The sequence below is a fragment of the Streptomyces sp. NPDC046900 genome (assembly GCF_040644975.1).
Taxonomy (GTDB): domain Bacteria; phylum Actinomycetota; class Actinomycetes; order Streptomycetales; family Streptomycetaceae; genus Streptomyces.
In genome coordinates, this window is the sequence record NZ_JBEYXD010000014.1 from 113997 (window position 1) to 169509 (window position 55513).

A 55513-nucleotide genomic window follows, 5' to 3' on the forward strand; every position below is an offset into this window, starting at 1 on the left:
CACACCGTGCCCACATGTGCCGGGTCCGGCGGACGGGCCGCGAGGGCGACCAGGGCCGACGCACGGGCGGGCAGGTCCCCGGCGAGGACGGAACCCCCCAGGTGGTGCAGGTCGTTGTCCAGACGCACGTCCCCGGCGCACACCGCGACGACCGCCCCCAGCGGCTCGGGCGCGAGGGCCGCGACCCTGAGCGAGGCGGTACCGCCCAGGCCGATGCCGAACATGCCCACACGGCCGTCGCACCAGGGTTGAGCAGCCAGCCATTCGACGACCTCGGCACCGTCGGACAGCCCGGTGGCCGTGTACGCGTCGGCGGGCCGGCCGTCCGAGTTGCCGTGCCCGCGCGCGTCGACCCGTACGGAGACATAGCCGTGCCCCGCGTACCAGGGGTGCCGCTGCCAGTCGCGGGGCGCGGTGGAGTCGGTCAGGCGGCCGGGGAGGTACTCGAGGAGGGCCGGGACCGGCTCGGCGGTATGCGGGCGCCACGCGCGCGCATACAGACGAGTGCCGTCCTGGAGCGGGATCCAGAAATCACCGTGAGCCGTCGGGTGGGGGAAGGACGTACGGATGTGCATGTGCGTACCTCGGCTCCTCGGCGATGTCCGCAGCCGACCGGGGCGGCGGCGCGGCCGCGGGGCGGTGACCTCCCGTTCACGCGCGGTCGGGTGACGGTGACCGGTGTGTATGGTTCGGGCGCCCGCGACCCGGTGGGGTGCGTCCGGCGGGGTACACGGGAGGACGTGAGGGGGCCGGCACTGGCTGCGAGAGGTTATTTCCGGGTATGTCGATGAAGATGTGTTCATATCACCTGATCAAGAACATACCGTTCGTGATTCGATACCGCCCGGCCTGGAACAGTGGGCGCTCGCGGTGATCGAAACGTGACCGGATACGCTGACTTGAGTGATGGCAACGACAGATCGACAAACTCGGTGAGCCACGTCGACAGACAGCGTCATCGACCGAGTGACCGTGCTTGAGACCGACCGTGTGATCGTCAGCAGACGTCAGCAGACAGGAGACCCCACGTGACCGTCGTCGGGCCGTTCGGGCTGAGCGTGCGGGACCAGGCTCTGGAGGCCGATGTCCAGGCCGGACTGGCCGCTGTCGAGGAGGGGTTGCTGGACGCCACCAAGAGCGAGGTGCCCTTCATCACGGAGGCCGCGCAGCACCTCGTGCACGCGGGCGGCAAGCGTTTCCGGCCGCTGCTCGTGATGCTCGCCGCGCAGTTCGGCGATCCGTACGCGCCCGGCATCGTGCCCTCGGCCGTGGTCGTGGAGCTGACCCATCTCGCCACGCTGTACCACGACGACGTGATGGACGAGGCCGAGGTGCGGCGCGGGGTCGACAGCGCGAACACCCGCTGGGGCAACGCGGTCGCGGTCCTCACCGGTGACTTCCTGTTCGCGAGGGCGTCGCACATCCTGGCCGACCTCGGCCCCGAGGCGGTGCGCATCCAGGCCGAGGCGTTCGAACGGCTGGTCACCGGCCAGATCCTGGAGACGGCCGGCCCCCGGGACGGCCGCGACCCGGTGGACCACTACCTCGACGTGCTCGGCGGCAAGACGAGCTCCCTGGTGGCGGTGGCCTGCCGCTTCGGGGCGATGATGTCGGGTGCCGACGAGACGGTCGTGGACGTGCTGACGCAGTACGGCGAGCGGCTGGGCGTGGCGTTCCAGCTGGCCGACGACGTGCTGGACATCGCCTCGGACTCGCACGAGTCCGGGAAGACGCCCGGGACGGACCTGCGCGAGGGCATCGCCACGCTGCCGGTCCTGCGTCTGCGTGAGCGCGCGGAGCGTCTGGGGCTGGCCGAGGACATCGCCCTGTGCGAGCTCCTGGACTCGGACCTCACCGACGACGCCCGCCATGCGGAGGCGCTCGCCCGCCTCAGGGTGCATCCCGCGCTGGAGCAGGCCCGCCGCGACACGATCCGCTATGCGGAGGACGCCCGCTCGGCTCTGGTCCCGCTGCCGGAGTGCGGTGCGAAGGCGGCTCTGATGGAGATGTGCGACGCGGTGGTGCACCGAGCGGGCTGACCCGTCGGCGCCGCGCGGCGGTACCGGCGATCGGTACCGCCCGTCACATCGGGTTCTTGTGACACGCCTGGCACATCCGTGACCGTTCCACCATACCTACCCGCAGAATGTGAGACAGGTCACATTCTTGGATTGAGTCCAGTCTCGGATCGGGTCCGTATCCATGCCCAGAAGCTGACGCAGGGGGCGTCAGCTCGGATACGGGGAGATTTCCGAACATGCGTACAGACGCTCCGTTCACCGAGCGCCGCAAGAGCCTGATCATCACCGGCATCGCCGTGGCCGCCGCGGCCTCGGTCGCCGCCGCGGTCATCCCGGCCTTCGCCGCCGGGCACGGCAACGCGCAGCACGGCACCGACCATGCCGGGCACGCCGACCAGGCCGTCGTCACCCAGAGCGGCACCCTCACCGGTACCGGTTCCGGTGGCACCATCCTGGTCGCGGGCCTGCGCGGCGCCGACGAGGTGCCCGTCGCCGGCGGCCCCGCGGTGGGTGACAAGGACGGCGCCGCCCTGGAGTTCGTCAGGGTCAAGGGCGACAAGGTCTCCGTCGCCGTCACCTGGCGCGGCACGGGCCGGCCCACCCTGCTCCACATCCACCAGGGCCCCAAGGGCGCCAACGGAGGGGTCAAGATCGACTTCAGCAAGCTGCTGGAGAAGGGCGTCAAGGGCCACACCGTCGTCGGAACCGTGAAGGTCACGGACGCCGCCCTGCTGTCGCGGCTCAAGAGCGACCCGGGCGCCTTCTACGCCAATCTGCACACCGCCGAATTCCCGGGTGGAGCCGTCCGAGGCCAGCTCCACAACGTCACCACCGCCTTCGACTTCCGCCACGCCCTGGACAACTTCCAGGCCTCGGTGGTCAAGGGCAAGCAGATCTACGAGTGCAAGCCGGCCGCCGGCGGCGGCTACGCCTTCGCACAGCGCGATGTCGCCGCCCTGCTCGGCGGCGGGATCCTGCATTCCTTCGTGAAACCCAACTCCGGTACGCCCCAGTGGGTCGCCCCCGACCGCAGCGCCGTCACCGGCACGGTTCTGAGCAAGAGCCCCAACGGGGACAGGAACATCCCCGAGCTCGACCTGAAGGCCAACCGGTCCGGCAGGCACCACGGTGTGCTCGCGGACTCCGCGGAGATCCTGCGCCTGAACACGGTGGGCGGCGTTGCGCCCACCGGCTCCTGCACCCCTGGAACCGTCGTGGGCGTCCCCTACCGGGCCGACTACGTCTTCGTGCAGCGCTGACCGCGAACCCGGCGGCTCACGCGTCCCTGAGGGCGGCGCCGGCCCACGACCCCTACGGGTCGCGGCCGGCGCCGCTCCGCCGTGTCATACCCGAGGATTACGCGGACTTGAGTCCGCGGGCTGACGCTTCTTCCCGGCCGATTTGGTCAGATGGAAGACACCACCTCACAGGAGTTCGGGTGAGAATGGGCGGCACAGGGGTGGGCGCACCCTCCGGCGCGAGCGAGACCAGAGCCGGGGAGAGTGCACGGACGGCACGCCGCCGCCGACGACGGAGGTAAGGCACACATGGCACCGTACGAATCCGACGACAGCACACCCGCCGAGGAGGTCGAGGACGTACGCGACGGGCGGCGCAGGGCCGCGCGGTACGTCGTCCCGGTGACGGTGGTGGGACTGGCCGCGGCGACCATCGGGCTCGTCCCGGCGTTCGCGGGATCCGGCGACCCCGACCTGCCGAAGATCAGCGCGCAGCAACTCATCGAGAAGATCGCCAAGTCGGATGTCCAGCAGATGTCCGGCACGGTGAAGATCAGCACGGACCTGGGCCTGCCGAACCTCGGCGGTCTGGAGAGCGGCCTGACCTCGGGTGCGCTCTCCGGCGATGCGGCGGGCAAGGACGGATCGGCCGCCGACCCGTCCGCCAAGCTGCTGGAACTGGCTTCCGGCACGCACACCGTGCGGGTCGCCGCCGACGGCCAGGACAAGCAGAAGCTCTCCCTGATCGAGAAGGCCGCCGAGTACAGCGTCATCCGCAACGGCGACAACGTCTGGGCCTACGACAGTGCCTCGAACGAGGCGTACCACTCGACCGGTGCGGGCGGCCACGAGAGCGGCAAGGCGACGCCCGAGGACGTGCCGGCCACGCCGAAGGACCTCACAGAGGAGGCCCTGAAGGCCGCCGACAAGACGACCTCGGTGACGGTCGACGGCACCGCGCAGGTCGCGGGCCGGGACGCGTACAAGCTGCTCGTCAAGCCGAAGCAGTCGGGCACCACGGTCGGCGCGATCAGCATCGCGGTGGACGCGAAGACCGGGCTGCCGCTGAAGTTCACGCTGACCCCGGCGTCGGGCGGCGCGGCCGTGGTGGACGCGGGCTTCACCCAGATCTCGTTCGCCAGGCCGGCCGCGTCGACATTCGACTTCACGCCGCCCAAGGGTACGAAGGTCACTCAGGGTGACGACCTGAAGGCGGAGCAGAGGAACGAGCACAAGGCGGAGCCGCAGGGCACCGACGAGCGGCTCGGGCGTGGCGCGGAGCCGAAGACCATCGGCGAGGGCTGGAACGCGATCGTCGTGCTGGACACCGGAAGCAAGGGCGGGGTGCCCTCGGGCCCGTCGTCCGACTCCGGCGCGGTCTCCGGCTTCATGAACTCGCTCGGCGACCACGTCAAGGGCAAATTCGGCTCGGGCACGGTCTACTCGACCCGCCTGGTCAACGCCCTGATCACGGACGACGGCAAGGTCTACGCGGGCGCGGTCACCAAGGACGCGCTGGTGAAGGCCGCCGACGCGGGCAAGTAGCACCTACGCACGGCACGAGCTGGAGAGCCCATGGAGGAACTGTCCGCCGCGGATGCGGGGCCGGGCACGGTGAGCGACCCGGACGCCCCGGTCATCGCCACCCGCGCCCTGAGCAAGCGCTTCCGCGGCGGGCAGCTCGCCGTGGACGGACTCGACCTGACCGTCCCGGCGGGCAGCGTCTTCGGCTTCCTCGGGCCGAACGGCTCAGGCAAGACCACCACCATCCGCATGCTGATGGGCCTGATCGAGCCCACCTCGGGCACGGCGCGCGTACTGGGGCGGCCCATGCCCCGCGCCTCGCGCGCCGTGCTCCCGCACATCGGCGCCCTCATCGAGGGCCCGGCTCTCTACGGCTTCCTCTCCGGCCGTGACAACCTCCTGCGGTACGACGCCGCCGACCCCACCGCCGACCCGCGCACGCGGCGCACACGCGTCGCGGCCGCGCTGGACCGGGTCGGGCTCACCGCCGCGGCGGGCAAGAAGGCGAAGGCGTACTCCCTGGGCATGAAACAGCGCCTCGGGCTCGCGGCCGCGCTGCTGCAGCCCCGCAGGCTCCTGGTCCTGGACGAGCCGACCAACGGCCTCGACCCGCAGGGCATGCGCGAGATCCGTCTGCTGATACGGGAGCTGGCCTCGGACGGCACGACCGTCTTCCTCTCCTCCCATCTGCTCGACGAGATCGAGCAGGTCTGCACGCACGCCGCCGTCATGGCACAGGGCCGGCTGATCACGCAGGGTCCGGTGGCGGAACTGGCCGCCGGGTCGCGCGGGCGCCTCGTCGTGACCACCCCGGACGTGGCCGACGCGGCCCGCGTCCTGAAGGAACAGGGCGTGACCGGCATGGTGGTGGGGGAGGACCGGATCACGGGCGAACCGCCGGACCGCGAACTGGCCGACCTCAACGCCGCCTTGGTCACCGCCGGGATACGCGTCCGCGGCTTCGGCGTGGAACGCGCCTCCCTGGAGGACGCGTTCGTGGCACTGACCGGGGAGGGCTTCGATGTCGCAGGCTGAGACGACCGGGGTCGACCCGCTTCCGCTCGCCCGGAGAACCAGCCGGCTGTGGACGTTCGGTCTGCTGCGCAGCGAGCTGGTGACCACCTTCCGGCGCTGGCGCACGCTCGCCCTGCTCGCCGTGCTGGCCGGTGTGCCGATCCTGGTCGGGATCGCCGTCAAGCTCGAGACCGGCGACGGTTCAGGCGCCGGCGGACGCGGCGGTGGGGGCGGCCCGGCGTTCATCTCGCAGATCACCAACAACGGCCTGTTCCTGGTGTTCACCGCGCTCGCCGCCACGCTCCCCTTCTTTCTGCCGATGGCGATCGGCGTGATCGCGGGCGACGCGATCGCGGGTGAGGCGGGCTCCGGAACACTGCGCTACCTCCTGGTCGCGCCCGCCGGCCGTACCCGGCTGCTGCTGGTCAAGTACGCGACCACGATCGCCTTCTGTCTGGTCGCCACGCTCGTCGTCGCTGTCTTCGCGTTCGCGGTGGGCGCCCTGCTCTTCCCGCTCGGCGATCTGACGACCATCTCGGGGACCCGTATCAGCTTTGCCGAGGGGCTGGGCCGCGCCCTGCTGATCGCCCTGGTCGTCGCCGCCTCCCTGATCGGGGTCGCGGCCCTGGGCCTGTTCATCTCGACCTTGACCAACAGCGGCATCGCGGCGATGGCGACTACCGTCGGACTGCTGATCACGGTCCAGATCCTCGACCAGATACCGCAGTTGCACGCGCTGCAGCCGTACTTCTTCTCGCACTACTGGCTGTCCTTCGCGGACCTCATGCGGGATCCGGTCTACTGGGACGACCTCATCCGCAACCTCGGCGTCCAGGCTCTGTACGCGGCCGTGTTCGGCTCGGCGGCATGGGCGCGCTTCACGACGAAGGACATCACCGCGTAGGGCTCATACGGCCGCGGTCTCGTACGGGAAGCGGGCGAGCGGCGCCGCCTGGGCGAAGAACGTCCCGGCCCGTTCCAGGGCCTGCGTGTCCCGCAGTACGTCACCGGGCCTGCTGCCGTTGCCGAGCAGGACCCCGCCGAAGTGCATCTTCATGTACGCGGCGGTGTTGTTGAGCGTGCCGACGAGTGGATCGGCGACTTCCCGCTCCTCGTCGGCGAGCGCGGTGACGCCCCACAGCGTGCGGCCCGCCATCTGCTTCCTGAACTCGAGGCCGGGGATGCGCAGCCAGGCCGACCAGTGGTCCAGGTAGCGCTTGGTCTGGCCGGACACCGAGTACCAGTACAGCGGTGACGCGATCACGATGTCGGTCGCCGCCAGGGTGGCGTCGAGCATCCGTGCGACGTTCCGGCCGGCCGGGCGCAGGGGGTCGCTGTCGTGCCGTACATCCTCGAAGTCGGGCAGCGGGTGCTCGGCGAGGCTGATCCACTGCCGGCCGACGTCGGCGGGCAGCTGGGCGGCAGCCCTGCGTGCCAGCTGTTCGGTGTTTCCACCGGGGCGGCTGCTGCCGAGGACGAACAGGAAGTGGCGGGTCATGCGGGGCTCCCGAGCTCGGCGGCAGATGCGGGCGGCAATATGCATGCGCAGTATATGCACATGAATATACATCGTGCGGTGGCCTCTGGTCCACCAGGCGGTCGCCATACGGCCCAGGTGGGTGTCCGGTGTCGTCGTACGGCGCTCGCCGTGCTCACCGAGGGCCTCTGTTCGTGCCGGTGAACGCCCCGGTCAGCCGCGCCGGTTGCGCGCACTCGCGCGGCGGTGGGCCGCTCAGGCCGCCGGTGCGCCAGGCGGGCACCCACGGCAGCCGGTAGACGTCGATCAGCGTCTCCCCGGGCGGTGGTCGGCCCCCGATCTTCACGGGTGGCGAACTTCTCTGCAGCGGGGCCCGATTTCCGGGACGAGTCTGTGACGCGGTGGTGACGGGGGACAGGGGGTGGGGACTGGACACTGAACTGCAAAAGGCATCGCTGGAGTTCGGCCGGCGCCTGCGGGCTGCCGTGATGATCACGGGGTTGTGACGACGGTACGGCGCGGCGATGGACGGTGACCGCGTCCGGACGGACTACAACCACATGTGCGCATTCGGCCTCGCTGGAGGGGGAGGGGAGCGATGACAACTACGGTGCTCGCGGCGGATGCTGCGCGTTCGGCGGGTGCCGCGCGCCCCGTCTCCGTGACGCGCGCGGCGCGAGCGGGCGGCGCCGAGGGGGATTCCGCCGCACACCCGCGTACGCTGGCCTACCGTGCGCTCCTCGTCGAGGGCACGACCCACGGCCGTGACGGCTGGACGAGGACGGGGCCGCGGGCCGGCGCCCTGCCGAAGCCGGTGCGTTCGCGGGCGGGCAAGCTCTGGCGTTTCCCGGAAGTGCCGGCGGCGGACACGGCGGCACTTCCTTCTCCCACCGACGCCCTCTCCTCCACCGACCGATCCGAGTGAGGGAACGATGTCTCGACTCAGCCGCGAGCCCGAGCGCGGGCGTACCGCCGAGGGCGCCGCTTCCGCCAGGGGCGCGGAGGCCGGGGTGACGCCGATCGAGGTCCATGTGAGGGACGGCGGTGCAGCGGGTGCGGGCACGACCGTAGACGGAGTGCCGGTGGTCGCCGCGCCGGGGCAGTCGCCGCAGGAGGCGGTCCTGGACCACCTCCACCGGCTCGCGCTGGCCGTGGGCCATCCGGTCCTCGCGGCGGTCCGGGACGAGCGGATCGGGTTCGTGGTGCCGATCAGGGTGTCGGCGGACGGGGCGAGCGAGTTCGCGGGGGAGCCGGTAGCGGTGGACGCGGCCGAGACACCGTCCCCAGGGCCCGAACGGGCGCCTGACCAGCCGAGGGTGCACGCGGCACCCCCCACGACGGCACCTGAACCTGTCCGGCTACGTCGGGACAAGCCGACGCACCTGCTGGACGCTGTCGAGGAGCAGCAGTCGGCGGCCGGAGCGGCGACGTTCCCTCTGCATGCGGTACCGGAGCCGACGGCGGGACAGCCCGCGCCGGAACCGCAGTCCGTCACGCCCGGGCAGCCGACGGCCCGGGCGCATGCTGTCGCCGGGTCGTTCGCGGTCGCAGCGGGTCCTGTGCCGGCACCGCACTTCGCTGCCCACGGTGAAGCTGCGGCGTATCAGCAGGCCACGCCGGTGCCGCATCGTCCCGCGTCGGTGCAGCACCAGGCCGCTGTCTCCCGGGGTTTCGCCCCTGGTCAGTCCGCGGAGGAACCTTCTGCCGCCGGGGCGTTCGTGGCCGCCGGGCGTCCCGTGCCGACAGCGCACTCCGCCGACGGCCGTGAAGCCGCCGCGTATCAGCAGGCCACGCCAGGTCAGGAGGTGCCGTCGGCGGTGCGGCCTTCGGTGCCGCATCGGCCGGCTCCGGTGCAGCACCAGGCCGCTGTCTCCCGGGGTTCCGCCCCTGGTCAGTCCGCGGAGGAACCTTCTGCCGCCGGGGCGTTCGTGGCCGCCGGGCGTCCCGTGCCGACAGCGCACTCCGCCGACGGCCGTGAAGCCGCCGCGTATCAGCAGGCCACGCCACGTCAGGAGGTGCCGTCGGCGGTGCGGCCTCCGGTGCCGCATCGTTCCGCGCCGGTGCAGCACCAGGCCGCTGCCTCGCAGGGCGCCGCCCCCGCTCGGCCCGTCGAGGAGCCCTCTGCCGAGGAACCCCCCGTCGGTGATCGCCCCTCCCACCTCGGTGCCGCCGTCGCCACCTTCATGCTGCGGGCCCTGCCCGAGGCTCCGTTGATCAGCGCCACCTCGGGGCCCGCACAGGTGCTGCCGGGGGGCGGCGCCGTTGCCCCGGGGACGGTCTCCGCCCCGACCGGGACCTTCGGTCCGCCGCCGGTGATGCCCCTCCCGCCCGTGCCGCCGGCACCGGCACCCACCTGGAGGGCGCCGGAGACCGGGCCGGACGAGCCGGAGACGCTCAGGCCCGACTTCGGGCCCGACCCCGACTCGTACTCCACCTTCGCGTGGAAACCCACCCCGGCCTCCCGCACCGCTCGGGTCGCCGAGGTGGAGGAGGTCAAGGAACCGCCTGTCCGGGAGTTCGACTCCGTGGCCGAAGCCGTGCTCGCGCCCGAGTCCGGGGTCGTGCCGCCCGGCGGTGCGGGCGGGCCGGTCGCGGAACCCATGGCCCGGATCAACGCGGCCGTGAAGCAGGGCCGTATCGAGGAGGCCGCCGACCTGGCCGAGCGGACGGTCGCCGAGGCCTCGGCCGCCCTCGGCGCCGAGCACCCCGATGTGCTGCGCCTTCGCGAACTCACCGCGTACATCGCCTACCTGGCCGCGGACGCGCTGCGCTCCTTCCACCTCTCCCTCGACCTGGCCCGGCTCCGCCACCGCCTCGGCGACCCGCGCGGCGCCTACGGGAACGTGCAGAGCGCGGCCGCCGCCTGGCGTGCGGTCCGCGACCCGATCCAGGGGCTGCGCCTCGGCCGCGACCTCATCGCCGTGTGGACCGAACTCGTGGCCGATGAAGGTCCCGCAGCCGACGACCTCGACCAACTCGAACGCGCCCGCAGCCGGATGGTCCGGCTCGCCGAACGCGCCCGTAACGCCGTCGGCGGTGAGCACTCCCGGGGACACTGACCGGAAAGGGGCCAGAGCCGCGCACGGCCGTGGCCCCTCGTATGTTGTTCCGGTCGCCCGATGGGCGGCCGCGACTCAAGACGTGGCGTCCACCGGCTGATCGGCTCCCGCCACCACACCGTCCACGGGTGGCTGCGCGCTCACCGTCCCGGTGGCGACGATCCCGCTTGGCGCCGCTGTCCCGGCCCTGAGCGTGCGCGCCGCCCGGTGGGCCGTGCGCAGCGCGTCCCCGGTCAGCAGCACCAGTGCGATCCACACCAGGGCGAAGCCCGCCCAGCGCTCCGGCGGCATCGCCTCGTGGAAGTAGAGGATGCCCAGCAGGAACTGGAAGACCGGTGCCAGGTACTGGAGCAGACCCAGTGTCGACAGCGGGACCCGGATCGCGGCGGCGCCGAAGCAGACCAGGGGGAGCGCGGTGACGACACCGGTCGCGGCGAGCAGCGCCGCGTGCCCCGGCCCACGGGTGGTGAACGTCGAGTCGCCGTGCGCCGTCAGCCACAGCAGATACGCCAGCGCGGGCACGAACTGCACGGCGGTCTCCGCGGCCAGCGACTCGATGCCGCCGAGGCTGACCTTCTTCTTCACCAGTCCGTAGGTGGCGAAGGAGAAGGCGAGGCACAGCGAGATCCACGGCGGCTGGCCGTAGCCGATCGTCAGGACGAGCACCGCGGCGAAGCCGACCCCGACCGCCGCCCACTGGACGGGCCGCAGCCGCTCCTTAAGGATCAGGACACCCATCGCTATGGTGACCAGCGGGTTGATGAAGTAGCCGAGCGAGGCCTCGACCACGTGACCGCTGTTGACGGACCAGATGTAGACGCCCCAGTTGACGGTGATGACCGCCGCGGCGATGGTCACCAGAACCAGCTTGCGAGGCTGCCGAAGCAGCTCCCCGATCCAGGCCCAGCGCCGCATCACCAGCAGTGCGACGCCGACCAGGACCAGGGACCAGACCATCCGGTGGGCCAGGATCTCGATCGCTCCGGCCGGCTTCAGCAGAGGCCAGAAAAGGGGGACGAGCCCCCACATCCCATAGGCCGCGAAGCCGTTCAGCAGACCTGTCCGCCGCTCACTCTTCGACTTCTCAGCCACGGGCCCCTCCTTCTCGCGCGACTGCTCCCGTGCAGCATCCATGAAGGTAGCGCGAGCGCCCCCGGCCTGTCATACCCGTATCGCCATACGGTCATGACAGGCGGAGGTCGGCCGGGACGTCCAGGGGCCCGCCGGAGGTGATCAGCCCTTCAGCCCGGCCGTGATCGACTCGCTGATCGGCGTGGTCGGGCGGCCGGTGAGACGGGAGAGGTCTCCCGTGGTGACGGCCAGCTCGCCCTTCTCGATGGAGGCGTCCACACCGGCCAGGATCGCCGCGAGGGGCTCGGGCAGTCCCGCGCCGGTCAGAATCCCCTTCAGCACCTCGACGGAGACGCTGTTGTAGGCGATCTCCTTGCCGGACCGCTCGCTCAGCTCGGCGGTGTACTCGGTGAAGCCCCAGGCGGTGTCGCCGCTCAGTTCGTACGTCTTGTCCTCGTGGTCCTCGCCGGTCAGCACCGCGACGGCGGCGGCCGCGTAGTCGGCGCGCGAGGCCGAGGCGACCCGGCCCTCCCCGGCGGCCTGGACCACGGCGCCGTGCTCCAGGACGGGGGCGAGGTGCTCGGTGTAGTTCTCGTGGTACCAGCCGTTGCGCAGCAGCACATACGGCACGCCCGAGGCCAGGATGGCCTCCTCGGTGGTCCGGTGGTCGTCGGCGAGGGCGGCCGTCAGGCTGCCGGGGGCGCTGGTGTAGGCGAAGAGGGCGACTCCGGCCGTCCGGGCGGCGTCGAGGACGACCTTGTGCTGGCCGGCCCGGCCCTTGTCGAACTCGTTGCCGGAGATGAGCAGCACTTTGTCGCCCGTGGCGAAGAGGCCGTCGAAGGTCGCGGGGTCGTTGTAGTCGGCGACCGCGATCCGTACGCCGCGTTCCGCGAGGTCGGCGGCCTTCTCCGGGGTGCGGACCACCGCGGTGATCTCCTCGGCCGGAACCTTCTCCAGTAGCTGCTCCACCACGTGGCGGCCGAGGTGTCCGGTGGCTCCGGTGACGACGATGCTCATGACTTGGATCTCCTTGTGGGGTGCGTCTGGCACTCACTCTAGGAGGGGCACTAACCTGTGGAAAGTACCCACTTTGAAGTAAGGTACTGGCATGACAGTAAGTAGCGCGGTCCCCAGCGGAGGCGACACCGACGCGGCGATGTGCCCCTACCGTCTGGTACTCGAGCACGTCACGAGTCGCTGGGGCGTCCTCGTCCTGATCGAGCTCCTCGACCGGCCCCACCGCTTCAGCGAACTGCGCCGCGCGGTCGGGAAGATCGCCCGGGTCAGCGAGAAGATGCTCACCCAGACCCTGCAGACGCTGGAGCGCGACGGCATGGTCCACCGCGACGCCAAGCCGGTGATCCCGCCGAGGGTCGACTACTCCCTGACCGAGCTGGGACGCGAGGCCGCCGAGCAGGTGCGCGCGCTGTCGCTGTGGACCGAGCAGCGCATGAACGACGTCGACGAGGCGCGCCAGGCATACGACGAGGCCCGGGCATCGAAGACCCGGGCCTCGTGAGCAGCGTCGTGTCCTAGCCGACGACGGTCCAGGTGTCCCCGCCGGCGAGCAGGGCCGCGAGATCGCCCTTGCCGTTGTGCTCGATGGCGGCGTCGAGCTGGTCGGCCATCTGGGTGTCGTAGACGGGCCGGTCGACCGAGCGGAACACGCCGATCGGCGTGTTGTGGAGCGTGTCCGGATCGGCAAGCCGGGACAGCGCGAACGCCGTGGTGGGGGAGGCCGCGTGGGCGTCGTGGACGAGGATCTCCGCCTCGTTCTCCGGTGTCACGGGCACGACCTTCAGGTCACCGGTGCGGAGGTCGCGCACGACGCCGCGGTTGCCTTCGGGGCCGAAGCGGATCGGCTGTCCGTGCTCCAGGCGGATCACGGCTTCCTCGGCGCTCTGCTTGTCCTTGAGGGCGTCGAACGCCCCGTCGTTGAAGATGTTGCAGTTCTGGTAGATCTCCACCAGGGCGGTGCCGGGGTGGGCCGCGGCCTGGCGCAGCACTCCGGTCAAGTGCTTGCGGTCGGAGTCGACGGTACGGGCCACGAAGGACGCCTCGGCCCCGATGGCGAGCGACACCGGGTTGAAGGGCGCGTCGAGCGACCCCATCGGCGTCGACTTGGTGATCTTGCCGACTTCGGAGGTCGGGGAGTACTGGCCCTTGGTGAGCCCGTAGATCCGGTTGTTGAACAGCAGGATCTTCAGGTTGACGTTGCGGCGCAGCGCGTGGATGAGGTGGTTGCCTCCGATGGACAGCGCGTCGCCGTCACCGGTGACCACCCACACCGACAGATCGCGCCGGGAGGAGGCGAGGCCGGTCGCGATCGCCGGGGCACGTCCGTGGATGGAGTGCATGCCGTACGTGTTCATGTAGTACGGGAAACGGGACGAGCAGCCGATGCCCGAGACGAAGACGATGTTCTCCCTGGCCAGACCCAGTTCCGGCATGAAGCCCTGGACGGCGGCGAGGATCGCGTAGTCACCGCAGCCGGGGCACCAGCGCACTTCCTGGTCCGACTTGAAGTCCTTCATGGACTGCCGGGCCACGGCCTTGGGAACGAGGGAAAGCGCCTCGATCGTGTCCCTGCCTTCCGTGGACGTCTCAGCCATCGATGGCCTCCTTGAGAGCCGCGGCGAGCTGTTCGGCCTTGAACGGCATACCGTTCACCTGGTTGTACGAGTGGGCGTCGACCAGGTACTTCGCCCGGATGAGCGTGGCGAGCTGACCGAGGTTCATCTCGGGGATCACCACCTTGTCATAACGTCTGAGGACCGCTCCCAGATTCCGCGGGAAGGGGTTGAGATGGCGCAGATGGGCCTGCGCGATCGACTCCCCGGCCGTGCGCAGCCGCCGCACCGCCGCGGTGATCGGGCCGTAGGTCGACCCCCACCCCAGCACCAGCGTCTTCGCCTCCTGCGGATCGTCCACCTCGACGTCGGGGACCTCGATGCCGTCGATCTTCGCCTGGCGGGTACGCACCATGAAGTCGTGGTTGGCCGGGTCGTAGGAGATGTTGCCCGTGCCGTTCTGCTTCTCGATGCCGCCGATCCGGTGCTCCAGACCCGGCGTGCCCGGAAGCGCCCACGGCCGCGCCAGAGTGTGCGGATCCCGCTTGTAGGGCCAGAACACCTCGGTGCCGTCGTCCAGGGTGTGGTTGGGTTCCTCGGCGAACCGCACCCGCAGGTCAGGCAGCTCGTCCAGGTCCGGGATCCGCCAGGGCTCCGAGCCGTTGGCCAGATAGCCGTCGGAGAGCAGGAAGACGGGCGTGCGGTAGGTGAGCGCGATCCGCGCCGCCTCGAGGGCCGCGTCGAAGCAGTCCGCGGGCGTCTTCGGGGCGATGACCGGGACCGGTGCCTCGCCGTTGCGCCCGAACATCGCCTGCAGCAGGTCCGCCTGCTCCGTCTTGGTCGGCAGACCGGTGGACGGCCCGCCGCGCTGGATGTCGACGACCAGCAGCGGCAACTCCAGCGAGACGGCGAGGCCGATGGTCTCGCTCTTGAGGGCCACGCCGGGGCCGGAGGTCGTCGTCACCGCGAGCGAGCCGCCGAACGCCGCGCCCAGCGCGGCTCCGATACCGGCGATCTCGTCCTCGGCCTGGAAGGTGCGCACACCGAAGTTCTTGTGCTTGGACAGTTCGTGCAGGATGTCCGAGGCCGGAGTGATCGGGTAGGAGCCCAGGAACAGCGGCAGGTCCGCCTGGCGGGACGCGGCGACCAGCCCGTAGGACAGGGCGAGGTTCCCGGAGATGTTCCGGTAGGTGCCCACCGGGAACGCCTTGACGGCCGGTGCGACCTCGTAGGAGACCGCGAAGTCCTCGGTCGTCTCGCCGAAGTTCCAGCCGGCGCGGAAGGCGGCGATATTGGCGGCCGCGATGTCCGGCTTCTTCGCGAACTTCGACTTCAGGAACTTCTCGGTGCCCTCGGTCGGCCGGTGGTACATCCACGACAGCAGGCCCAGCGCGAACATGTTCTTGCTGCGCTCGGCCTCCTTGCGGGAGAGGTCGAACTCCTTGAGCGCCTCGACGGTGAGCGTGGTCAGCGGCACCGGGTGGACGCTGTAGCCGTCCAGCGAGCCGTCCTCCAGAGGACTGGCCTCGTAGCCGACCTTCTGCATGGCCCGCTTGGTGAACTCGTCCGTGTTGACGATGATCTCCGCGCCGCGGGGCAGGTCGCCGACGTTCGCTTTCAAGGCGGCCGGGTTCATCGCCACCAGCACGTTCGGCGCGTCCCCGGGGGTCAGGATGTCGTGGTCCGCGAAGTGCAGCTGGAAGGAGGAGACGCCCGGCAGCGTGCCTGCGGGGGCGCGGATCTCGGCGGGGAAGTTCGGCAGCGTCGACAAGTCGTTGCCGAAGGACGCCGTCTCCGAGGTGAAACGGTCACCGGTGAGCTGCATGCCGTCACCGGAGTCTCCCGCGAACCGGATGATCACTCGGTCGAGCTTGCGTACGTCCTTCCCGCCCGCCGGTTTGCGCTGTTCTCCTACGACGGCTTCGTCTGCCTGCTCCGCTGGACTGCTGACCTGGCTGGTCACTGAACTGGACCTCCCTCGAGGCGGCTGACCGGGACGGGCCGTCCCGCCGGCCTTCCCACGATCAACCCTACGTCCGTAAGGGTCGCCTTCCCCCGGCCGTTCGCATGATGGACATCATGGCGAGACGATCCGGCGCCCTGAATTGTCATGATTTACCCACCCCCCGACCGTGCTTTTGAAGACGTTCCGTGCTCATCCTTTGGTTTCCGGTGCTTCTGGCGTACTCGGCGCGCCGACTCGCGGGGCGGCCGGCGCGGACCGGCGGGACGCCGGACCCGAGCGTTCCGCCGGAGCCCCGCTGTCTGAAACAGTGTCAGTCGATCAGGAATTGAGGTAGGTGAGGACGGCCAGAACACGCCGGTGATCCCCGTCACTCTGCGACAGGCCGAGCTTCAGGAAGATGTTGCTCACGTGCTTCTCGACCGCTCCGTCGCTCACGACGAGCTGCCGGGCTATCGCGGAGTTCGTCCGCCCCTCGGCCATCAGCCCCAGGACTTCACGCTCGCGCGGGGTGAGCGCGGCGAGCACGTCCTGCTTCCGGCTGCGTCCGAGCAGCTGTGCGACGACCTCCGGATCCAGTGCGGTGCCCCCCTTGGCCACCCGCACCACGGCGTCCACGAACTCGCGCACCTCGGCGACCCGGTCCTTGAGCAGATAACCGACTCCACGGCTGGAACCGGCCAGCAGCTCGGTCGCATACCGCTCCTCGACGTACTGGGACAGAACCAGCACGCCCAGCCCGGGATGCACCTTGCGCAGCTGGACCGCCGCCCGGACCCCCTCGTCCGTATGGGTGGGCGGCATCCGCACGTCGGCGACGACGACATCGGGCAGCTCGCCGCGGTCCGCCAACTCGGTGATGGTCTTGATCAGTGCGTCCCCGTCCCCGACACCGGCGACGACCTCATGCCCGCGGTCGGTCAGCAGCCGGGTCAGGCCCTCTCTGAGCAGCACTGAATCCTCGGCGATGACCACCCGCACCCTGTCCTCCACGATCTTCGGCCCCCGCGCCTTCAGTCTTCGGCCGCGCGTCCTGTGCGTCCGGTGGTGTCCGGGCGGCCCCTGGTCCCGCCGCCCCTCGGCACCCTCAGTATCTCGCCGTCCGCGCTTTCTCACCGGGCCTGTGGACAGACTGGACGGGCGTGTTCTTTCCGCCGGCCGGGGGCGTGGTCGGCAAGCAGGCGGAAGGAGGGCGTGCGCGAGGGCGGCGCGGCGCCCTCGCACGTCCTGTCCTCCCACGGCCGAAGCCCCCCGTTCGGACGAACGAACAGGGGGCGGTGTGCCGCGGCGGTGCCTGGACGGTCAGGCCGACCGCCAGGGCAGTTCGGCGGTGATCCGGGTCGGCCCCCCGGGCGGGGAGTCCACCACGAGAATCCCGTCCACCGCGTCGAGGCGACCGGCCAGCCCGGCCAGCCCCGAACCGGCGGAGGCGTCCGCACCCCCCAGCCCGTCGTCCGTCACCTGCAGCAGCAGCCGGTCCTCCACCCGCCAGACGTCCACCGTGGCCCGTGACGCCTGGGCGTGCTTGCTGATGTTCTGCAGCAGCTCCGACACCGTGAAGTACGCGATCCCCTCGATCGCCGGCGCCGGCCGCGACGGCAGGTCGACCTCAACCCGCACCGGAACCGTGCACCGCGAGGCCACGGCCGACAGTGCCGCGTCCAGACCCCGGTCCGTCAGCACCGCCGGGTGGATCCCACGGGCGAGGTCCCGCAGTTCCTGGAGCGCCGTCTTCACCTCTCCGTGCGCCTCGTCCACCATCCGCGCCGCCGCATGCGGATCCTCCGTCAGCTTCTCCTTCGCCAGCCCCAGATCCATGGCCAGCGCCACCAGCCGCGCCTGCGCCCCGTCGTGCAGATCCCGCTCGATGCGCCGCAGATCAGCCGCCGCCGTGTCGACCACCACCCCGCGGTCCGACTCCAGCTCCACCACGCGCGTCGCCAGTCGCGACGGCCCGAGCAGACCGTGCACCAGCAGCCGGTCCACGGTCGTCAGACCCCGCACGATCCACGGCGTGGCCAGTGTGAACAGCAGCCCGACCAGTGCGGTCACCGTGATCTCGAACGGGTTGTCGAGGTAGACGTGGTGCGCCTCGTCGCCGTACAGCTGAATCCCGCCCTGGCCGACGTACGCCGGGAACACCCAGAACCACAGCGGATAGGTCAGCATGCCCCAGCCGTTCACCCACAGGGTCACCCCCACGGTGAACGAGAACACCGCCCACGGGAACTGCAGCACCGTGTACAGCATGTGCCGCCACGACGTCCCGCTCTTGAGCATCGCCCCCATCCAGGCCATCGCCCCGCGCCCCTTGGGCGACAGCGGCTCCGGTTCGGCCACCTCCAGCCCCAGCAGGCCCCGTGCCCGCGCCCGCTCGAGTATCCCGAAACCCCGGCACCCCGCGAGCGCCGCCGCGAGTACCGGGATCCCGAGGAAGGTCACCAGCAGTCCCGCCCCGAGCGAGAACATCGTGACGCTGTACGTGAACATCGCGATCCCGAGGGGCAGGCTCAGCAGCAGGTAGCACAGCTCACCCCACGCGCGCCGCTCGATCGGCGCCCGCAGCGCGACCGGAAGCCGGTGCCGCCGCACCCCGGCACCCTGGGACCCAGGGCCGTCCCAGTCTGCGTACCCCTGCCCGTACTGCGTGGCCATCGGCTCGTCCGTTCTCCTCGTCGTGCACCCCGACGCGGCCGCTCTTTCGGCCCGCGTTGTTTCGTACATCCACCCTGCTGTTTCCGCGCCGGCCAGGCCATGGAGCAGGTCGGCGTCTTCAAGCGGGGGTTTTCCCCACCCCGCACTTCACGCGGGTACGGGTGGTCGGAAGACCTCGTAGAAGGAGCAAGTAGAGATGGAAGGAAGAAGGCCGGACGCGCGCTCATGCCCCCGATCGCTCCCTAGAACGGAAGCGGTCGTCATGCGGGAGCGGTCGTCATGCGGGAGCGGTAGTACGCCCCCGCGTACCACCGCTCCCGAAACCCCTCCGCGTGCCCGCTACCGCTGACGTGTCTCGTCGCCCCGGTCCCGCCACGGAAGCTCCGCCGTGACGACCGTAGGACCGCCCAGCGGCGAGTCGACGACGAACAGGCCGTCGACCGCGCCCAGCCGCTCCGCGAGCCCCGCCATTCCACTGCCGCCGTCGAGGCGGGCGCCGCCGCGGCCGTCGTCCCTCACCTGCATCATCAGCCGCTGATCAGCCCGCCAGACCTCGACGGAGGCGGTCCTCGCCCCACTGTGCTTGCTGATGTTCTGCAGCAGTTCGGAGACTGTGAAGTAGGCGATGCCCTCGATCGCCGCGGCCGGCCTCGTCTCCAGGTCGACGGTCACCTTCACGAGGACGGTGCACCGCGTGGCGACCGCCGAGAGCGCCGCGTCCAGACCCCGGTCGGTGAGCACTGCGGGATGGATGCCGCGGGCGAGGTCCCGCAGTTCCTGCAGAGCGAGCTTCACCTCTCCGTGCGCCTCCGCGACCATCGCCGCCGCCGCGTCCGGGTCCTCGAGCAACTTCTCCTTGGCCAGACCGAGTCCCATCGCCAGGTTCACCAGCCGGGCCTGCGCCCCGTCGTGCAGGTCGCGTTCGATACGGCGCAGATCCGCCGCCGCGGTGTCCACGACCACCCCGCGGTCGGACTCCAGTTCCGCGATGCGCCGCTCCAGTTCGTCCGAGGGCGACAGAAGCCCCCGCACCATCGCCCGGTCCACGTTCGTCAGCCCCCGCGCGATGAACGGCAGGACCGGCCAGAGGAGGAACAGCGACACGAGCGTCACAGTGAAGGTCGCGATCCCCCAGGGCAGCCGGATGAAGTCGTACAGCATCGTCCGCCAGCCCACCGGGTCCTTCAGGGCCATCCACAGCCGCTGCATCACCCCGCCGCCCCGGCGCAACGGCAGCGGACTCGGCTCTTCCACGCGCACCCCGAGCAGCGCCCTGGCCCGCGCCCGCTCCGCCTTGCCCAGCTGCCGCGCGCCCATGAGCCCGGCCGCCAGCAGTGGCAGGCCGATCACGGTCGCCGTCAGCCCCGCCCCTGTGGACAGCACCATCACCACGTAGATGAAGCCGACGAGCGCCATCGGCAGGTTCGCGAGCAGATGCGCGATCTCCCGCCAGGTGTATCCGTCCAGGGCGAAGCGCGGTGGTGGGCGCTCGTCGTCCCCGGCGCCGCGGCTCGTGAGGGGTTCGGTCATATCTCCCGGCATTTCCGGCGCATCTTCCGGCCTTTTTCGGTCATGAACACCAGCCTGCCAACCCGGAGCGCCATGACGCCATGAGGCGGACCGCCGCCGTGGGGTGGGGCAAACCCCACCCCGGCGGGACCGCCGCAGAGTGAGCGCAGGCCGCACCAGGGGTACGTGAGCGGAGCCGCACGAGGAGTACCGGCGTATCCCGAGCACGACGGGCTGCTTACCCTCTCTTTAGCAGGGCCTAGACTCCCGTGCGTACAGAACGTCGAACACAAGGTTCACCAGGGTCACGAGGTCAGGGAGTGAGGGGCTGACGTGTCGGATCCGACCGCCGTCGCCGTCATGGCGCAGACCGTGAGCACCGGAATCGCGGGTAACGTTTCCACGGCGGGAACCGGAAGCGCCGGAAACGTCGTCGCGGCGGGCTACTTCCAGTCCTATTCCGTCGTCGGGCTGCTCGCCGTCGTGGGCGTGCTCTTCGTGGCCGTCGCCTTCGGCGCGGGCCGTCTGCTGCGCCCGGTCGTGCCCACGCCCGAGAAGCTGCTGACCTACGAGTGCGGCGTCGACCCCGTCGGCGAGGGCTGGGCCCACACACAGGTCCGCTACTACGTCTACGCGTTTCTGTACGTGATCTTCGCCGTCGACTCGATCTTCCTGTTCCCCTGGGCAACGGTCTTCGCCGCCCCCGGCTACGGCGCGACGACGCTCGTGGAGATGTTCATCTTCCTCGGCTTCCTGACCGTGGGCCTGCTGTACGCATACAAGAAGGGGGTCCTGGCATGGACGTGAACCCCTCTACCCCGTCGGCTCCCGAGCCGGTGCTGCTGCCGGAGCCCGGAGTCCTCCCCGCCGAAGGCAACGCGAGGCTCGGCGTGCTGTCCCGTCTCGCCCCCGAGCCCATGAAGGTGGTCCTGAACTGGGGCCGCCGGTACTCCCTGTGGGTCTTCAACTTCGGCCTCGCCTGCTGCGCGATCGAGTTCATCGCCGCGTCGATGGCCCGCCACGACTTCATCCGGCTCGGTGTGATCCCGTTCGCCCCCGGTCCTCGCCAGGCCGACCTGATGGTGGTGTCCGGAACGGTCACGGACAAGATGGCCCCGGCGGTCAAACGCCTGTACGAGCAGATGCCCGAGCCGAAGTACGTGATCTCCTTCGGCGCGTGCTCGAACTGCGGCGGCCCCTACTGGGACTCGTACTCCGTCACGAAGGGCGTCGACCAGATCATCCCGGTCGACGTGTACGTCCCCGGCTGCCCGCCGCGCCCCGAGGCGCTTCTCCAGGGCATCCTCAAACTCCAGGAGAAGATCGCGCGCGAGTCGCTGGGGGAGCGGTACGGCGCCGCGGCTCCCAGGGCGTCCGTGGCCGCGCTGCAGAGCGGGCTCGTACGCCCGCCGCTCAGCGGTGCCACCGATGCCACCAGTGAAGGGGGCGCGTGATGACCGCGGCCGGCTGGCTGCCCGCGCCCGCCGAGGAACTGTTCGGCACCGAGGCCACGGCGGAGCAGTCGTACGAGGTCCTGACCGTGGACGTACCCCCGTCGGCCTGGATCCCCGCGCTGCGCACCGCCCGTGACGAGCTGGGCTGTACCTACTTCGACTGGCTGAGCGCGGTCGACGAACCGGGCACGGGCTTCCGCGTCTCGGCACACGTCGTCGCCCTGTCCCCGGTACGTCGGCTGTTGCTGCGGACGACCATCCCGCACGAGGCACCGGTCCTGCCCTCCGCCGTGGACGTGTACGCGGGCGCGGCCTGGCACGAGCGTGAGACGCACGAGATGTTCGGCGTCCTCTTCGAGGGCCACCCGGCCCTGGATCACCTGCTTCTGCCGGAGACCTTCGAGGGCCACCCCCTGCGCAAGGACTTCGTCCTGGCCGCCCGGGTCGCGAAGGCCTGGCCGGGAGCCAAGGAACCGGGCGAGCCGGAGCACGGCGGCCCGAAGCGGCGCCAGATGCTGCCCCCGGGCGTCCCCGATCCGAACGAGTGGGGCCCGCTCAAGGGCCAGCTTCCCCCGGCTCCCGCCCGCCCGGCCCGGGCCGCGGGGCGCGCGGCCGGCGAACGCCCGGTCCGCCGCGCCCGCACGGCAGCGGAGGGCTCGGCGAGCCAGGCTCCGGCCGCCACTCCGGCCACGAGCGAGCCCGCGGAGACGCCCGGCGCGCCCCGCCGCGCGCGGAGTGCGTCGCAGGGCTCGGCCTCGCAACGCGGCGCGGAGCCGGCCACCGGGTCTGCGGCTCCGTCGGCGGGTGTCCGGCGTGCGCGGAGTGCGTCGGAGGGTTCGGCTTCGCAGCGTGCGGACGGTGCGGGGGGCGGGGAGGCTTCTGCGGCTCCGGCTGCCGGTGCACGGCGTGCGCGCAGTGCGTCCGAGGGTTCCGCCTCGCAACGTGCCGTTGCCCCGGAATCGGAGGACACGGCCGCGGGGCGCCCCGCGGCGTCGCGCAGCTCCGACGCCCCTTGGCACCACGCCCGCCCGGCTTTCGATGAGCCCGAGTCCGCCGCCGAACCTCCGGCCAAGCCCGAGCCCGCCCCCGAACCTCCGGCCAAGGCGGAGGCCGGACCGCCGGCCGAAACGGAGGGCGAACCGCAAGCCGAATCGGAAGCAGCCGAGGCCGCCGAGGCGGCCGGGAGCGAGGAACGCCCCGAGGACGCTCGACGTCCTGAGCCCCCGACCCGCGACGAACCCGCCACCCCCGACGACCCCTCAGGAGGCACGCAGTGAACGGCGCTCTGGACGTCGCCTTGCGACTCCTCGTCGTGTTCGTCGTCTTCCTCACCTTCCCGCTGATCATCGGTCAGACGGAACACAAGGTCATGGCCCATATGCAGGGACGCCTCGGCCCGATGTACGCGGGCGGCTTCCACGGCTGGGCCCAGCTCGTCGCCGACGGTGTGAAGTTCGCGCAGAAGGAGGACGTCGTCCCGGCGGGTGCGGACCGACGCATCTTCCAGCTGGCCCCCGCCGTCGCCCTGCTCCCGTACCTCCTGATCCTCCTCGTCATTCCCATAGGCCCCGGCGAGGGCGCCGTCGGACAGGTCGTCGACGCGGGCATCTTCTTCGTGCTGGCCGTCATGGGCGTCGGCGTCCTCGGCTCACTCATGGCCGGCTGGGCCTCCGCCAACAAGTACTCCCTTCTCGGCGGCCTCCGCACCGCAGCCCAGCTCCTCGCCTACGAACTCCCGATGCTGCTCGCCGCCGCCTCGGTGGCGATGGCGGCGGGCACCGTCTCGCTCCCTGGCATCGTCGACGCCTTCGAGTGGTGGTGGGTGCCCTGGCAGGTCGTCGGCGCGCTCGTCTTCTTCGTGGCCGGCCTCGCCGAACTGCAACGCCCGCCCTTCGACATGCCCGTCGCCGACTCCGAGATCATCTTCGGCGCCTACACCGAGTACACCGGCCTGCGATTCGCCCTGTTCCTCCTCGCCGAGTACGCCGGAATCATCGTCCTGTGCGGTCTGACCACCGTCCTCTTCCTGGGCGGATGGCACGGTCCCTGGGGCGCCGGCGGCCTCGGCTGGCTGTGGACGCTCCTGAAGACCGCGATCCTCGCCTTCGTCGTCATCTGGCTGCGCGTCACCTATCCCCGTCTGCGCGAGGACCAGCTCCAGAAGTTCTCCTGGACGCTCCTCGTCCCCCTCTCCCTCGCCCAGATCGCCCTCACCGGCATCGTCAAGGTGGTGATCTCCTGATGTCCCGTCCGTCGCCCGGCCAGGGTTCCTCGACGACGCCGTCCGGGCGGTCCCGGCTGTCGATTCCCGGCTCCGGTCTCGCCAAGGGCCTGGCCGTCACCCTGCGCACGATGACGAAGAAGACGGTCACCCAGCAGTACCCGGACGCCCGGCCCGCCCTCCCGCCCCGCAGCCGCGGTGTCATCGGGCTGTTCGAGGAGAACTGCACGGTCTGCATGCTCTGCGCCCGGGAGTGCCCGGACTGGTGTATCTACATCGACTCCCACAAGGAAACGATCCCGGCCACGGCCCCCGGCGGCCGTGAGCGCAGCCGCAACGTGCTCGACCGCTTCGCCATCGACTTCTCCCTCTGCATGTACTGCGGTATCTGCATCGAGGTCTGCCCCTTCGACGCCCTGTTCTGGTCCCCGGAGTTCGAATACGCCGAGACCGACATCCGCGACCTCACACACGAGCGCGACAAGCTCCGCGAGTGGATGTGGACCGTGCCCGCCCCGCCCGCCCTCGATCCCGGCGCCGAGGAACCCAAGGAGATCGCCGCCGCCCGCAAGACCGCCGAGAAGCTCGCCGCCGCACAGGCCGAGCCGACTGAGCCGCCTGAGCCTGCCGGTCCGCAGGGAGGAGAGTCGTGAGCCTTGCCATCGCGGCGGTGACCACGGCCGCCACCCAGACGCACGGATTCCTCTCCCCGACCGGCGTCGAGATCGCTTTCCTGCTCGTCGGCCTGGTCACCTTCGGCGCCGCGCTCGTCACGGTCACCACCAGGCAACTGGTGCACGCCGCCCTGTGGCTGGTGGTGACCCTCGGCGGACTCGCCGTCGAATACCTCCTGCTCACCGCCGAGTTCATCGCGTGGATGCAGGTGCTCATCTACGTCGGCTCCGTCGTCGTCCTCCTTCTGTTCGGTCTGATGCTCACCAAGGCCCCCATCGGCCGCTCCCCGGACGCCGACTCCGGCAACCGCTGGGCCGCCCTCACCGTGGCCGTCGCCGCCGCGGCCGCCCTGGTGTGGGTGGTCGTCGACGCCTTCCGTACGACCTGGATCGACCTCGGCGGCGCCGCCTCCGGCTCCACCAAGGTCACGGGCGCCAGCCTGTTCCAGAACTGGGTCCTCCCCTTCGAGGCCCTCTCCGTCCTCCTCCTCGCCGCCCTGGTGGGCGCGATCGTCCTGTCCCGCAAGTCGAAGGCGGACAAGGCAGCGGCCACCACGAGCACCGCGACCGTCCCCGGCAGCCGGAGCGAGAAGGAGGGCGTCCGCTGATGCACCTCGTCTATCCCGCCGTTCTCTCCGCCCTCCTCTTCTCGACGGGCCTGTACGGCGTCCTCGCCCGGCGCAACGCGATCCTGGTCCTGATGTCGGTCGAGCTGATGCTCAACGCCGTCAACCTCAACCTGGTCGCCTTCGACGTCTGGCTGAGCAGGACCGCCCGCGAAACGCTGCACTCCGGCCAAGCCCTGACCCTGTTCACCATCGCCATCGCCGCCGCCGAGATCGGTATCGGCCTGGCGATCGTTCTCGCCGTCTACCGCAACCGCGGCACCTCGGACATCGACAGACTCCGCGACACCGCCGAGGGCCCCGAAGGCGAACCCCCCGCGGCTGAGAAGGCTGAGGCCACCGCGTGACCACGACCACCCTCGCCGTCCTCGTCCCCCTTCTTCCGTTCCTCGGCGCCGCGGCAGGCCTGCTGCTCGGCCGCACGGCCCCGGGCTTCGTCCGCCCGATCGCCGTCCTGCCCAGCCTCGCGTCCCTGGCGCTGGCCGTGCTGGTCGCCGTGCGCCAGGGCGGCGGCGCGACCATCGAGTCCGCCACCGAGCTCACGCCCACCGGCTCGGTCCCGATCGAGCTGGCCCTGAACATCGACGGATTCGCCGCCCTCGTCGCCGTCCTGGTCGGCGTCGTCGCCTCGTGTGTGCAGATCTACTCGACGGGCTACCTGCGGGACGACCCGCGCTACCCCTCCTACGCCGCTCTCGTCTCCCTGTTCACCTCAGCGATGCTCCTGGTCGTCTACTCGGGCGATCTGATCGTGCTGCTGGTGGGCTGGGAAATCATGGGCATCTGCTCCTACTTCCTGGTCGGCCACTACTGGGAGACCCCGGAGGCCCGGGCCGCCTCCATCAAGGCCTTCCTGGTCACCAAGCTCGGCGACATCCCCTTCCTGATCGGTCTGTTCGCGCTGGGCACCGACGCCGGCTCCTTCCGCATCACACGCGTACTCGGCACCGTCGCGGGCGGCGGACTGCATCACCCGACCCTGGTCGCGCTGCTGCTGCTGGCCGGCGTGGCCGGCAAGTCGGCGCAGTTCCCGCTGCACACCTGGCTCCCCGACGCGATGGCGGGCCCGACCCCCGTCTCCGCGCTGATCCACGCCGCGACCATGGTCGCCGCCGGTGTCTACTTCATCGCCCGTCTCCTCCCGGTCTTCGAGGCCTCCTCGGCCGCGATGCTCGTCCTCGCCGCCATGGCCGCGGTCACCATGGCTGGCTCGGCGCTCGCCGCCCTCGCCCAGGACGACATCAAACGCGTCCTCGCGTACTCCACGATCGGCCAGCTGGGCTACATGACCGGCGCCCTAGCCGTCGGCGACCGCGGTGCCGCCGTCTTCCACCTCCTCGCCCACGGCGCCTTCAAGGCGCTGCTGTTCCTCGCCGCGGGCGTCATCATCCACGCCGCCGGCACCAACTCGCTCGCGGCCATGTCCCGTATGAAGGACCTGCGCCTGCGCGTCCCCGACGCCTACTGGACGATGACCGTGGCGCTTCTCGCGCTCGCCGCGATCCCGCCGTTCGCCGGCTTCTTCTCCAAGGAGTCCGTCCTCGGCGCGGCCGAGCACGTCGCCACCGGCCACACCGAGCACGCGCCCATCGCGGCCGGCTGGATCGTCCTCGTCACCGGCCTCGTCACCGCCCTGCTGACCGCCGCGTACGCGACCCGTCTGTGGCTGCTCGCCTTCCGCGGCCACGGCGCCGAGGCTCCTGACCACGGCAGGCAGCCCCTCGTCATGAACGCCGTGCTGTGGGTGCTCGCGGTGCCCTCTCTGGCGTTCGGGCTCGTGTACAGGCTGCTGCCCGACTGGTTCGACGGCCGCTCCCTGACGCCGACGCTCACCACCTCCGTCCTCGGCACGGGACTCGCTGTGGTGGGCGGACTCATGACGTACAGCGCCTGGCGGCACACCACCGTGCTCGCAGGGCGCGTCCCGCTCGGCGCCGTGGCGGCCCACCCCGAGGCGGACGCCGGTCTGGTGGAGGCCGAAGCCATCGCCAGCCACGCCCCCGCCTACGGCGATGTGGCCTACGCACCGGACCCGGCCGACCCCGGCCGTCTACTGCTCGGCCCGCTGCACCGCCACGCGGCCGTCGGCTTCCACCTGGACGCGGTGTACGACCTGCTCTTCGTCCGTCCGGTCCAGGCCGGAGCGGCCCTCGTCCGGTTCCTCGACCGCGAGGTCGTCGAGACCTACGTACGCGGCGCCGGCGCACTGCCCCGGCTGCTCGGGGCCGCCGTACGACGCGCCCAGACGGGCAATGTGCAGACCTATGTGAGCGCGCTGCTCGCCGGCACCGTCGTCCTGGTGGTGGCCGCCCTCCTAGTCGCCACGGGAGCGTGAGCCGGCGTGATCGATATCAGCGAGTCCGTGATGCAGTTCCTTCTGGCATTCATCGTCGTCGTGCCGCTCATCGGCGCGCTCGCCGCCCTTCTGCCGGCCCCGCCCGGGCTGAAGGGCAAGTCGCCCGAACAGGCTGTGCTGAGGCACGGCGTGACGGTCACCGGCGCCATCCTCATCGCGGTGATCGTCCTGGCGCTCGGCTTCGACCACGACCACCCGTCGAAGATGCAGGCCACGACCGACATCAGCTGGATCCCCGCACTCGACGTACGGATCCACCTCGGCATCGACGGCATCTCGCTCCCCCTTCTGGTCCTGACCGCGCTGCTGACCTTCCTCTGCGCGCTGTACTCCTACTTCAAGATGCCTTCGGGCCCGTCCCCGAAGGCATTCGTCGCCCTGCTGCTCGTCCTCGAGTCCGGCACCCTCGCGACCTTCGCCGTCCTCGACCTGCTGCTGTTCTTCCTCGCGTTCGAGATGGTCCTCATCCCGATGTACTTCCTCATCGCCCGCTGGGGCGGCGAGGGACGGACCCGGGCCGCCTGGAGGTTCATCCTCTTCACGCTGCTCGGCTCCGTCGTGATGCTGCTCGGCCTGCTCCTCATCGGACTCAAGGCGGGCACGTTCGACATGGTGGCACTCGCCACTGACAACGGCCGGTCACTCACCGCATCCGTGCAGGTCATCGCCGTTTTGGCGATCGGGATCGGACTCGCCGTGAAGGCGCCGATGTGGCCGCTGCACAGCTGGCTGCCCGACGCCCACACCTCCGCCCCGACCGTCGGCTCGGTCCTGCTGGCCGGTGTCCTGCTGAAGATGGGCACGTACGGGTTCGTGCGCATCCTGCTGCCGATCGCACCCCAGGGGTTCCACACCTTCGCGCCCTACCTCGCCGCCTTCGCCGTCGTCGGGATCATCTACGGATCCCTGGCCTGCCTCGCTCTCGCCAAGCGGGGCGCGAAGGGCGATCTCAAGCGGCTCATCGCCTACTCCTCCGTCGGGCACATGGGGTTCGTGCTGCTCGGCATCGCCACGACCACCCCGACCGGGGTGAACGGCGCGCTGTTCGCCAACATCGCCCACGGCCTCATCACCGGCCTCCTCTTCTTCCTGGTGGGCGCGCTGAAAGACCGCACCGGCAGCACCGACCTCGACACCCTCGCCCAGGAGACCGGCGCCGCCCTCTACGGCAAGGCACCCCGCCTCGGCGGGCTGCTGGCCTTCGGCGCCGTCGCCTCGCTCGGCCTGCCCGGCCTGGCCGGGTTCTGGGGCGAGATGCTGGCGATGTTCGGTGCTTTCAAGCCCGCCGCCGACCTCAGCCGCCCTGCCTTCCTCACCTTCATGGCGATCGCCGCGTTCGGCACGCTGCTCACTGCCGCGTACATGCTCATCGTGGTACGCCGTGTGTGCATGGGCGCGGCACCGGAGGGGGCCCCCAGGCTCGCCGACGTCCACGCCTACGAATTCGCGGCGTGGACACCGCTCGTCGCCCTCACCGTCGTGGCGGGCCTGTGGCCCAGGGCCCTTCTCGGCCTGACGGACCCGGCCGTGCAGCAACTCCTCGCAGGAGGCACCCGATGAGCTCCCTCGTCCAGTCCGTCGACTGGCTGGCGGTCGCCCCGCCGACCATCGCGGCCGTCGTCGCGCTCGTCGTCCTCGTCGCCGACCTGTTCCTGGGCGAGCAGCGGAAGGCACTCCTCGGCTGGGTCTCCGTCGCCGGACTCGCCGCCGCCGCGCTCATGCTGCTGCCTTTGCTGGACGGTGACCGCGCCACCTTCTGCCTGACGGGCGACCCCCATGTGTGCAGCTACACGGCGGACCGTTTCACCCTGGTCATCCAGTTCCTCGTGCTCGGCGGCGCGCTGCTCACGGCTCTCCTGACCGTCACCGCCCTGAAGGACGCCAAGAGGCAGCTGCCCGAAGGGGAATTCTGGTTCCTGCTGCTGTCCTCGGCGGCCGGCGCCGCCCTGCTGCCCGCCTCACGGGACCTCGCGACCCTCATCGTCGCCCTGGAGGTCGCCTCACTGCCGGCATTCGCCCTGGTCGGCATCCGGTACGGCGACAAGAGGTCCTCAGAAGCGGCCCTGAAGTTCTTCCTGTCCTCCGTCACCGCGACCGCGGTGAGCCTCATGGGTATCAGCTTCGTGTACGCAGCAACGGGCACCCTCTACCTCACCCAGGTGGCCGAGCGCATCCAGCACGTCGACGGTCAACTGCACACGATCGCCCAGACGGGCGTGGTCCTGACCCTGGTCGGCTTCGCCTTCAAGACGGCCGCCGTGCCGTTCCACTTCTGGGTGCCCGACACCTACGTGGGTGCGCCCCTGCCGGTCGCCGCCTACCTGTCGGTCGTCGGCAAGGCGGTCGGCTTCTCCGGCATCATCCTCATCACTGTCGTGGCTCTCCCCTCGTACTCCGACGTCTGGGGCCCGGTCCTCGCCGTCCTGGCGGCCCTCACCATGACCGTCGGCAACGTCGGCGCCCTCCGGCAGCAGGCCACGCGCGCGTACAGCGCAGTACGCCTGCTCGCCTGGTCCTCCGTCGGCCAGGCCGGCTACCTCCTGGTGCCGATCGCAGCGGCCGCCTACGCCAAGGACGCCCAGAAGCCGATCGGCTCCACCGTGGCCTACGCCCTGATGTACGCGGTGGTGAACCTGGGTGCGTTCGCCGTCGCCGCCCTCGTGGGCCGTACAAGGACACTCAATCGCCTCACCGACTACCGCGGCCTGTACGCCTCGAACCCTCTGACCGCGCTCCTTCTGGCCTTCTTCCTGCTCTGCCTGGCCGGGCTCCCGCCAGGCATCATCGGCCTGTTCGCGAAGGTCACCGTCTTCTCCGCGGCTGTCGACGCGGGGCTGGGCTGGCTCGCCGTGGTCATGGCCGTGAACGTGGTGATCGCGCTCTTCTACTACCTCCAGTGGACGGCCCTGCTCTTCCGCGCCCCCGAGGGGGAGCCCGAGAAGCACCGGGTCCCGGCCCCGCTCTCGGCCGCCATCGGCCTGACCGCCGTCGTGGGCGTCGTCCTTTCGGGAGCCCCTGAGCTGGTGCTGCGTTTCTCGGCCACGGTCCTCTTCTGACGAGGAACGCAAACCACGCATGTGCCGCACGGCGTCACGTAGGCGCGCGTGCAAGGAGCCGTGATCGTCACCCGGGCGGCCTACGTGTGCCGCTGCACGCACAAGGGAACTTGAGCTGTCCGCCTGGCGTTGACCAGTGCAGGAGGGTCCACTGAGAAGTGGAGTCAACAGCATCCGCAGACAAAAGGGTTCCCCTGCCGCACCACTTGGAGGGCGTACCGTGCACCGCCGGCACAACGGGCTCAGGACGGCAGTACTCCTCGGGGGACTGTCCGCAATCATCATCGTCATCGGCAGCTTCTTCGGCCGTACGGGCCTGATCGTCGCGCTCCTCATCGCCATCGGCACGAACGCCTACGCGTACTGGAACAGCGACAAGCTGGCTCTACGCGCGATGCGCGCGCGCCCGGTGAGCGAGTTCGAGGCCCCCGCGCTGTACCGCATGGTCCGCGAGCTCTCCAACCAGGCCCGCCAGCCCATGCCCCGCCTCTACATCTCACCGACGGAAGCCCCCAACGCCTTCGCGACCGGCCGCAACCCGCGCAACGCAGCCGTGTGCTGCACCGACGGCATCCTCCGTCTCCTCGACGAGCGCGAACTGCGCGGCGTCATCGGGCACGAGCTGAGCCACGTCTACAACCGCGACATCCTGATCTCGTCGGTCGCCGGCGCCCTCGCCTCGGTGATCATGTTTTTGGTGAACTTCGCCTGGCTGATCCCGGTCGGTCGTTCGGACGACGACGACGGCCCGGGCATTCTCGGACTGCTGCTGATCATGATCCTGGGTCCGCTCGCCGCGACCCTCATCCAGTTGGCCATCAGCCGCTCCAGGGAGTACGAGGCGGACGCCTCCGGCGCCCAGCTGACCGGCGACCCCCTCGCCCTGGCCAGTGCCCTGCGCAAGCTGGAGGTGGGCACCAAGCAGCTTCCGCTGCCGCCCGAGCCGCGCATCGAGACAGCGAGCCACATGATGATCGCGAATCCCTTCCGTCCGGGCCAGGGACTCGCAAAGATGTTCTCCACACACCCACCGATGGCGGAGCGCATCGCCCGGCTCGAGCAGATGGCAGGTCGTCGCCGATGAGGACAATCCTGAACGTCATCTGGCTCGTACTGAGCGGCTTCTGGCTGTTCCTCGGATACCTGCTGGCGGGCGTGCTGCTCTGCATCACCATCATCGGCATCCCGTTCGGCATCGCGGCCTTCCGTATCGGCGTGTACGCGCTGTGGCCCTTCGGCTATACGACGGTCGAGCGCCGCGACGCGGGAGCCCCTTCCTGCATCGGCAACGTGCTGTGGCTGATCCTGGCGGGCTGGTGGCTTGCCCTCGCCCACATCGTCACGGGCATCGCTCTGTGCCTCACGATCATCGGAATCCCGTTCGGCATCGCCAACTTCAAGCTCATCCCGGTCTCGCTGCTCCCCCTGGGCCGGGAGATCGTGCGCACCGACGAGCCCTTCGCGCCGCGCTGACCGGCGGGCCGATGGCCCGCCCGGGTCCAGGGCGGAACTGCCTCGGCGTCCCCGCTGAGGCATCGTTGGCCGGGTGGCCAAGGGCTGCCCGGTCGGGCGGGGCAAGGCCACTTCCCCCGGCCCCGGACGGCTGAGACCGGGGTTATCCACAGGCCGCCCCACCGTCACGCCGCGCCCTGCATCATGAACCCATGACCGAGACCGAGCAGTTGCCGGACAGGGGGGCGAAACGGGCCCGCGACTCCCGCACGCAGGGCCGGCTTTTGCTCCCCGCGCCCATCGAGAAGTTCACAGACGGCACGGACCAGCCGTGGAGGCCCGACTTGACGATACGTACAGCCATAGCGTCGCGGGCTTCACAGCTGACCGTCGGCGCGACAGCGGCAGTGCACTGAAACCCCGGCTGGTGGCTAGCGCGCGGCCACCCAGCGTCGTACGCCGTACACCAGCGCCCCCAGGCACACCACACCCGCGCCCACGACCACCGATACGCCGGGCAGTGCGAACGCCAGTGTGAGGCACCCCAGCAGCCCGACGACGGGTGCGATACGCGAAGCCGGCGACGAATTGAGCGTCCAGGCAGAGGCGTTGGCGATGGCGTAGTACACCAGCACCCCGAAGGAGGAGAAACCGATCGCGCCCCGCACGTCCACCGTCGCGGCGAGCGCGGCCACCACGGCACCGATGGCCAACTCCGCCCGGTGCGGCACCTGGAAGCGCGGATGCACGGCCGCCAGCGCGCCCGGCAGGTGCCGGTCGCGCGCCATGGCCAGCGTCGTCCGCGAGACACCCAGGATGAGCGCCAGCAGCGAGCCCAGCGCGGCCACCGCGGCGCCCACCCGCACCGCCGGCGCGAGAGCGGGTACACCCGCTGCCCGCACAGCGTCCGCCAGCGGTGCCGCCGCATGCCCGAGTCGATCCGCGCCGAGCACGGAAAGGACGGAGACAGCCACCGCCGCGTACACCACGAGGGTGATGCCCAGGGCGAGCGGGATGGCTCGCGGGATGGTGCGCGCCGGCTCCCGCACCTCCTCGCCGAGGGTGGCGATTCGCGCGTATCCGGCGAACGCGAAGAACAGCAGCCCGGCGGCCTGCAGCAAGCCACCGGCACCACCGGAGCGGCCGACATCCAGCCGTGCGGCATCGGCAGCCCCGGAACCGAGACACACGACGACCACGCAAGCGAGGACCGCCAGGACCACCGCGACGATCACACGCGTCAACAGGGCCGACTTCTGCATGCCGCCGTAGTTCACGGCGGTCAGCGCGACGACGGCCGCCACGGCCACGGCGTGCGCCTGTCCAGGCCAGACGTACGCACCCACGGTGAGTGCCATCGCCGCGCAGGAAGCGGTTTTCCCGACGACGAACGACCAGCCGGCCAGATACCCCCAGAAAGCACCGAGCCGCTCGCGTCCGTAGACATAGGTGCCGCCGGAGGCGGGATAGAGGGCGGCCAGCCGGGCGGAGGACGTCGCGTTGCAATAGGCGACCACGGCGGCCACGGCCAGCCCGATCAGTAGTGCGGACCCGGCCACGTCCGCCGCCGGAGCCAGGGCTGCGAAGATCCCGGCGCCGATCATCGAACCGAGCCCGATGACCACGGCGTCCCCCACCCCGAGGGTCCGGCGCAACCCCACGCCACCGGGCTGCTGCGCCCTGGACTGTGTCATGGGGCGAACCATACTGATGCCTGCAACCGGCGGACTCGGCGAGGCGTCCTCCCCGACGACGGGCCCGCGCGAACGCAAGATCGAGCGAGACCGACAACAGGACGAGCAGCGCAACGCATGAACACAGCCTGGCCGGAGCAGGAGCACAGCACAGGCGCAGCGCGGGAAGGCAGGGTTCAGGGCATGGGCATTGTCAGCTGGATCATTCTGGGGCTGTTGGCAGGGGCCATCGCCAAGTTCCTGCTGCCGGGCAAGGACCCCGGCGGCTTCATCGGCACCACTCTCATCGGCGTCGCGGGTGCCTTCATCGGCGGCTGGATCTCCGCGCGCTGGCTGCACCACCCGATCACCAAGCAGTTCTACGACGGCGCCACCTGGGCGGCCGCGATCGGCGGCTCGCTGGTGCTGCTGATCATCTACCGTCTTCTGTTCGGTGACTCACGCCGCTGAGCGCCGCCCCACCTCGCAGTCGGCAGCAGAGAAGGGTGGGCGCCCGTCCGGGCGCCCACCCTTCTCATATCTCGTACCGTCCGTACTGGCCGACGGACGACCTACCTGTAGTTCACGAACTGCAGAGCGAAGTCGAAGTCCTTGCCCTTCAGGAGGGCGATCACGGCCTGGAGGTCATCGCGGCTCTTCGAGCTGACGCGCAGCTCTTCGCCCTGCACCTGCGCCTTGATGCCCTTCGGGCCCTCGTCGCGGATGATCTTCGCCACCTTCTTCGCGTTGTCCTGGGAGATGCCCTCCTCGATCGACGCGAAGATCTTGTACTCCTTGCCCGAAAGCTGCGGTTCGCCGGCGTCCAGGGACTTCAGGGAGACCCCGCGCTTGACCAGCTTCGACTGGAAGACGTCGAGGATGGCGTTCACCCGGTCCTCGGAGTTGGCCTGCATCAGGATCTTGTCGCCGGACCAGGAGATCGAGGCGCCGACGTTCTTGAAGTCGTAGCGCTGCGAGATCTCCTTGGCGGCCTGGTTGAGGGCGTTGTCGACCTCCTGCCGCTCGACCTTCGAGACGATGTCGAAACTGGAGTCGGCCATGTCCTGTGGCTCCTTGTATCGGGATGGATCGGGGTACGTGCAGGCGTGCGGGAGCGCGGCCGCCTGGCCCGGCATCGATCCGGGCCGCATCCGGCTAAGCCTAGCCACCCACCCCCCTCAGAGCGCCGATCTATCGGGTGGCGAAGCACCCCTGTGCATCAGGTATCGTTTACGTCGTTGCCAGGGGCCACCGCGAAAAACGGCTCCGAAGCAGCAATCCTTGGCGGTGTGCCCGAGCGGCCAAAGGGAGCAGACTGTAAATCTGCCGGCTCAGCCTTCCCAGGTTCGAATCCTGGCGCCGCCACGTTAGTGGGAATCGGCCCCTGACCAGCAAGTTTGGTCGGGGGTCGTTCTCGTTTCCATCTGAGCCCAGTATCCGTCGTTCCCCGCTGTTCCCCCCTCGTTCTGGCACGCTTATGGCACGGTGCCGTGACCTTGATCACGCGGGTGGCGGTCCTGCCCGGAGCTGCGATGATTTCCCGGTGAGCTATCCCGCGACAGGCGAACTGTCGTCAGCAGAGCGCGCATTCATGATCAATGCGACGGAGATCGACATCTTGCCCGGCGTTCGGGGAGACCTGGAAGAGCCGCTGGCATCCGCCAGTCCCACCGATCTTGCCGCAATCCTTCTGCCGCTCATTGGCAGAGGCTGGATCGAAGTCTCCCGGCTCGTTCCCTGGACCGCTCCCGATGGCGGGTTGGGACTCCAGCTTGGTCCTTCCATCCCGCGACATGACCTTCCTGCCTTGCTAGCAGATGCTGACAACTGGGAGTACCCAGACGGCGGCGAGTGGCTGGGTCGCCTCACGCTCGTCCTCACCGAAGCCGGGCAGCTAATTCCCCGGTGACCTTCAGCCGCACGGCGTCGCGGGTGGCGCAGCGGCCTCGGGTCGGAGTTCCAATGATCGAGTCACGGGCGCATGGCACGCTCGATCAGTTCTTCTGGAAGTGGTGCGGTCAGTCTCTCGCGTCGGTTCCTTCTCGACGGCGGCTCTCTCATCTGCGCCGACCCGGTCGTCGGCTGTCGTCGTCTGTCAACGTTGACTCGCCTCGCACGGCCCACAGACGGCCCGGAGACATGGCAGGAGTCAATGTCGCCGGGCGAAGGCCGTTGATCAGGGAGAGCGCCTGAGGGGCAAGACCACCAGAATGCACCCGATGATCACTGGCACGACAGCGACGGTGTCGAAGAACATCACTACGACGTGGGGTGCACCGAGAAGCCTCGGCAAGTGATTCAAGATCATCGAACTACCGAGCAGTGCCGGGAGCGCGCCAAAGCGAGTTCGCCTCCACTCGGCACGAACGTTTTTGCGAGGCGACATCCGGACCACGAGAACGGTCAGCGTGATCAACACGACCCCAAGACCAACGACAGACCTGTCCGCAACCAACATGTGGCGACCCCTGTGACTTGTACGGCTCCGTGGCCGCGAGGGTGGATCATCGCACGGCCGACTCGGCGCCGGAAGGGTGCTCGTGAGGTCGGCGGAGCGACTTTGGCCTGGAGTTTCAATCACCCAGTCAAGCGCCACTGCCTGGGGCTTGGAGCACTAGTTTGGAAGATCGCGTATGCGGATGTGCGGTGACCTGGCGAGACGTTGACCTGCGCGTTTCTGTGCTGGCTGCCGTGACTCCCCGCTGTTCCCCGTGAGGAACCCCCTCATCGGGCACGCAGGGGGCACGTGTGGCTCTCAGTCGCTTTTAGCCCTCCTGCGCCGTCGAGCGCTCAACCTGGGACACCTTCCAACGGCAGGTGGTCGCGGTAGTACTCCGACTCCAACCACTCCTCCTTCACGAAGAGCGGGCGCGTGAGGAGCGCTTCCCCGACCCGCTGCTCACGCAGGAGGATTCCGAGATCTGTCAAGGAGAGCGATGCGTCAGGGGGAAAGAGCACCCAGTTCGCGTGCTCGGCGGCGTGGTCCAGGAGGAACTGGTGACCCTGCGCCGGATCGCTGCCTGCCAGCGGGAAGTCTGCCAGGAAGACCTGCGGACCGGCGACGGCATCCAGCGCAACGCATGCAAGCTTGCCCACGTCGTAAAACGCCATCACGCCGCCCGGGAAGTCTTCCTGCCCGTACGGGCCGCCAACCCGTGCCTCCGGCTCGGAGACCAGCAGTGCCTCGGCGACCTCTGCCGGAGACATCCCGTACCGCAGCGGCCCCACGCCGCTTCCGGCCAGCAGCTCCCAGCGCTCGCGCTCCCCACTTGCGCTCATCCACTCCGCCCCTACGTTTGACCGGCCCATACTCGTGTCCGCAGACGGACCGGACGGCGCCGGCGACTCTTGAGACCAGGTGCTGAGGCTATCTCCCGTACCCACCACTCACCCCAGCTCCCATCCCGTACGCCGTCGACCCACACACCGTGGAGCGGGCGTGGTTCCTGGCGTCCAGGTGGAGCGCGCCACTGTACGAACGACCTGGACGCCAGGGGCCGCGTCTGCTCGGCTCTGCCTGGGTCGATGGCAGGCGGGATGGGAGCTCCCCGCGTTCGCCACTGTCCGGCCGGCACTCGCGTACGGCGCCCCGTCCATCTCGGAGCCTGAGCGCCCCCGCCGGAGGCTCGTTTTGACCGTGGCCGCTCTCTGCGGTGCTCGACTCATGGCCTCCGGCCCTATCCACATGTGGGCGCGCGTCGGCGCAGCGCGGGCGGAGCGGGCCGGAGGCAGGAGCGTCGCGCGGAGCGGAGCCGGGAAGCGCGCCCGGCGGAGCGGAGCGCAGCCGGGGCCTGATGAGGTAGAGAAACCCGTAACAGCTGCTGCAGCGAAAGATCGTCTGGGGAAGGCGTCAGGCCTCACCCGAGACGGGGCAGAGGCAAGAGCCGTGCTGATCTTGGTGGCCTGATGGGAGACGGTTTCACCAGCCTCATCGCTGAGCGGTTCGTCAACGCTGGCGGAACCAGTGTCGCCGGGGGGCTTCGGCTGGCTGGGCGGTGCCCTCGGTACCGAGTGATGTTCCGAGGAGTGCGGCGTATGCGGTGATGCTGTCTTCGGTGCCGTTTCGGAAGCGTTTGATGACACGCTGGACAGGCCAGATGATGTCGCCGCTGTTCAGGCGCAGCCGGACATTTATCTCGCCGTAAGGGTCGTCATCATCGACCTGCCAAATCCCTCCGAGTTCGCGTCGGAGTGTTTCGCCGACGTACGCGCCCAGTGCGAAGAGGCGCTGTTCGGTGTCTTGGGTAAGTTGACCGCCGGCCGCGGGGACTCCGTCTGTGCTGTGCTCTTCAAAGAAGCGTTCCACTTCACGGAGGCTGCCCATGGTGAAGTCGGCACGGTAGCGGGATTGCGTGAGCGCCTTGGCTATCCACTCGGCTGAGGCGCGTACGTCTTCTATGAGTGTTGCCATTGTCCTTCTGCGGATCCTGATCGCCTGGTACGTCCCGAGACATTTTCCGTCAACTGGGTTGCTCGGCACACCTCAGCCGATGGCGCTCCGTTCGGTCAGGGCTGCAGCGCCTCGGGGACGTGGCGGCCCTAGAGGAACCCGTAACGCGCTCTAGCTTGCGCGGCTCAGTGCGGTCAGGTGATCGAGGTACTCGTGGCCTGTGGGCTCGGCGGCGAAGTCTCGGTTGACGATGGCTGCAAGCTCGCGGCTGACCATGAGCAGGGACGGCAGGGACTGCCGGTCGCCCTTCAAGGCCCACTCGCCGTAGTTCACCGCCTGGTCCAAGTCGCCCTGTCGTGCAGCGACTACACCGAGGGTGATCCTCGCCTCGGCCATCCGCATCGGCGATCGCTCGGATCCGTCGAAGTCGGTGCCTGCCCGGATGACCTCGTGGGCGAGGTTCTCGGCGAACCGGTCCTCTCCGAGCAGCCGGTAGCAGTCCATGGCGTAGAAGTCGAACTTGGCCGGGTCCACGACGAAGTGGTGATCGAGGTTTTCGGGATACGGCATCCCTTCGAGGAGTTTGCGTCCTCGGTCGTGCCACCTCGGTCTGTCGGCGGTCTCCCAGCCGTGCCCATCCCTTCGCTTCCTGGGCGGCGAGTTGTGCGGCTACGCCATGCGTGCGAGCCGCTTCCGTGCCGGCCTGCGAGGCGGCGAGGATTCCGCGGTAGTCGCCCGTCGTCAGGGCGAACCAGGCGCGCATCTCGTGAGCCCAACCGGCGATCTCTGCGTTACCGGACTCATCCGCTAAAGACAGGGCTGCCTTGCGCGTGCTCTCGGCTGCGCCCCGGTCGCCCATGTCGTACTCGACGCAGCCGATCAGGAGCGCGAGCCACCCGGACAGGGTGAGGACTTCGCGGTGCTGCGCGAGCGTGAGCCGCTGGGACTGGAGTCCGGCAACTCGCTTGAGTCATTGCCTACCCTCGGCAGCCAGCTGGGTGCCTGGCAGATGGGCGTACTCGGAGCAGAGCCGATCGGCCGTGATGCGGAGTGCGTCCAGAGTGGCGTTGCCGACGTCGGACGCCTGCAACCTGCTGATGATGTCGAGCGTTTCCATGCCGCTGACGGCAACGATCTCGGCATTTCCGTCTCGCTGCCCGGCTACAGGGAAGATCGCGTGGGTGACGGTGCCGAAGGTGGCGGCGATGATCGGTTTGTAGAAGTCGCTCGGCATGACCTCACCAGACTCCCAGCGCTTCCACTGCCGGACCATGCTGGAGCCTTCGGGCAGGGGCTTCGGTGCGTGCGCCCGCAGCGCGGCCACCACTTCGGCCTGTGACCACTGCCGGGCCTCGCGCTCCGAGGAGAGCCGTCGTGCCCATGCTGGCCGTTCGTCACTCATGTGCTGCCCTCCCGTCGGGTGCCTGCCTTCGAGTCTGGCATTCAGAGAGCTGGTGACACGGGGGTGACAGGGGGTTGGCATCAAGGCTGTCCCCCGGTGACACCAGGCCTGTCCCTAGTGCCTCCACGGCTCGCCACGCATGGTGGATCAACAGTCAGGCACTGCTCGGGGACTGGGCGCGCTTCTCCAACTCGGCTACTCGAGCGGCAAGTTGCTGAATCTCGGAGTGGATGGCGTTGATCTCATCTCGGTTAACCGGCCCGCCGGCCTCCTGTCCGGCTTCGCCAGCGCTCGGCGGGGACTGCACGAAGTACCCCCGGGTCGGAACCGAGACGATCACGCCCTCATCCGCGAGCACCTTGAGCGCGTTGCCCGCCGTCACTGTGGTGACTTTGAACCGGTCGGCCAGCTCGCGCAGCGACGCAAGTCGGTGCCCCGCCGGCAGCGCTGCGATCTCTTCGCGCAAGGCGCCAGCGATCTGCACCTTCTTGGGCCTGGGGTCGTGGGCTTCAACCGTCATGCGCCGAGAGTACCGAGCACAGCGACCTCCAACGCCAGCGTGACGACACGGCACTACGCCCGTGCCGTCGAGGCCCGCGAGGATGAGGCCGCCAAGATCCTCGGTGCGATGCGGGACGAGACTCTTAGGTTGACCGGATCCCGTCTCTTACAACTGCCGGCCGAGCGCTGCCGCGTGCTGCTGCATCACCGGAGCAACCCGGTCGCGGAGTTCATCGACGGTGAAGCGGGAGCTCGGGGCGCTGACCGAGATGGCGGCGACCAGCTGGCCGGCCGGATCGTGGACCGGTACGGCGATGGAGAGCAGCCCGAGGTCGAGTTCCTCGGAGTTGATCGCCATGCCTGCGGCGCGGGCGGCCCGGACGCGGTCTTCGACTGCGGTGGCCGTGGTGGGGGTCTCCGGGGTGCGTGCGGGAAACGGAGCGGCGGCGAGGTAGTCGGCCAACTCGGTTGCGTCCAGGGCGCCGAGCAGGACCTGTCCGGTGGAGGAGGCGTAGAGGGGGAGTCGGGCGCCGACACGTATGCCGGTGTTGATGATCCGGGTGCCTTCGCTGCGCGCGATGAACAGTGAGTCGTTTTCGTAGCGCACGGCCATTGAGGCGGACTCGTCGGTTGCGTCGCGGATGGCGGCGAGGTGCGGCTGGGCGAGTTGGGGAAGCGCGGCGGACTCGACATAGGTGGCGCCGATGCGCAGTACGCGGGGAGTGGGCGCGAAGAACTTCCCGTCGAAGGTGACGTAGCCGAGCTCGGTGAGCGTGTTCAGGCAGCGGCGTGCCGTTGCCCGGCTCAGGCCGGTGGCGCGGGACGCATCGCTGATGGTCAGTCGGGGGGCGCCGTTCCCGAATGCCTCGAGGACCGCCAGTCCCTTGGCGAGCCCTGCCATTCCTTCGACGGCCATGCGGCCTCCCTCTTGACAGATGTGACTGCTGGCAAATCTACTGGCGAGGTGTTCGGAAAACAAGCATATGTTCGCATAGCGAACGAGAGCTGTCAAGCACTGCTGGAGGTGTACGCATGAGCGCACGGAACACGGGGGAGGGCGCTCCGGCGCCGGCCGGGATCGTGGAGCGCAGTTGGCCCGAGTCCCTGACCGAGGTGCCGTACTGGGTCTTCCAGGACGAGGACGTCTACCGGGCCGAGCAGGAGCGGATCTTCCACGGCCCGATGTGGAACTACCTCTGCCTCGAGGCCGAGCTGGCCGAACCGGGTGACTTCTGCGCCACCTTCATCGGCGAGCAGCCGGTGCTCGTGACCCGCGACCACGACGGCCAGATCTACGCCTTCGAGAACCGGTGCGCCCACCGCGGCTCGCTGATCGCCATGGAGCACTACGGCCACACCAAGGACTTCACCTGCGTCTACCACGCCTGGACGTACAACCTGCAGGGCGACCTCACCGGTGTCGCCTTCGAAGAAGGCATCAACGGCAAGGGCGGCATGTCGCCGGAGTTCTGCAAGGCCGCCCACAGCCCGCGGCGGCTGCGGCTGGCCAATGTGCACGGCCTGGTCTTCGGCAGCCTGGACAACGACGTGCCGGAGATCGAGGAGTACCTCGGCCAGGAGGTCCTCGACCGGATCGAGCGGGTCCTCGGCGGCCGCAAGCCGGTCGTGCTGGGCCGGTTCACCCAGAGCCTGCCGAACAACTGGAAGCTGTACATGGAGAACGTCAAGGACTCCTACCACGCCAGCATCCTGCACCTGTTCTTCACCACCTTCGGGCTCAACAAGCTGAACCAGAAGGGCGGCATCATCGTCTCGGAGAACGGCGGCCACCACGTGAGCTGGTCGGCCATCAACCGAGAGGCGGAGGCCGGGGAGCACTACAAGGACCAGAAGATCCGCTCCGACTCCGAGTACCAGCTCGAAGACCCGTCGCTGGTCGACAGCTTCAGCGAGGTCGGGGACGACATCACGCTGCAGATCCTCTCGGTCTCGCCCGGCTTCGTACTCCAGCAGATCCAGAACTCCGTCGCCGTACGCCAGGTACTGCCGACCGGGGTCGACTCCACCGACCTCCACTGGACCTACCTCGGCTTCGAGGACGACACCGAGGAGCAGCAGCTGATCCGCCTCAAGCAGTCCAACCTGGTCGGTCCGGCCGGATATGTCTCCATGGAGGACGGCGCCATCGGCGGCTTCGTGCAGCGTGGCATCGCCGGGGCGAGCAAGGAGTTCGCGACCGTCCAGATGGGCGGTGACCAGGCGGTCTCCAGCGAGAGCCGGGTCACCGAGGCTTCGATCCGCGGCTTTTGGAAGGTCTACCGCCAGGCCATGGGCTTCGCCGTCGGCGCGGGCAAGGGAGCGCAGGCCTGATGGATGCACACAACCTGATCAGCCGGGCCCAGGGGCACTATGTCCGCGCCATCGACGACGGTCCGATCGAGGACTGGCCGGAGTTCTTCGCCGACGACGCCTTCTACAAGGTCACCACGGCGGACAACCACCGGCGCGGGCTGCCGGCCGGGATCATCTGGGCGAACAACAAGGCGATGCTCAAAGACCGGGTCTCCGCGCTGAAGGAGGCCAACATCTACGAGCCGCACGCCTACCGGCACATGCTCGGCCAGCCTGCGGTACTGGAGGAGAGCGAGGCCGGCGCGACCAGCGAGACCTCGTTCCTGGTCATCCGCATCACCGGGAACGGGCCGACCGATGTGTTCGCCAGCGGCCGCTACCTCGACGAGTACGTCTTCGAGGACGGCAGGGCCCTGATCAAGAAGCGGATCGTGGTCTGCGACAGCTCCCGTACCGACACACTACTGGTGCTGCCGCTGTGACCGGGACGCCCCGGCTGCTGCTCACCACCGGCGATCCGAACGGGATCGGGCCGGAGATCGCGCTCGCGGCGGTCGCCGAGCTCGGTGACCGGGCGCCCGTCGTGGTGGGCGACCGTCATGTACTCGAACCGTATGCCGAGCGCGCGGGGCTCGCGCTGCGCGCGGCGCATCCGGGTGCGGCCGCCGAGCGCGGCGTGTGCGACCTGGTCGACGTCGGCGCCCTGGCCCCCGGTGACCTGGCGGTTGGTCAGGTCACCGCGCCCGCGGGCGCCGCCACCCTCACGTACGCCGCCGCAGCGGTACGGCTGGCGATGGACGGCAGTTACGCCGGTGTCGTCGCCTGCCCGCACTCGGAGACCGCCGTCCACCGGGCCGGGATTGCCTTCGCCGGCTACCCGCCGCTGATCGCGGAACTCACCGGCACCCCGCTCGACAAGGTCTTCCTGATGCTGGTCGGCGGCGGTCTGCGGATCGCGCACGTCACACTGCACGAGCGATTGCCCCACGCGCTGGCGCGGCTCACTCCCGAGCTGGTCACCGACGCCGGGCTGGCGCTGCACCGGGCGCTGCGGGCAGCCGGCATCGCCGATCCCCGGATCGGCGTCTTCGGGATCAATCCGCACGCCGGTGAGGACGGCCTGTTCGGCGACGACGACAAGCTGGTCACCGAGCCTGCGGTGGCCGCTCTCCGCGAGCGCGGCGTCACCGCCGAGGGCCCGATCGGAGCCGACATCCTGCTCGGCGGCGCCCGCGACCATGACGCGTACCTGGCGATGTACCACGATCAGGGGCACATCCCGGTCAAGGTCCTGGCCGGACGTACCGCGGCCGCGGTCACCATCGGTGCCGGTGCGCCGTTCTCCAGCGTGGGCCACGGTCCCGCCTTCGACATCGCCGGGCAGGGCAGTGCCGACCCGGGCGCCGTTCTCGCAGCTCTCCGGCTGCTCGATCCGACCGTTCAGGAGGGCTGAGATGACCTTCACCATCAGTGTCCGCGACTCTGATATCACCTTCGGCTGCGAGCCGGGGCAGAACGTCCTGGACGCCGCCGAGACGGCCGGCTGGGCGATTCCGTACTCCTGCCGCAAGGGCGTGTGCGACACCTGCCTCGGCTCGGTGACCGCAGGCCCGCTGGACATGCCAGGCAGCGGTTCCGTCTGCGGCCCGGCCGAGGTCCGGCTCTGCCGGGCGCGGCCGACGGGCGATATCGAGATCGCGCCGCGCCTGATCGCGGCACGGACCCCGCCCGTGCGCAAGCGGCTGACCACGACGGTGTACCGGCGCCGCCAGGTCGCCCCCGGCGTCACTGTTCTCGACCTGCGCTACCCGATCGGCCGGCGGACGCCCTTCCAGGCCGGCCAGTTCCTCAACGTCATCCTCGACGACGGCGATACCCGGTCGTACTCGCTGGCCAATGCGCCCCAGCACAACGACCTCGCCCAGCTGCATGTCCGGCACGAACCCAACGGCGTGTTCTCAGCCCGGATCCTGCAGCAGCTGGAGTTCCACGACACCGTGGAGATCGAGGCGCCCTTCGGCGAGTTCTTCGTCGAGGACGGCGAGGGGCCCCTCCTCCTGCTCGCCACCGGCACCGGGTTCGCACCCATGCGGTCGATCATCCTCGACCACATCGCCCGGCGCCTGACCCGCCCGGTCCACCTGTACTGGGGCGCCCGCACCATCGAGGATCTCTACGCCCGCACCACCCTCCAAGCCTGGACCCGGCGCTACCCATGGTTCCGGTTCACCCCCGTGCTCTCCCGGCCGCACACCGGCTGGGAAGGTGCCACCGGTTGGGTACAAGCAGCCGCGATCGCGAACTATCCCGACCTGAGCAGCCACCACATCTACGCCTGTGGCAGCGAAGCAATGACCCGAACTGCCGCCGAGGAGCTGGCGCGCGAGCGCGATGTGGCTCCCGACCGGTTCCACTCCGATGCGTTCGTCTCGGCCGTGGGAGCCCTCGCCGGCGTCGAGTAACCCTTCTTCATGTGGAGCACATTATGTTCGAAACCACTTCATCCCCGTCCGCCGCCGTATCCGGCCTGCGGGGGCCGCTTAAGCTTCCCGGCTTCATCGACGGGCGCCGCCTGGGCGGTTTCCAGCTGCGTACCGTGCTGCTGTGCGGGCTGGTCATGCTGCTCGACGGGTTCGACACCCAGGCGATCAACTACATGGCCCCGGCCATCACCCAGGACTGGGGTGTGTCCAAGGGCACCATGTCCACGATCTTCTCAGCCGCACTGGTCGGCCTGATGATCGGCTACCTGCTGCTGGCCCCGCTCTCCGACAAGTTCGGCCACAAGCGGCTGGTCGTGGCGGGAGTTGCGGTCTTCTCGCTCTCGACGCTGGTCTCGGTGTGGGTGCAGAGTCCCGACCAGCTCATGATCATGCGGGTGATCACCGGAATAGGCCTCGGCGCGGCTACCCCGAGCACCATCGCGCTCACCGCCGAGTACAGCCCCAAGCGGCTGCGGGCGAGCCTGGTTCTGGCGATCTACTGCGGTTTCTCACTCGGGTTCGTGGTCGCCAACTACGCCGCCGACTGGCTCATCCCCGCCCACGGCTGGCGCTCGGTCTTCGTCGCCGGCGCCGTGCTGCCCCTGGCCCTGCTCCTCGTACTGGTCTGGCAGCTGCCCGAGTCGATCTCCTACCTGCTGCGCCGCGGGGAAAACGCCAAGGCGTACGCTCTGTGCCGCCGGATCGACCGGACGCTGCCGGAGACGGACAAGGCGCAGGTCGAGGCGGAAAGCGCCGACCTTGGCAAGCGGGTCAAGGTCACCGAGCTGCTCTCCGGCCGCCAGCTGCTCGGCACGGTCCTGCTGTGGGTCGTCTTCGCGATCAACCTGGCGATGTTCTACGGCCTGCAGAGCTGGATGCCGACCATCCTTGCCGAGCGCGGCTACTCCGCCGGCACCCTGGCGACCGCCGCGTCCATGACGACCATCGGCGGCATCGTGATCGCCTTCGTGATCGGGCCCGCGATGGACCGGCTCGGCGCCTACGGCTCCCTGGGCACGCTCTACTTCGTCGGCTGCGGCTTCCTGGTCCTCATGGGCCTGGTGCTGGGCTCGCCGGTCTGGATGGTCCTGGCGGCGATCTTCCTGGTCGGCTGCGCCGTCAGCGGCGGCCAGAAGAGCGTCATCGCACTCGCTGCGGCCTTCTATCCCGAAGAAGTACGCTCCACCGGTGTCGGCTGGGCGCTGGGCATCGGCCGCGTCGGCGGAATCGTCGGCCCGATGATCGTCGGAGGCATGCTGGCCGGCGGCATGCGCCACGAGCAGCTGTTCATGATCCTCGCGGTCCCCACCGCGCTGTGCGGTCTGATCGTCCTGTACCTCGGACACCGCGCGAAGCAGCTCAAGGCGGCCTGATCCCGGAAACCGGCCCTGCGGGGGCCCGGGAGGCCGTGCTGGCCTGTGCCGTCCCCTGCACACGGGCCCGGGGGTTGCCCTCCCCAGCAGAGCCCGACACCGAAAGCGCCTCCGGCCTGCGGGAACAAGGAGACCGAAAGGCCTCGATCTCGCAGGCTGGGGGCACTTTCGGTATTGCTGACAGCCAAGCAGGTGCGGGCGCCGGGCGGCAGTGCAGGTGGCGCAGACAGGCCGGGGAGGAAATCCCGGAACTTTTCCGCCCGGCAGCGATGAGTTCCGGGCCGGGGGCTGTCTGATCCGGTCAAGCGATGGAGAGCGCGTACTAAAGGGTGTTGCAGAAGGCCGTGATCAAGGCATCTCTCGTATATGGGTGGGGTGTTGAGGGCTGAGCGGCTGTGGGTGGAGACGTTCACCGGCTTACGGGGCGATCAGTTCGGTCGGCTACTCAAAGCGGTCCGGGAGCGTGGTGGGAAGGGTGCGGGTGGGGCGGCCGTGGCGGCTGCCGCTGGCCGAATGCGTGCTGCTGGTGGCCGCGTACTACCGCACGAACCTCACCATGCGGCAGCACGCTCCACTATTCGGTGTCTCGCCCGCGACCGTGTGCCGGGTGATCCAGCGGCTCGGGCCGCTGCTCGCGCTCGAGCCGGCCCGGGCCTCCCAGGAGGCTGTCGAGCGGGTCGTCCCGGCCGGTACGCGCAACCACTTCGCCCTCGACCTCGGTCTCGACCGCAACGACCCGGCCACCGCCCTGGAGGCGCTCGCCGACGGCGTCGAGATCCGCGTCGACCTCGGATACGCGGCCGACCGGGTGTTCGTCAACAACGCCTCCTTCGGCACGTTTGCGGCCGTGGTCGGCGACCCGGCCTACCGGGACGACAAACTCCGCACGACCCTGCAGGCGCTGCCCGGCCTGCTCAGCGGCCCCGCCGCGCCGAGGCTGCGGATGCGGGCCGGGCACACCCGCGCCGACGGTCTGCAGGCACTGCTCGTCAGCAACAACCCGTACCGGCGCGCCGTCGACTCGGTGCACCCCGGCCGCCGGGAGCGACTCGACTCCGGAGAGTTGGGCGTCCTGTGCATACGCGTGGACAACTCCGCCCAGGCGGCCGGCCTGCTGTGCGGCCCCCCCTCGTCGGGCGTCACCCGGCTCACCGCGCCGGAAGTCGTTGTCGAGGGGATGCGGCCATGGTCCCGGCCGGCATCGACGGCGAGTCGGTTCTCCTGCCTGCCCCTGTCGTCTGCCGCATCGCACCAGGAGCACTGCGGGTCCGTGTGCCGTTCCTGCTCTCGACGTTCAGCGTCGGCGATCTACTGCCGAACCCGGGCGAGGGTGTAGGCCAACCAGGTCTCCAGGATGCGAAGGCGTGGCAGGCTCGGCGGCAGATCGTTCGCCCCGGACCATGATCGGTCCGGGGCCTTTGCCGTGGTGCCCCCGACAGGATTCGAACCTGCGACATCCGCTTTAGGAGTTCGATTTCAATCCGCTAGACGGTCGCGGTAACGCGCTTCTCCGGGACATCGAGTACCTGACGAATGCTGTTGAAATCCGGTTGCAGGCTTCCTCAGTTGAGGAGGAGCTGCAGGTCAGTAAGTGGACGGGACTCAACCCGCAGAGCGTCTTCTAAGCGCCCGGGCTTCTGACTCAGCTATGCGAAACAGCACGGAGTCGGTTGGTGAGCGTGGAAATCGGCCGCCCCAGTCGACACACGGTCGAGCGAGAGTGGGCCGTCCGCCCGGCGATGTTGCGGGCACGCGCTCGCACGAGTCCGCAGCCGCGCTTGCGATCAACCGATTCCCCCAGGCATCCCCCAACAGCATTAGGGTCTAGGAAACCCGCAGGTCACGGCAGGCGGGCGGAGCCCGCTGTAAATCTGCCGGCTCAGCCTTCCCAGGTTCGAATCCTGGCGCCGCCACACTCGGGAGTACCGGCCCCTGACCAGCAAGTTTGGTCAGAGGCCGGTCTCTTTTCTGACCCCTGCGGCTATCCGCCGCTCCCCGTGGTTCCCCGCCTCTTCGGGCACGCAGCGGGCACGGTTGATCGTGGCGCCCTAGACCCGCCGCGTCCCGCGTTCGGTCACACTTGTCAAGCGCAGCATGACCTTGATCACGCAGGAGCGCGCCGGTCTCACGCGCTCAGTGTTTCCTGGTGTCGCCAGGCAGTCCGGCCCACCACCGGGACCGCGGGCTAGGCGGGTGACGCACTCGCTTTCGAGTTCTGTTCCTGTTGGTCAGGACAGCGTTCGGCCTTGTCCACCCTCGTTCACCACGGCACTCCAGTCGGCAGGCTCGTACGTCCGTGAACGGCTACGGCCACCGATGAATGAGACCAAAACTGAGACCACGTCCTGTCCGTACTCTGGGTGCACGGCAGCAGATCAGGTCAGTCAGGTCGCTGTCCGCAGGTGCGGCAGTGCGCGCAAAGTGAGGGCGATCCGACAGAAGCTGGCGGTGGCGGCGAGCATCAGGGGCCAAGTCAGGGTCGGTGAGAGCAGGGCGAGTAAGGCCAGCGCGGTGGAGTCGAGGAGGATCACGCCGGTGCCGGCGGTGAGCGCGGCGGCTCTGATGCCTCGGTAGGGGCCGCGTCACGCGACGGTCAGCAGGCCGATGACGGGGAGCAGGGCCAGTGGGAGGGCCACGTGGGCGGCTGTGGGCATGGTCTGCCAGGCATGGGTGGTGACCAGGGCAGTGGCCCAGCAGGCGCCGACCAGGGGTCCGGTGGTCAGCAGGTGGCGGGTGAGTTGCCGTCCGGGGGTCCCGCGGGCGAACGCGGCGGTGAGCTGCTCGGGGGTGCCGAATTCGGAGATGGCCGCCCTTGCTGCGGCTTCGGCTTCGAGGCCCCGGTCGCGGTGATGGTCATAGGTCTCGGTGAGGCCATCGGCCAGTTCGGCGACGATGTCGGCGGGCAGCTGGCTGCGTAGGGTGTCGAGGTAGGCGTCGATCAGGCGGGGCGTGGCCATGGCCGACCTTCCAGGAGTGTCGTCATGAGGGTGGAGAACTCCTGCCAGCCCGATCGCTCTCCGCTCAAGGCGGTGCGGCCTGCTGGGGTGAGGGCATAGGTGCGGCGGGGCCGGGGTCCCTCGGTGTCCCAAGTGCCCGCGATCAGCCCCGATTGCTCCAGGCGACGCAGCGCCGGATAGATGGTGCCGGTGGGCAGGTCGATGCGGCCACCCGAGCCCTCCCGCAATGCCTCCATGACCGCGTAGCCGTGGCGGGGTCCGTCCTCCAACGTGGCCAGCAGCAGTCCGTCCAAGTGGCCCTTGAGTACTTCTGCCCTCATGCGTAGTGACGCTACTCGTCGGGGGCTTCTCACGCCAGGCAACCACGAGTAGCGTGGCCCGATGAGTAGCCTCACTACATATAGGGGGTCTGAGGTGGACGTGCTGGGTATCCACGTGCCGGAGACCTCGCCGGTCTTCCTCGCGTTCTTGGCGGTGCACGTGCTGGCGGCCTTGGCGGCTGTGATCGCCGGGGCGGGGGCGGCGTTGGTGCGACGTAAGAGTCGGGGACGGCACACGCGGTTCGGCGGGGTGTACTTTTGGGCGATCTGTGTGGTCTTCGCCTCCGCCACGGCACTGGCAGCAATGCGGCTGCGGGAGGACTACCACCTGTTCCTGATCGGCGCGGCGGCTTTCGCGGCGGCATACGTCGGGCGCCTGGCCCGCCGTCGGCACTGGTCCGGCGACCGGGCGCACATCATTGGCATGGGTGGCTCCTACGTCGCGATGCTCACCGCGTTCTACGTCGACAACGGGCACCAACTACCCCTGTGGGACCGGCTCCCGACTCCGGCCTACTGGCTACTGCCCGCGGCGGTGGGAGCGCCGCTGATCTGGCGCGCCACTCGCCGCGCCTCCGGCGCAGTCGTTAATGACGCTGGGCGCGGCGCAGACCAAGGACACCCGGGTGGCCGTCTCGTGAACCCTGAAGGCAAGCAATCTTGAAAACCGTCGTGGCGCGAGCCACCGTGGGTTCAAATCCCACACCCACCGCGCAGGTGGACGGCCCCTGACCAGGCGAAACGGTCAGGGGCCGTGCCGTTGCGAGATGCCCGCTCGTCACCGTGGTTCCCCGTGGTTTCCCGTGCGATCGGGCACGGGGGGGGGCACAGTCAGCTGCTGCGTCATCTGTGCCCTACGCCCTGTATGGCACTGCTCAGGCGCCGCCGTCAGCCGAGTAGGCCGCCGACGAGTAGGCCGCCGAGTAAGCCGCCGCTGTCGATTGTGGTGGGGCTGGGGCTGGGGCTGGAGGTGGGAGGGGAATCCGTGGACGAAGAAACCTTTTTCCCCTCAGCCGACTCGCTGCTGGTGGTTCCACCGCTCGTGAGGTCTGCGGGTGTAGCGGGGGGCTGCGAGGAGGTGGAGGTTGCCGTGATGGTCTTGAGGATGTCAGGGGCGTTGACGGGGTTGCCTGAAAGGTCAGAGACCGGGTCTTGAGCCGGTCTGGTCGGCAACGTACTTGTGCCGGGCCAGGTGGTAGTGCTGGCCGGGACGGTGGAGTCGTGTTGGCCGGAGGACTTCTCGCGCCAGGGCATGGTCTGCGCCACCGTGAGGGCCACCACGCCCAGGACCACAGTGAGCATGGCCGCCGTCACCGCAAGGACTTTCTTGCGGTTGGGGTGGCGCGGCTCGAACGGCACCGTCGGGGTTGCGGACGGTGAGGGCAAGGCATCGGCGGAGGTAGCAGATGACCCAGCGGCCCCGTCGCCGGCGGTCTCGCCATCGTCATGCCCCTGGTCCTGGCGCCGGAGCTGAGGGGGCGGGGCGTGGGTGAGGAGGGCCTGCGCTACCGCATCGGGGAGCCAGCCGGCCTCGGCGAGCACCTGGGTGGCAGTGGTGTGCCCATCACTCTCGCCGAGCGCTCGGGTCAGTGCTGCCACAAGGTCGGGTACGGTAGGCCGCTGGCCGGGGTCCTTGGCCAGGCACTGGCCGATCACGTCCAGGCTGGGCGGCACCCCGCCGAGGTCAGGCTCTTCGTACACGGCACGGAAGTTCACCGCGAGCGCAGAGCCGGTCCCGAAGGGGCTGCTTCCGGTGGCCGCGAAAGCCAGTACCGCACCCAAGGAAAACACGTCACTGGCCGGGCCAACCGTTTTTTCGGTCATCTGTTCGGGCGACATGAATCCGGGAGTCCCGGCCATCGTCCCGGTCTGGGTCAGGACACTCGCCCCGGCTACGGCTGAGATTCCGAAGTCGATCAGGCGTGGGCCATCAGCGGACAGCAGCACGTTCGACGGCTTCAGGTCCCGGTGGACGAGCCCGGCCCCGTGGATGGCCTCCAGTGCCTCGGCCAACCCCGCTCCCAGGGTCAGCACCGACCTCTGCGACCACGCCCCGTGGGTGCGCACCGCCGCCTCCAACGACATCCCCGGCACATACGCGGTGGCCAACCAGGCCGGGGATCCCTCGAGATCGGCATCCACCACCGCCGCAGTGAAGAACCCGGTCACCCGCCGGGCCGCCTCGACCTCCCTGGCGAACCGCCGCCGAAACCCCGTGTCCTCCAACAGCTCCGCCCGCACCACCTTCACGGCCACGGCGCGTCCGCTCGGGGAGCACCCTAGGTACACCCGGCCCATCCCACCCGCTCCCAGGCGCGCGACGATCCGGAACCGCCCTACCTGTCGCGGGTCTCCCACCTTCAGCTCTTTCAACGCTGCCCCCTTGCCGAGGCCGCACGATGGCCCGTGTCTGCTTCAACGCCGCGTATGCGTCTTCTGTCACACCACAGTCGCGCTCCGTTAGTAGCATGTTGCACCGTTGAGCGCATGGAACCTCTGGAAAACCCCTCAAATGAGGGATGGTCGGGTGTGTGATCGTCGCCAGGAGGCTCTGTAGGTGCCGTGGCGGCGGCCCCGGCCGTTGCCACGGCTTGCCGCTACCCCCAAGCAGGGGCGGGCCGGTCTTGGGAGTCGTGCCCGGTACCGAGTACCGCGAGGGGGCCTTCACCCTGGACGAGGACAGCGCGCTGGTCATGGTCACCGACGGTGTGGTCGAAGGGCCGGGCCTAACGCTGGACGCCGGACTCCACCAGACCCGGGGCACATCAGTCTCGATCAAACCCGGAACGGTTCAATGTCTTGTTCATGGCTGTCGTTGGGCGCCGGAATGCCGGGGGAGGCCGGCACGGAACCGCCTCCCCCCCCATGCGGTCAGGGGCGAGGCGCGCGACGATCCCGCCGCTGCTCGAGCTCCTCCGCGCTGACCGGGATGAGCATCGGTTGGCCGGGGGCGCAGAACATCGTCACGACGAATGCGGACTCGGCGTCGGCAAGGTTGTTGCCGTCCTGGTAGTGGATGACGTCGCCGCCCGGCTCCCAGAAGGTATCGCCGGCCTTGAGGACGCGCTGCGGCTCGCCCTCCAGCTCGAAGATCATCTCGCCCTTGAGGACATAGCCGTAGGCAGGGCCGGAGTGGCGGTGCGGCGGTGCTCCCTCGCAGCCCGGCGGGAGGGTGACCAGGAGCGTCATCGCCTCGGCACCCTCGGGTATCTGCGGTGCGCCGGGTACGGAGCCGATAACGTCGATCTGGGGCGGCGGTGTGGTCGCGTTGGGGTTCTCGATGTGGTGCGAGTGTTCGGCGCTCATGAGTGTCCTCGCTATTTGTAAATGGTTAAAACCCTCTGCGTCATAAGACACCGTGGAGTCGCGATCTGTGACAGCCCTCACCGCCGTCAGATGGCGACGACGATCCGAGGCCTGGACACCGGCCGTCGAACCCGACGACGAAACCCGCACGGCCTGTCCCCGCACATCTCCGCAGGCGGCACCTCGGCATCGAGGACGCTGGTGTGCTGCGCGCCTCCCTGGCGGCCGAGTCCGACACCACCAGGACGCTCGCGTGGCACGAAGCCGCCCACACCGCCTGGTTCGACGCCGCCCGCGAGCACGCCGCAACTGCCGAACGCGCCGACGGAGCAGCCGCGTTCGCGCAGCGGTACGCCGCTGCGGGGCATCTGTGGGGCGCCGTGGCGTCGAACAGCCGAAAGACCAGGCCACGGGCCATCTGCCGCGAGGTCTGTAAAGCTGCTGGACGGCCAGAGCGGGGGCGTATCCGGGCCGTCCGAGGGTGGTCAGCAGCAACTACAGTCCGTGGCGATGGCCCGCGCAGCCAGGCTCAAAGCTTCTCGGCCTGCTGACGGCCGGGCTCACCGTCTCTGCCACGGTCGGCGAGTCCAGCATCGCCTGAGCTCTGCACCCGATCATCGTTCGTGTGTAGCCGCCCTTGGGCCTACAACATCATGGAGCGAGCCGTGACTCCCCGCTCGTATCGTGAAAAGAGGCAGAGCTGCGGGGCAAGGCAGGGAAGTCATGAAGGTACCGGCGGTCGACTACGCGGCGGTGTTCCGGGCACTTCCCGGGGCGGTGGCGCTGGTGACTCCAGAGCTGATTTACGCGGACGCCAACGCGGAGTTCTTGCGCTTCCGGGGCGTCACCCGCGAGCAAGTGGTCGGTTGCTTCGTGCCCGAGGACCACCCCGAAAAGGACCCCAACGAGCCTCTCCTACTCAAAGTTCTGGCGTCACTGCGCCGCACGGCGGGCACAGGTGAGCGCAGCATCGTGGCGCTGCAGCGCTACGACACGGAGGACCCCGACCAGCCCGGAGTGTGGCAAGAGCGGTACTTCAACATGACCAACGTTCCCGTGCTCGGACCTGACGGGCGGGTGACGCTACTGCTGCACCGGGTGGAGGACGTCACCGAACTCATCCGCGCCCGTGAAGTCGCGCTGACCTTGCAAGAAGCCATGCTGCCCGCTCCCCGCCCGGTCGGCCGGCATCCGGCAGCCGTGCGCTACCGACCCGCGGCCGAGGCGCTGAATGTGGCCGGCGACTGGTACGACCTGGTCGACCTGCCCGGCGATCGCATCGCCGTCGCCGTCGGCGACGTCGTCGGCCACGGCCTACCCGCGGCCGGCGTCATGGGACAACTGCGTAGCGCCCTCACCGCCGCCTCCCTCGTCGCCGAGGGCCCCGCCCGCGCCCTGGAAGTCCTCGGGCTGTACGCCCGCACCGTCGACGGCGCCGAGAACACCACCGTGGCCACGGCATTCATCGACTGGGAGACCCGCACGATCACCTACAGCTGTGCCGGCCACCTGCCACCCGCGCTTATGCAGAGGGACGGAACCGTCGAGTTCCTGGACCAGGCCACCGACCCGCCACTGGCTGCCCGCCCTCAACACGGCCCCCGGATCCAGGCGGCCGCAGCGTTCCGCGAGGGCGCCGTCCTCGTGCTTTACACCGACGGTCTGATCGAACGCCGGGGCGAAGCCATCGACACGGGCCTCGCCCGGCTCGCCGCCTCCCTGGCCCGCCACCAGGCCGACGATCCCGAAGCCCTCGCCGACGCCGTACTCACCGAGCTGCTCCCATCCGGTGACGCCACCGACGACACCGCCCTGGTCATCGTGCGCCTGTGAACCCGGCCCGTTTGTACCTCGCCAACGGCATTGACTCGCTTGGACACGAGTGGCGGCACGTCACGGCGCCCCGGGCAGACCTGGGGCAGCGATGTTCTGCGACGGTGTTTCCACTGGTGGTAGGCAGGTAGCCGCGCGGTCTGTAGATGGGCTGGGTCGGTCTCCGCGCTGTCCAGGGCGGCGGGCTGGGGTGGAGCCGTGGGTTTCAGCGAGGCAGGCTTGTCGCATGAGGTCGCCCTTGCGATCACCCTCGGTGCCAGGAGCAGGCGGTCATAACCGGGTCCTCTTCACGCTGATGCAGTGCGTGCCCTTCTTGATCGCGCTGGCCGTGCTGGTCATCGAGCTCACGCCTGCGCATTTCATCTACACCGGTCCCTTTCTCACTGCGATGCCGGCCCTGGCGGCAGTGACGTTGGGGCCCAAGGGGACCACCGCGGCGGCGGCCCTCGCGTTGGCGATCAGTGTGACCACCGCGACGTACAACGGGGCGTGGGGCACTCTGCAGGTCTACAGCAACTTCCTGGCTCTGATCCTGGTTTCCGTGGCTGGGTTCATCACCAGCCGCGCCATGCAGGAGCGCAGGCAGAGAGAGCTAGACCAGGTCCGAAGCATCGCCGTGGCGGCCCAGGAAGTCGTGCTGCGGCCCGTGCCCGCGCACCTGGGCCCACTGCGGGCCGGCAGCCTGTGCCTCGCGGCTGGGACGGGGGCACGTGTGGGTGGTGATCTGTACGAGGCCGTGCAGACGCGGTACGGCGTCCGGATGATCGTCGGAGACGTCCGGGGCAAAGGACTGTCCGCAGTGCGAGCCGTCGCAGTGGCACTGGGCGCGTTCCGGGAAACCGTGCACTATGAGGACGACCTGGTAGAGGTCATGAACCGCTGCGCGGCTGCGCTGCGACGGGAAGTCGCCGTCCCGGGTGCATATGGTCAGGAGGTTCTGCTGGAAGGGTTCACCACGGCCCTCATCGCGCAGGTGCCGGACGAACCCGTGGTGCAGCTGGTCAACCGTGGACATCCACCAC

53 protein-coding genes, 1 tRNA gene and 3 pseudogenes (2 of these 57 only partly in view) are annotated in these 55513 nt (G+C 69.5%); 35 read left to right on the forward strand and 22 right to left on the reverse strand.

Features of this window, described 5'->3' with window-relative positions; translation table 11 throughout:
- Positions 1-655, reverse strand: a pseudogene (locus tag ABZ904_RS16875) (CocE/NonD family hydrolase) (it extends 1417 nt beyond the left edge of the window).
- 373 nt (positions 656-1028) lie between these two features.
- Here ABZ904_RS16875 and ABZ904_RS16880 point away from each other — a divergent pair.
- The 5 genes from ABZ904_RS16880 to ABZ904_RS16900 all read left to right on the forward strand — a co-directional run bounded on the left by ABZ904_RS16880 (position 1029) and on the right by ABZ904_RS16900 (position 6701).
- On the forward strand, positions 1029-2039 hold the full coding sequence (locus ABZ904_RS16880) for a polyprenyl synthetase family protein (protein ID WP_359395258.1): 1011 nt from the start codon (positions 1029-1031) through the stop codon (positions 2037-2039).
- A gap of 218 nt (positions 2040-2257) precedes the next feature.
- On the forward strand, positions 2258-3280 hold the full coding sequence (locus ABZ904_RS16885; protein ID WP_359395261.1) for a CHRD domain-containing protein: 1023 nt from the start codon (positions 2258-2260) through the stop codon (positions 3278-3280).
- A gap of 288 nt (positions 3281-3568) precedes the next feature.
- Positions 3569-4804, forward strand: a complete 1236-nt coding sequence (locus ABZ904_RS16890; protein WP_359395263.1) for a DUF2092 domain-containing protein — start codon at positions 3569-3571, stop codon at positions 4802-4804.
- A gap of 30 nt (positions 4805-4834) precedes the next feature.
- The gene (locus ABZ904_RS16895) at positions 4835-5818 is read left to right on the forward strand and encodes an ABC transporter ATP-binding protein (protein WP_360990339.1); all 984 of its coding nucleotides are present in this window, start codon (positions 4835-4837) and stop codon (positions 5816-5818) included.
- Entirely contained in the window at positions 5805-6701 is an 897-nt protein-coding gene (locus ABZ904_RS16900) for an ABC transporter permease (RefSeq protein WP_360990342.1), read from the forward strand. Before ABZ904_RS16895 ends, ABZ904_RS16900 begins: the two co-directional genes overlap by 14 nt.
- 3 nt (positions 6702-6704) lie before the next feature.
- On the opposite strand, the gene ABZ904_RS16905 is transcribed toward ABZ904_RS16900, so the two are convergent.
- The gene (locus ABZ904_RS16905) at positions 6705-7295 is read right to left on the reverse strand and encodes an NAD(P)H-dependent oxidoreductase (protein ID WP_360990345.1); all 591 of its coding nucleotides are present in this window, start codon (positions 7293-7295) and stop codon (positions 6705-6707) included.
- A 154-nt stretch (positions 7296-7449) separates the two neighbouring features.
- A complete protein-coding gene (locus ABZ904_RS16910; RefSeq protein ID WP_359395337.1) occupies positions 7450-7620 on the reverse strand; it encodes a hypothetical protein in 171 nt (56 codons plus the stop codon).
- 252 nt (positions 7621-7872) lie between these two features.
- Here ABZ904_RS16910 and ABZ904_RS16915 point away from each other — a divergent pair, with 252 nt between their 5' ends.
- Positions 7873-8199, forward strand: a complete 327-nt coding sequence (locus ABZ904_RS16915) for a hypothetical protein (protein WP_359395271.1) — start codon at positions 7873-7875, stop codon at positions 8197-8199.
- A gap of 7 nt (positions 8200-8206) precedes the next feature.
- Positions 8207-10333: a hypothetical protein gene (locus ABZ904_RS16920; RefSeq protein ID WP_360990348.1), complete on the forward strand. Its 2127-nt coding sequence runs from the start codon at positions 8207-8209 to the stop codon at positions 10331-10333.
- A 75-nt stretch (positions 10334-10408) separates the two neighbouring features.
- Here ABZ904_RS16920 and rarD read toward each other — a convergent pair whose 3' ends face one another.
- A complete protein-coding gene (gene rarD, locus ABZ904_RS16925; RefSeq protein ID WP_359395273.1) occupies positions 10409-11425 on the reverse strand; it encodes an EamA family transporter RarD in 1017 nt (338 codons plus the stop codon).
- Positions 11426-11566: 141 nt separating this feature from the next.
- The gene (locus ABZ904_RS16930; RefSeq protein ID WP_360990352.1) at positions 11567-12421 is read right to left on the reverse strand and encodes an SDR family oxidoreductase; all 855 of its coding nucleotides are present in this window, start codon (positions 12419-12421) and stop codon (positions 11567-11569) included.
- Between the two features lie 91 nt (positions 12422-12512).
- On the opposite strand from ABZ904_RS16930, the gene ABZ904_RS16935 reads away from it, so the two are divergent.
- Positions 12513-12923: a helix-turn-helix domain-containing protein gene (locus tag ABZ904_RS16935; RefSeq protein ID WP_361823888.1), complete on the forward strand. Its 411-nt coding sequence runs from the start codon at positions 12513-12515 to the stop codon at positions 12921-12923.
- Positions 12924-12936: 13 nt separating this feature from the next.
- Here the strand turns inward: ABZ904_RS16935 and ABZ904_RS16940 are convergent, their stop codons facing one another.
- From ABZ904_RS16940 to ABZ904_RS16960, 5 genes are all read right to left on the reverse strand, one after another.
- Positions 12937-14016 carry a 2-oxoacid:ferredoxin oxidoreductase subunit beta gene (locus ABZ904_RS16940; protein WP_359395278.1) on the reverse strand — a complete coding sequence of 360 codons (1080 nt, stop codon included), beginning with the start codon at positions 14014-14016 and terminating at the stop codon, positions 12937-12939.
- On the reverse strand, positions 14009-15937 hold the full coding sequence (locus tag ABZ904_RS16945) for a 2-oxoacid:acceptor oxidoreductase subunit alpha (protein WP_360990356.1): 1929 nt from the start codon (positions 15935-15937) through the stop codon (positions 14009-14011). Before ABZ904_RS16945 ends, ABZ904_RS16940 begins: the two co-directional genes overlap by 8 nt.
- Positions 15938-16258: 321 nt before the next feature.
- Positions 16259-16918, reverse strand: coding sequence for a response regulator transcription factor (locus ABZ904_RS16950; protein WP_359395325.1), 660 nt, complete (start codon positions 16916-16918; stop codon positions 16259-16261).
- A gap of 321 nt (positions 16919-17239) precedes the next feature.
- Positions 17240-18592 (reverse strand): sensor domain-containing protein, encoded by a 1353-nt coding sequence (locus tag ABZ904_RS16955; protein WP_359395282.1) that lies wholly within the window; start codon positions 18590-18592, stop codon positions 17240-17242.
- 339 nt (positions 18593-18931) lie between these two features.
- Complete coding sequence (locus ABZ904_RS16960) at positions 18932-20122, reverse strand: sensor domain-containing protein (RefSeq protein WP_361823893.1); 1191 nt, start codon at positions 20120-20122, stop codon at positions 18932-18934.
- A gap of 312 nt (positions 20123-20434) precedes the next feature.
- Here ABZ904_RS16960 and ABZ904_RS16965 point away from each other — a divergent pair, with 312 nt between their 5' ends.
- The 13 genes from ABZ904_RS16965 (at position 20435) to ABZ904_RS17025 (ending at position 32356) form a co-directional block, all read left to right on the forward strand.
- Positions 20435-20908 (forward strand): NADH-quinone oxidoreductase subunit A, encoded by a 474-nt coding sequence (locus tag ABZ904_RS16965; protein ID WP_361823896.1) that lies wholly within the window; start codon positions 20435-20437, stop codon positions 20906-20908.
- Positions 20899-21555: an NADH-quinone oxidoreductase subunit B family protein gene (locus ABZ904_RS16970; RefSeq protein ID WP_359395286.1), complete on the forward strand. Its 657-nt coding sequence runs from the start codon at positions 20899-20901 to the stop codon at positions 21553-21555. The genes ABZ904_RS16965 and ABZ904_RS16970 overlap by 10 nt, the downstream gene beginning before the upstream one ends.
- Positions 21555-22832: an NADH-quinone oxidoreductase subunit C gene (locus ABZ904_RS16975; protein ID WP_361823899.1), complete on the forward strand. Its 1278-nt coding sequence runs from the start codon at positions 21555-21557 to the stop codon at positions 22830-22832. Before ABZ904_RS16970 ends, ABZ904_RS16975 begins: the two co-directional genes overlap by 1 nt.
- Positions 22829-23797: a complex I subunit 1 family protein gene (locus ABZ904_RS16980; protein ID WP_361823901.1), complete on the forward strand. Its 969-nt coding sequence runs from the start codon at positions 22829-22831 to the stop codon at positions 23795-23797. The genes ABZ904_RS16975 and ABZ904_RS16980 overlap by 4 nt, the downstream gene beginning before the upstream one ends.
- Before the next feature lie 110 nt (positions 23798-23907).
- Positions 23908-24429 (forward strand): 4Fe-4S binding protein, encoded by a 522-nt coding sequence (locus tag ABZ904_RS16985; RefSeq protein WP_360990710.1) that lies wholly within the window; start codon positions 23908-23910, stop codon positions 24427-24429.
- On the forward strand, positions 24426-25058 hold the full coding sequence (locus tag ABZ904_RS16990) for an NADH-quinone oxidoreductase subunit J (protein WP_359395292.1): 633 nt from the start codon (positions 24426-24428) through the stop codon (positions 25056-25058). The genes ABZ904_RS16985 and ABZ904_RS16990 overlap by 4 nt, the downstream gene beginning before the upstream one ends.
- A complete protein-coding gene (gene nuoK, locus ABZ904_RS16995) occupies positions 25058-25423 on the forward strand; it encodes an NADH-quinone oxidoreductase subunit NuoK (RefSeq protein WP_359395294.1) in 366 nt (121 codons plus the stop codon). The genes ABZ904_RS16990 and nuoK overlap by 1 nt, the downstream gene beginning before the upstream one ends.
- Positions 25420-27411 (forward strand): NADH-quinone oxidoreductase subunit L, encoded by a 1992-nt coding sequence (locus ABZ904_RS17000; protein ID WP_361823905.1) that lies wholly within the window; start codon positions 25420-25422, stop codon positions 27409-27411. The genes nuoK and ABZ904_RS17000 overlap by 4 nt, the downstream gene beginning before the upstream one ends.
- Before the next feature lie 6 nt (positions 27412-27417).
- Positions 27418-28992, forward strand: a complete 1575-nt coding sequence (locus ABZ904_RS17005) for an NADH-quinone oxidoreductase subunit M (RefSeq protein WP_361823908.1) — start codon at positions 27418-27420, stop codon at positions 28990-28992.
- Positions 28989-30488: an NADH-quinone oxidoreductase subunit N gene (locus tag ABZ904_RS17010; RefSeq protein ID WP_361823911.1), complete on the forward strand. Its 1500-nt coding sequence runs from the start codon at positions 28989-28991 to the stop codon at positions 30486-30488. The genes ABZ904_RS17005 and ABZ904_RS17010 overlap by 4 nt, the downstream gene beginning before the upstream one ends.
- A 220-nt stretch (positions 30489-30708) precedes the next feature.
- A complete protein-coding gene (htpX, locus tag ABZ904_RS17015; RefSeq protein WP_359395303.1) occupies positions 30709-31572 on the forward strand; it encodes a zinc metalloprotease HtpX in 864 nt (287 codons plus the stop codon).
- On the forward strand, positions 31569-31961 hold the full coding sequence (locus ABZ904_RS17020; protein WP_360990371.1) for a YccF domain-containing protein: 393 nt from the start codon (positions 31569-31571) through the stop codon (positions 31959-31961). Before htpX ends, ABZ904_RS17020 begins: the two co-directional genes overlap by 4 nt.
- Before the next feature lie 191 nt (positions 31962-32152).
- Positions 32153-32356: a hypothetical protein gene (locus ABZ904_RS17025; protein WP_361823914.1), complete on the forward strand. Its 204-nt coding sequence runs from the start codon at positions 32153-32155 to the stop codon at positions 32354-32356.
- A 15-nt stretch (positions 32357-32371) separates the two neighbouring features.
- Here ABZ904_RS17025 and ABZ904_RS17030 read toward each other — a convergent pair whose 3' ends face one another.
- Positions 32372-33634, reverse strand: a complete 1263-nt coding sequence (locus ABZ904_RS17030; RefSeq protein ID WP_361823917.1) for an APC family permease — start codon at positions 33632-33634, stop codon at positions 32372-32374.
- Positions 33635-33817: 183 nt separating this feature from the next.
- On the opposite strand from ABZ904_RS17030, the gene ABZ904_RS17035 reads away from it, so the two are divergent.
- Entirely contained in the window at positions 33818-34084 is a 267-nt protein-coding gene (locus ABZ904_RS17035; RefSeq protein WP_359411111.1) for a GlsB/YeaQ/YmgE family stress response membrane protein, read from the forward strand.
- Positions 34085-34185: 101 nt separating this feature from the next.
- Here the strand turns inward: ABZ904_RS17035 and ABZ904_RS17040 are convergent, their stop codons facing one another.
- The gene (locus ABZ904_RS17040) at positions 34186-34674 is read right to left on the reverse strand and encodes a YajQ family cyclic di-GMP-binding protein (RefSeq protein ID WP_359411109.1); all 489 of its coding nucleotides are present in this window, start codon (positions 34672-34674) and stop codon (positions 34186-34188) included.
- Positions 34675-34896: 222 nt separating this feature from the next.
- On the opposite strand from ABZ904_RS17040, the gene ABZ904_RS17045 reads away from it, so the two are divergent.
- Together ABZ904_RS17045 and ABZ904_RS17050 are read left to right on the forward strand one after the other, a co-directional pair.
- Positions 34897-34978, forward strand: a tRNA-Tyr gene (locus ABZ904_RS17045).
- 178 nt (positions 34979-35156) lie between these two features.
- Positions 35157-35522: a hypothetical protein gene (locus ABZ904_RS17050; protein WP_361823921.1), complete on the forward strand. Its 366-nt coding sequence runs from the start codon at positions 35157-35159 to the stop codon at positions 35520-35522.
- A gap of 881 nt (positions 35523-36403) precedes the next feature.
- On the opposite strand, the gene ABZ904_RS17055 is transcribed toward ABZ904_RS17050, so the two are convergent.
- The 6 genes from ABZ904_RS17055 to ABZ904_RS17080 all read right to left on the reverse strand — a co-directional run bounded on the left by ABZ904_RS17055 (position 36404) and on the right by ABZ904_RS17080 (position 40822).
- Complete coding sequence (locus ABZ904_RS17055; protein WP_361823924.1) at positions 36404-36892, reverse strand: hypothetical protein; 489 nt, start codon at positions 36890-36892, stop codon at positions 36404-36406.
- Positions 36893-37559: 667 nt separating this feature from the next.
- Positions 37560-38024 (reverse strand): hypothetical protein, encoded by a 465-nt coding sequence (locus ABZ904_RS17060; protein WP_360990386.1) that lies wholly within the window; start codon positions 38022-38024, stop codon positions 37560-37562.
- Positions 38025-38174: 150 nt separating this feature from the next.
- Positions 38175-38573 carry a hypothetical protein gene (locus tag ABZ904_RS17065; protein ID WP_361823927.1) on the reverse strand — a complete coding sequence of 133 codons (399 nt, stop codon included), beginning with the start codon at positions 38571-38573 and terminating at the stop codon, positions 38175-38177.
- 400 nt (positions 38574-38973) lie between these two features.
- The gene (locus ABZ904_RS17070) at positions 38974-39405 is read right to left on the reverse strand and encodes a hypothetical protein (RefSeq protein WP_361823930.1); all 432 of its coding nucleotides are present in this window, start codon (positions 39403-39405) and stop codon (positions 38974-38976) included.
- Between the two features lie 154 nt (positions 39406-39559).
- Positions 39560-39925: a GntR family transcriptional regulator gene (locus ABZ904_RS17075; protein ID WP_361823933.1), complete on the reverse strand. Its 366-nt coding sequence runs from the start codon at positions 39923-39925 to the stop codon at positions 39560-39562.
- Positions 39926-40072: 147 nt separating this feature from the next.
- Positions 40073-40822 (reverse strand): IclR family transcriptional regulator C-terminal domain-containing protein, encoded by a 750-nt coding sequence (locus ABZ904_RS17080; RefSeq protein ID WP_360990400.1) that lies wholly within the window; start codon positions 40820-40822, stop codon positions 40073-40075.
- A 116-nt stretch (positions 40823-40938) separates the two neighbouring features.
- Here ABZ904_RS17080 and ABZ904_RS17085 point away from each other — a divergent pair, with 116 nt between their 5' ends.
- The 7 genes and pseudogenes from ABZ904_RS17085 to ABZ904_RS17115 form a co-directional block, all read left to right on the forward strand.
- On the forward strand, positions 40939-42237 hold the full coding sequence (locus ABZ904_RS17085) for an aromatic ring-hydroxylating dioxygenase subunit alpha (protein ID WP_361823936.1): 1299 nt from the start codon (positions 40939-40941) through the stop codon (positions 42235-42237).
- Positions 42237-42701 (forward strand): aromatic-ring-hydroxylating dioxygenase subunit beta, encoded by a 465-nt coding sequence (locus tag ABZ904_RS17090; protein ID WP_361823938.1) that lies wholly within the window; start codon positions 42237-42239, stop codon positions 42699-42701. The genes ABZ904_RS17085 and ABZ904_RS17090 overlap by 1 nt, the downstream gene beginning before the upstream one ends.
- A complete protein-coding gene (locus tag ABZ904_RS17095; RefSeq protein WP_361823941.1) occupies positions 42698-43672 on the forward strand; it encodes a 4-hydroxythreonine-4-phosphate dehydrogenase PdxA in 975 nt (324 codons plus the stop codon). The genes ABZ904_RS17090 and ABZ904_RS17095 overlap by 4 nt, the downstream gene beginning before the upstream one ends.
- A 1-nt stretch (position 43673) precedes the next feature.
- Positions 43674-44681, forward strand: a complete 1008-nt coding sequence (locus tag ABZ904_RS17100) for a 2Fe-2S iron-sulfur cluster-binding protein (RefSeq protein WP_361823944.1) — start codon at positions 43674-43676, stop codon at positions 44679-44681.
- 23 nt (positions 44682-44704) lie between these two features.
- A complete protein-coding gene (locus ABZ904_RS17105) occupies positions 44705-46075 on the forward strand; it encodes an MFS transporter (protein ID WP_360990415.1) in 1371 nt (456 codons plus the stop codon).
- Between the two features lie 366 nt (positions 46076-46441).
- A pseudogene (locus ABZ904_RS17110) lies at positions 46442-46721 on the forward strand (transposase family protein); the annotation flags it as partial.
- Positions 46722-46751: 30 nt separating this feature from the next.
- Positions 46752-47479 (forward strand): annotated as a pseudogene (locus ABZ904_RS17115) (diacylglycerol kinase family protein); the annotation flags it as partial.
- A gap of 1178 nt (positions 47480-48657) precedes the next feature.
- Here ABZ904_RS17115 and ABZ904_RS17120 read toward each other — a convergent pair.
- Both ABZ904_RS17120 and ABZ904_RS17125 read right to left on the reverse strand, forming a co-directional pair.
- Entirely contained in the window at positions 48658-49032 is a 375-nt protein-coding gene (locus ABZ904_RS17120; RefSeq protein ID WP_361823947.1) for a permease prefix domain 1-containing protein, read from the reverse strand.
- Positions 49014-49352: a helix-turn-helix transcriptional regulator gene (locus tag ABZ904_RS17125; protein ID WP_359411105.1), complete on the reverse strand. Its 339-nt coding sequence runs from the start codon at positions 49350-49352 to the stop codon at positions 49014-49016. Before ABZ904_RS17125 ends, ABZ904_RS17120 begins: the two co-directional genes overlap by 19 nt.
- Positions 49353-49413: 61 nt before the next feature.
- Between ABZ904_RS17125 and ABZ904_RS17130 the strand changes: the two genes are divergently transcribed.
- A complete protein-coding gene (locus tag ABZ904_RS17130) occupies positions 49414-50016 on the forward strand; it encodes a hypothetical protein (RefSeq protein WP_361823950.1) in 603 nt (200 codons plus the stop codon).
- A 224-nt stretch (positions 50017-50240) separates the two neighbouring features.
- Here the strand turns inward: ABZ904_RS17130 and ABZ904_RS17135 are convergent, their stop codons facing one another.
- Positions 50241-51710, reverse strand: coding sequence for a serine/threonine-protein kinase (locus tag ABZ904_RS17135; protein ID WP_361823998.1), 1470 nt, complete (start codon positions 51708-51710; stop codon positions 50241-50243).
- 161 nt (positions 51711-51871) lie between these two features.
- Here ABZ904_RS17135 and ABZ904_RS17140 point away from each other — a divergent pair, with 161 nt between their 5' ends.
- Positions 51872-52276 (forward strand): SpoIIE family protein phosphatase, encoded by a 405-nt coding sequence (locus ABZ904_RS17140; protein ID WP_361823953.1) that lies wholly within the window; start codon positions 51872-51874, stop codon positions 52274-52276.
- Here the strand turns inward: ABZ904_RS17140 and ABZ904_RS17145 are convergent.
- A complete protein-coding gene (locus tag ABZ904_RS17145) occupies positions 52224-52658 on the reverse strand; it encodes a cupin domain-containing protein (protein WP_359409323.1) in 435 nt (144 codons plus the stop codon). The two genes, ABZ904_RS17140 and ABZ904_RS17145, sit on opposite strands and share 53 nt — an antisense overlap.
- Before the next feature lie 723 nt (positions 52659-53381).
- Between ABZ904_RS17145 and ABZ904_RS17150 the strand changes: the two genes are divergently transcribed.
- Both ABZ904_RS17150 and ABZ904_RS17155 read left to right on the forward strand, forming a co-directional pair.
- Positions 53382-54491 carry a SpoIIE family protein phosphatase gene (locus ABZ904_RS17150; RefSeq protein WP_361823956.1) on the forward strand — a complete coding sequence of 370 codons (1110 nt, stop codon included), beginning with the start codon at positions 53382-53384 and terminating at the stop codon, positions 54489-54491.
- Positions 54492-54786: 295 nt separating this feature from the next.
- Positions 54787-55513, forward strand: partial view of a PP2C family protein-serine/threonine phosphatase gene (locus ABZ904_RS17155; RefSeq protein WP_359409329.1) — the 5' portion only. Its footprint extends 371 nt past the window's final position; the window shows 727 of its 1098 coding nt (coding positions 1-727); the start codon lies at positions 54787-54789; its stop codon lies off the right edge, out of view.

What these genes read in the sequence shown, in the direction of transcription:
- ABZ904_RS16885 (WP_359395261.1), top strand. Translation starts at nt 2,258, where the DNA reads ATGCGTACAGACGCTCCGTTCACCGAGCGCCGCAAGAGCCTGATCATC.
- ABZ904_RS16890 (WP_359395263.1), top strand. Translation starts at nt 3,569, where the DNA reads ATGGCACCGTACGAATCCGACGACAGCACACCCGCCGAGGAGGTCGAG.
- ABZ904_RS16895 (WP_360990339.1), top strand. Translation starts at nt 4,835, where the DNA reads ATGGAGGAACTGTCCGCCGCGGATGCGGGGCCGGGCACGGTGAGCGAC.
- ABZ904_RS16900 (WP_360990342.1), top strand. Translation starts at nt 5,805, where the DNA reads ATGTCGCAGGCTGAGACGACCGGGGTCGACCCGCTTCCGCTCGCCCGG.
- ABZ904_RS16905 (WP_360990345.1), bottom strand. Translation starts at nt 7,295, where the DNA reads ATGACCCGCCACTTCCTGTTCGTCCTCGGCAGCAGCCGCCCCGGTGGA.
- ABZ904_RS16915 (WP_359395271.1), top strand. Translation starts at nt 7,873, where the DNA reads ATGACAACTACGGTGCTCGCGGCGGATGCTGCGCGTTCGGCGGGTGCC.
- ABZ904_RS16920 (WP_360990348.1), top strand. Translation starts at nt 8,207, where the DNA reads ATGTCTCGACTCAGCCGCGAGCCCGAGCGCGGGCGTACCGCCGAGGGC.
- ABZ904_RS16930 (WP_360990352.1), bottom strand. Translation starts at nt 12,421, where the DNA reads ATGAGCATCGTCGTCACCGGAGCCACCGGACACCTCGGCCGCCACGTG.
- ABZ904_RS16935 (WP_361823888.1), top strand. Translation starts at nt 12,513, where the DNA reads ATGACAGTAAGTAGCGCGGTCCCCAGCGGAGGCGACACCGACGCGGCG.
- ABZ904_RS16940 (WP_359395278.1), bottom strand. Translation starts at nt 14,016, where the DNA reads ATGGCTGAGACGTCCACGGAAGGCAGGGACACGATCGAGGCGCTTTCC.
- ABZ904_RS16955 (WP_359395282.1), bottom strand. Translation starts at nt 18,592, where the DNA reads ATGGCCACGCAGTACGGGCAGGGGTACGCAGACTGGGACGGCCCTGGG.
- ABZ904_RS16960 (WP_361823893.1), bottom strand. Translation starts at nt 20,122, where the DNA reads ATGACCGAACCCCTCACGAGCCGCGGCGCCGGGGACGACGAGCGCCCA.
- ABZ904_RS16970 (WP_359395286.1), top strand. Translation starts at nt 20,899, where the DNA reads ATGGACGTGAACCCCTCTACCCCGTCGGCTCCCGAGCCGGTGCTGCTG.
- ABZ904_RS16975 (WP_361823899.1), top strand. Translation starts at nt 21,555, where the DNA reads ATGACCGCGGCCGGCTGGCTGCCCGCGCCCGCCGAGGAACTGTTCGGC.
- ABZ904_RS16985 (WP_360990710.1), top strand. Translation starts at nt 23,908, where the DNA reads ATGACGAAGAAGACGGTCACCCAGCAGTACCCGGACGCCCGGCCCGCC.
- nuoK (WP_359395294.1), top strand. Translation starts at nt 25,058, where the DNA reads ATGCACCTCGTCTATCCCGCCGTTCTCTCCGCCCTCCTCTTCTCGACG.
- ABZ904_RS17010 (WP_361823911.1), top strand. Translation starts at nt 28,989, where the DNA reads ATGAGCTCCCTCGTCCAGTCCGTCGACTGGCTGGCGGTCGCCCCGCCG.
- ABZ904_RS17020 (WP_360990371.1), top strand. Translation starts at nt 31,569, where the DNA reads ATGAGGACAATCCTGAACGTCATCTGGCTCGTACTGAGCGGCTTCTGG.
- ABZ904_RS17025 (WP_361823914.1), top strand. Translation starts at nt 32,153, where the DNA reads ATGACCGAGACCGAGCAGTTGCCGGACAGGGGGGCGAAACGGGCCCGC.
- ABZ904_RS17030 (WP_361823917.1), bottom strand. Translation starts at nt 33,634, where the DNA reads ATGACACAGTCCAGGGCGCAGCAGCCCGGTGGCGTGGGGTTGCGCCGG.
- ABZ904_RS17035 (WP_359411111.1), top strand. Translation starts at nt 33,818, where the DNA reads ATGGGCATTGTCAGCTGGATCATTCTGGGGCTGTTGGCAGGGGCCATC.
- ABZ904_RS17040 (WP_359411109.1), bottom strand. Translation starts at nt 34,674, where the DNA reads ATGGCCGACTCCAGTTTCGACATCGTCTCGAAGGTCGAGCGGCAGGAG.
- ABZ904_RS17055 (WP_361823924.1), bottom strand. Translation starts at nt 36,892, where the DNA reads ATGAGCGCAAGTGGGGAGCGCGAGCGCTGGGAGCTGCTGGCCGGAAGC.
- ABZ904_RS17060 (WP_360990386.1), bottom strand. Translation starts at nt 38,024, where the DNA reads ATGGCAACACTCATAGAAGACGTACGCGCCTCAGCCGAGTGGATAGCC.
- ABZ904_RS17065 (WP_361823927.1), bottom strand. Translation starts at nt 38,573, where the DNA reads ATGCCGTATCCCGAAAACCTCGATCACCACTTCGTCGTGGACCCGGCC.
- ABZ904_RS17070 (WP_361823930.1), bottom strand. Translation starts at nt 39,405, where the DNA reads ATGAGTGACGAACGGCCAGCATGGGCACGACGGCTCTCCTCGGAGCGC.
- ABZ904_RS17075 (WP_361823933.1), bottom strand. Translation starts at nt 39,925, where the DNA reads ATGACGGTTGAAGCCCACGACCCCAGGCCCAAGAAGGTGCAGATCGCT.
- ABZ904_RS17080 (WP_360990400.1), bottom strand. Translation starts at nt 40,822, where the DNA reads ATGGCCGTCGAAGGAATGGCAGGGCTCGCCAAGGGACTGGCGGTCCTC.
- ABZ904_RS17085 (WP_361823936.1), top strand. Translation starts at nt 40,939, where the DNA reads ATGAGCGCACGGAACACGGGGGAGGGCGCTCCGGCGCCGGCCGGGATC.
- ABZ904_RS17090 (WP_361823938.1), top strand. Translation starts at nt 42,237, where the DNA reads ATGGATGCACACAACCTGATCAGCCGGGCCCAGGGGCACTATGTCCGC.
- ABZ904_RS17100 (WP_361823944.1), top strand. Translation starts at nt 43,674, where the DNA reads ATGACCTTCACCATCAGTGTCCGCGACTCTGATATCACCTTCGGCTGC.
- ABZ904_RS17105 (WP_360990415.1), top strand. Translation starts at nt 44,705, where the DNA reads ATGTTCGAAACCACTTCATCCCCGTCCGCCGCCGTATCCGGCCTGCGG.
- ABZ904_RS17120 (WP_361823947.1), bottom strand. Translation starts at nt 49,032, where the DNA reads ATGGCCACGCCCCGCCTGATCGACGCCTACCTCGACACCCTACGCAGC.
- ABZ904_RS17125 (WP_359411105.1), bottom strand. Translation starts at nt 49,352, where the DNA reads ATGAGGGCAGAAGTACTCAAGGGCCACTTGGACGGACTGCTGCTGGCC.
- ABZ904_RS17130 (WP_361823950.1), top strand. Translation starts at nt 49,414, where the DNA reads ATGAGTAGCCTCACTACATATAGGGGGTCTGAGGTGGACGTGCTGGGT.
- ABZ904_RS17140 (WP_361823953.1), top strand. Translation starts at nt 51,872, where the DNA reads ATGGTCGGGTGTGTGATCGTCGCCAGGAGGCTCTGTAGGTGCCGTGGC.
- ABZ904_RS17145 (WP_359409323.1), bottom strand. Translation starts at nt 52,658, where the DNA reads ATGAGCGCCGAACACTCGCACCACATCGAGAACCCCAACGCGACCACA.
- ABZ904_RS17150 (WP_361823956.1), top strand. Translation starts at nt 53,382, where the DNA reads ATGAAGGTACCGGCGGTCGACTACGCGGCGGTGTTCCGGGCACTTCCC.